Raw genomic sequence first — 54,274 nt, forward strand, 5'->3', positions numbered from 1 at the left:
GTTATCGTCTTATCGGCGACAACTCTTATATTATATCAAGTAATTCGTTCGAATGCAAGAACTTTTTTCGACTGTCCGGTTCATGCATCGTCGTAATTACCTCGTCGCTGTGAGCGACTTTTATAATATATCAAACCTCTCAAACAAATACAAATGAAATACTTGGAAATTGCCCCCTGCACTCGAGAATCTACTATTATATAAATATATAAAAAAAGAAAACCTGCAATCCTCAAAGGGACTGCAGGCTTGAGAGGCCGTTAGCTCATCCTTAACCCTGGCTGCCAAGGAAAATGTAACGGAGAATGATCAGAACGAACAATACCCACATTAACCAGTGGATGTCGTATTTCTTTTTGCCAATCAGATTGGCCGCGAAGGCCAGCACCACATAGAACACGACACCAAACGAAATCCCGTTCGCAATATTGTAGGTGAACGGCATCATCGTTACCGTCAAGAACGCAGGGATAGCGATAACCATATCGGAGAAGTCGATCTCTTTGATCGATTGCACCATCAGAACACCAACGATGATCAAGGCTGCAGCCGTTGCAGCACCAGGGATCAAAGCGGCGATCGGAGCCAAGAACAAGGCCGCCAAGAAGCAAACCCCCGTCGTGAGGGCAGTCAACCCTGTACGTCCACCTTCTGCTACGCCAGCTGCACTTTCAACATAAGCCGTCGTCGTGGAAGTCCCCAGCAATGCACCGCCAGTAACAGCCGCTGCGTCAACCAGCATGGCTTTGCCGACGCGTTTTTTGCCTTCTTCTGGATCCTTCATGATTCCTGCACGAGAAGCTGTACCTACCAAAGTACCAAATGTATCAAACAATTCTACGAAAGTGAAAGTCGCAATCGCGGAAATAATACCTGTATGCAAAATACCGTCCCAGTCAAAGCGTGCAAAGTTAATTTGCGTGAAATCTGGAACCCAAGGCGTTTGCGGATTGGACAAAGTACCGAAGTCCACTACCCCCATCAGCAAAGCGATAACCGTCGTTCCCAGGATCCCCAGCAAAATCGCGCCGCGAACGTTCAGCACCATCAAAACCCCGATCAGCAACAAACCAATCAAAGTAAGCTGTACGTCCGTGTTCTCCAGACTGCCTAAATGAATGACCGTTTCAAAGGAAAGTACATCGGTGAACGTATTCGCCGGAATATCGCTGCCAGCTTCAACGCCGATGGTCATCAGCCCGCTGTTTTTCAGACCGATAATCGTAATGAACAACCCGATCCCGACCGTAATTGCATGCTTCAACGAATCTGGAACGGCATCCAGCAGCATTTGACGAACTTTCGTTAAAGTCAACAGGATGAAGATCAACCCGGAAATGAATACAGCCGTTAAGCCCATTTCCCAAGTAAACGGATGATCCGTTGTCGCAGATGACAGAATGACGGACGCAAAATACGCGTTCAGACCCATCCCCGGCGCAAGCGCTACAGGAAAGTTAATGAAAAGGCCCATGGCAATCGTGAAAATCCCTGCGGACAGCGCCGTTGCCAAGAATACGGAGTACCAACCCATTTCGATCTGGCCAAACGCCGTCAACGTGTTCGGGTTCACCGTAAGGATGTAGGCCATCGCCATAAACGTGGTCAGGCCCGCCATAATTTCCGTACGTACCGTCGTACCGTTCTGTTTCAGTTTAAAAAACCGATCCATGATAAAATTACTCCCCCTTAAAAATTGACAATCCTGGTTCAAACAACTGGCATCACAGCACCACTTTGCCTGCATTCCCTTCGGAAAACGACAAAAAGCCCGAGGCGACATCCCTCGGGTTACCGTACATCCAGAAGAAACGATCGTTCGGATCAGTCAACAGCCCTAGGCTTTCGTTCAAAGCAAGCTTTCGCAGCAGGAGCATTCATCCGAGCAACATCCCCGAACTTTCCCCAACTCGCTCCAACGATACGTTCGTTTCTTCCTTTCGTAGCCAGATCATTTACGGTGACCTCGTAGAGACTTCCGGGCCAATTCCCGGAATTATACGAAAAGAACTATGCGGTTTTGTCGATATCCAGACAAGCCATGTCAGCAAGGCTTATTACATGATTTATTCTAGGCGGAGGGTCCTAAAATGTCAACAGAAAAAACGAATATTCGATTCAATTCGTGATATTATTGTTCGTAATTTGAATTATTCGTGAAAATTTACACTGATTTCAAAGTAATCAAGAGACCCAAAGCAACAGATACAACAATAAATTAACTAAAAATGCTCTCCTTTATTTGCCTGAACCGGCATCCAAAGGAGAGCATTTGAGAATTTGATAACCTATTCCCATTCAATCGTGGCCGGCGGCTTCGACGTAATGTCGTACACGACACGGTTCACGTTCTCGACTTCGTTGACGATCCGTACAGAGATCTTCTCCAGCACGTCCCACGGGATACGCGCCCAGTCGGCGGTCATGCCGTCGATGGACGTCACCGCGCGGATACCTACGGTGTAGGAGTAAGTACGAGCGTCGCCCATGACCCCTACGCTGCGCATGTTCGGCAATGCCGTAAAGTATTGCCAAATCTCGCGATCCAGCCCCGCCTTGGCAATTTCTTCGCGCAGGATGTAATCGGAATCCCGAACGATTTGCAATTTCTCTTCCGTCACTTCGCCCAAGACGCGAATCGCAAGTCCCGGTCCCGGGAACGGTTGTCTCCACACGATTTCCCGCGGCAGCCCTAATTCTTCGCCAACCTTGCGCACTTCGTCTTTGAACAACGTTTTCAGCGGTTCAATCAGCTTGAACTTCATATCTTCCGGCAGCCCGCCCACGTTATGGTGGGACTTAATCGTTTGAGCCGTTGCCGTGCCGCTCTCGACAATGTCGGTATACAACGTCCCCTGCGCCAGGTAAGTAAAGTCATCGAACTTCGCCGACTCTTCGTCGAACACGTAAATAAACTCGTTACCGATGATTTTGCGCTTCTGTTCCGGATCATCCACGCCGGCCAGCTTCGAGAGGAAACGCTCGCGCGCATCAATCTTGACAACCTTCATATCGAATTTGCCCACGAAGGTCTCCATGACGCTCTCCGCTTCGCCTTTGCGCAGCAGACCGTGATCGATGAACATACAGGTTAACTGATCACCAATTGCTTTATGAATCAGCATAGCCACCACTGAGGAGTCTACACCGCCGCTCAACGCACAAAGCACTTTGCCGTCGCCGACTTGAGTGCGAATATCACGTACCGCGTCTTCAATAAACGTCTCCATGCTCCAGTTGCCTTCGCAGCCGCAGATGTCATAAAGGAAATTGCGGATCATTTCATTCCCATGTACAGAATGCCGCACTTCAGGATGGAATTGCACACCGTACATCTTCCGGTCCGGATTGGCAAATCCGGCGATCGGCGCATGCTCTGTTGATGCATCAACCACGAAGCCGTCCGGAAGCTGGGTCACATGGTCCCCGTGGCTCATCCATACGGTCTGCTTCGAATCCAGACCGCGAGTTAGGGCCGAATGTTCGGCAAAATCCACGTCCGCTTTGCCGTACTCGCGTTTTGCCGCCCGTTCAACCTTACCGCCAAGCTGGTGAGCCATCAACTGCATCCCATAACAGATGCCGAAGATCGGCACACCGATGTCGTACACGGCCGGGTCAATGTGTGGGGCATCCTCCGCATAAACGCTGGATGGACCCCCCGAAAATACGATGCCTTTCGGCGCGATTTCCCGCAGGCGTTCAACCGGCGTATTATACGGCAGCAATTCGCTGTATACGCCTAAGTCGCGGATTCTTCTTGCGATTAACTGATTGTATTGTCCTCCGAAGTCAAGGACCACAATCATTTCATTTGGCTTATTCATGACCGAGCCTCCCTCAAATTATGACACCTATTATACGAAACGACAAAAGAGGTCGTCAAGGAAGCCCAAACGCCAATTTCAGCCTCGGCGAGAGGCCAACTTCCGGCATTGTTCAAGGAATTTCACGCTTTCCTGTCGATCCGGTCGCAAGCCTCCGTAGTAGATCTTTTCCCAGGTCCGTACGAACTGCTCCGCACACTCCGATTGTGCCTGATCTTCGCTGAACGCGCCCTGAATATATTCCCGGGCTGTCATGGACGCGGGCTTGGGACCATGCAGCAATGCCAACTCGCGCCAAACCCGATCCGCTGAAGCAAGCAACTCGCGGCGTCCAGGAAACGTGCTCCCTGGCCGCAATCGTCCGAAGGCAAGCAGCAGTAAGTATCCGCGCAGCCTCAGTTCTCGTGCGAACAGTAAGGCGAAACCAGCAGTTAAAGCCAAAACGGTCCAATCAAACGGGCGCAGCCGCGGGGTCATACGGGTAAGTTTTTCGTAAGCCAATTCAGTAAGTCTCGGTTGCAGGTGCTTAGCCACTTCAACAGCTTTGGCTAACCACGGAAAAGCCGCTACCGTATCTGCTTCACCTAATCTATAATCCGCTAAGGTGCTGACGCTCAAGGCGATGGACTCGCCAAACCCTGGCGTCGGATCAAAGGCAATCCAACCCGTTTCGGGAAAATAAACCTCGACCCACGAATGCGCATCCGCATAGGCTACGGTATATCGGTGCATCTCTGCCGAGCTGGAGCCTGTACCGCTTGCTAGTGAAACGGCCTCCCCCCTGCTCCCCGTTCCTCCGGAAGTCGAAGCTGCAGACGGCGCAGGGTCCCCGGGCGCGAAGCCTTTGACCCAACGAGCCGGAATTCCGCCGCTGCGCAGCAGAATGACCATCGCCGTCGAGAAGTGATCGCAATAACCGATGCGGTCGACGAACAGGAAGTGGTCAACGAAATCGGCCCCTTCCGGCGGCTGCCGGGAATCCAAGCTGTAAGTATAGCGATGCTCTAAGTAGCTCTCGACCGCAGCGGCCGCATCATAGCGGTTGCTCTCTCCGGCGACAAGCCGCTCGCCCAGCTTCCGCACCCGCTCCGGCAGTGCATCCGGCAGCTGCAGAAAGCGGTCACGGACCTCTGCCGGGTCCGACCCCTCTTCTTGGCGCAGCTTGTCTGCAGACGCTGTTGACACCGCCGACGTCAGCTCATAGCTGTAAATGCGCTCCGAGGGAGCCGCATAGTCGACGATCAAGGCATCGGCCCAAGCGTCGAACCTAGGTTCAATCTCCACCGGTTCTTCCCCGTCACCAGCGATGATCCGTTCCGCCTGGACCGGAAGCCCGCCGGACAGCAAGGCGACCCTTCCCGTTAACGGGGCTTCAAACGTCACCGTTTGGCGGATCAGCTTGCGCCCGGTGTCGATCTGGGCTGCGGCTGGGATGGCCGCGTCTTCAGCCGCCTCGCCCGTCACACCGCCCGTACGCTCCGCCCCGGCGATCACCGGCGCGCTATCCCCGACCGGCTGAATCCAGCCCCGGCCGGTGTACACGCTTTTGCTCTCGCCGCGCCAGTACGTATTGTACGGGGACAACGCCGTAAAATATGGATCAAGGCGCAGGCGCAGCGGCCCGCCCAGCTTGGAGTCGTCCCGACCGTAGCCGGAGACGTTGACCGCCGCGGCCCGGCCCGCCGTGGCAGGCAACTCGGCTCCGCTCCACTCCGACAAGCTGCGGGCGACCTGCTCCCACGAGATCGCCCGCACCGGCTGCAGCGGCAGCAGCGAGCTGAGCAGCGCTGCGCCCGCCACGCAGGCGAGTACGACGACCCCGCCGGCGAGTCTCCCGGCTCCCCGGCTCGGTCCAGACTCGCCGCGATGGAACGCCGCCGCTTGCAGCGCGAGGCCCAAAGCTGCCGAGCGGATGACGCCCAAATACAGCTCTAGGCCAACGGCCGCCTCCAGCGCGAGCAAGTAAATCACCGTGGCGCTCAAGAACAGCAAAATACTTTGGCGCGATAATGCCAGCATTTGTACGGAAACAACCAGCAACGTCCAACCGATCAACAGGAGCAAAGCCCGCGTCTCCATACTGATGGAGAACAGCCGCCCCGTATCCCAAAACACCTCCAAATCCGAAGAGACCGTATGGGCGTAGTCGATAAACCAGCCAATCCCTTCCCCTCTTCCGAACAGATACAACATGGCACCGGCGATAAGCAGCGGCGGAACCGGTGCATACAGAACAGACGGCAGCCGCAGGCAGCCAATGAGCAGTAAAGCACCAGTGAGAACGAAAAACAGCGGAAGCAGCTCCGTCTGCCTTTCAGGAATCATCGCGTGCAGCGGATACAACCATTCCCCAAATAAAGCAAACAACAACAGCGTGATTAAGATTCGCAGGCCGATGGAAGGCGCTGAATGTCCGCTGCGTCGGGAGGATGTCATCGGTGCCGACAGACCGCTGGTAGGGATCACTGACGCTTTAGGCGCTGACATGCTTGATCGCCCCTTTCCGTGGAGTTTTCGTCCGATACAGCGTCAGATCCAGCACCGTGACGCCCCTCTCCCGCAGTCGGGCAACCAGCCGCCCCAGATCCGATCCGCCAAGTCCGCCGGCACACCAAACTTCCGTGGCCACGCCCAGCTCAGCCAAATGCAGCACATCGCCCGCTAATTCAGGCGTCAGCTTGCCGGTGATGACGGTGAGGCTTTGCCCTTGGGAGAACACCTCGGACCAATCCCGGCGCAGTATTTCACCCGCAGACAAACCGTTCCCCAAGCGGAGGCCGGCAAGCTGCTCCAGACCGCTCATCAAGCCATCGCGACCGTTCACCTGGCAAGCGCCGTCCATCCCGCCATGGCTGAACCGAAGCTCATCGGCCCCAGAATCGCCGCCTGCTTCGCGCGTTAGCCACGTTGCGGCTGCCGACACCGCCAGCTCGAAGCCGGCGGAGGAAGCATAATCGCCGTCACGTGTGCTCAGCAGCAAATAACGCGGCATCACCCCCTGCTCTTCGGGAATGCGGGAGAGCAACTCCCCTTTTTTCGCCGAGTATTTCCAGTGGATTCGCCGCAACGGGTCCCCTTCAACATAAGGTCTTAACCGGCCCGGAGCTGGAGAGGATGCGACCAACTGAGGCTGCCATGCTCCGCCGCCCTCTTGCTCCGCCCGTACCTCTGCCTTCGGGGGATTTCCTGCCAGCGGCAACGGATGAACGACCATCACCTCTGGGGAGGCCGCAAGTCGGCTCCGCTTGAACCAGCCAAACGGATCGCCCCAGGTCAGCTTGACGGACGCTTGCTTATAGACGCCCCGGGGTAAGCCCTGAATCGTATAAGTCATCCGGTAGTACCGGCGAAATCCGGTAAAAAACAAACTACCGCCCCGGCTCCCCGGGCGGTTCTTCCCATTTTCTGAACCCACGGTGTCACCTGCAAGTTGGTCCTCGATCTGCAGCCAAACCGGCGGCAGACCTCCCTCACAGCGGACCGATAACGTGACCGTGACCGGTTCGCCGGCAACCGGATAGACCGGTTGCCAAGCGCGCTCCACCTTAAAGCGCTTTGGGCCAAACGCTTGGACCAAGATGCCCTGCAGCATCATGAATCCGACCAGCAGCAGCAAGAATAAAGACGACACCCCGCCGCGCCAAGCATACCAACCTCCCAAAGCGCCGGCGAAGGCGACGGCGATCAGCCACGCCCATCCTGCGTGCTTCATGATGAAGCCCCCGCTCTCCGTGCAAAAATCGGCACATCCACCTTAGACAACACCTCTGATAACGCCTGCTCGCCGCTGACTCCGTCAAGCTTCGCTTCCGTTCGCAACACGATCCGGTGCGTGAGCACAGCGGGCGCGACCGCCTTGACATCGTCCGGCGTGACGAAGGAGCGTCCTCGGTAATACGCCATCGCCTGCGCCGCCCCCATCCAAGCGAGCGTTGCGCGCGGGCTGAAGCCCAGTGCGATTTGCGGATGCCGCCGGGAGACGTCCGCAGCGCCAACCATATAGCGCTTGATGACGTCGTCCACAAATACGCTGCGCACCTGACGCTGCATCAGGGCAATTTCCTCCGGTAACAGCACCGGCTTCAGATCGGCAAGATCAGGCGGATCTTGCATTCTCCCGAGTAAATCCACCTCCTGCTCCGGATTCGGGTACCCGAGCGTCAGCCGCATCAGAAAGCGATCCAACTGCGCCTCCGGCAAGCGATAGGTTCCTTCGTATTCCAGCGGATTTTGCGTCGCCAGCAGCAAGAACGGCTTCGGCAAAGCCCGCGTCTCTCCGTCAATCGTCACTTTCCGTTCTTCCATCGCTTCCAGTAAGGCCGACTGGGTTCGCGGCGCTGCCCGATTGATCTCATCGGCCAATACAACATGGGCGAACACCGGCCCTGGCCGAAACTCAAACTGACCGCTCTGCGCATGGTATACCGTTACGCCGGTGACATCGGACGGCAGCAGGTCCGACGTGAACTGAATGCGGCCAAACGTCCCGCCGATGCAGGCAGCTAACGTACGGACCAGCATCGTTTTCCCCACTCCGGGTACATCCTCCAGCAAAATATGACCGCCGCTCAGCATCGCCACTACCGCGAGCTCGATCTCCGCTTTTTTTCCAACGATCACCCGATCCACCTTGTGGACGAGCCGCTCCAGCAACGTCTGCGCTTGATCGTGATTCATCCTGACTTCCCCTCCATTTCTAAAAACCATGGCCGTAATCTATCAACCAGTATCTCCAGAAACTAGTGGAAATAGACATGGAAGAAAGGGAGAGAAAGTTAAGCGTTTGTCCCAAAAATCTATCAAAACAACTAGATTGCCGAGACCCGTCGCTCCCCAGCAGTTGAAACAACTCCGACAATCGGATGACCTAATGCCTCCAAGAGCGGACGCAGCGGAATCCATAACGCCTGAGCCTTGCGCTCAAACGTCACTTCCCATTCCACATTGGTTCCGTCTTGGCGTACAGCCGTCAGCACCCCGCGCCGGGTATCTGCCACCATGTAGGCGTCCCCCCAGTTGATGAAGGCGCTTTGCGTAGCCTCGCTCCAATAGACTTCTGCCCCTAACCGCTCCATCATTAAACGGACAGGTGCCACATACTGACCATCACGCAACTCGTATTCCCCGGGCTCAAGGCGCGTTTGCAACCCGCCAGCCTCCACGGTAAGCGGCAGCTCCGGTTCAAACAAAGCCGCATTCGGAACGACGTTGGACGCGATCCATTCGGCGGAAGGCGCGGGACGGTTCTTTTTCTTGCTTATGGAAGGGTCCAGCGAAAATTGTACGGGCTGTTGCTCCGCAGATAAGGTGCCAAACTCGTAACCTAGTTTTTTATAGTAATGAATAATTTCCGGCAGCGCCTTAACCGTCTGTTCATGACCTCCTCCGTCATGCATCAACACAATGATTTGATCCTGCAGCTTCGTGTTCTTGACGTTGGCTATAATCTCGCTGGCCGGAACGCCTCTACGCTTGGAATCCCCGCTGTCTACATTCCAGTCAAACACTTTATACCCGCCCTGCTCCATCAGGTTGAAATACGTCTTGTCAAAATGACCATATGTCCCGCCCGGCGCGCGTACCAGCGGTGTACGTGTTCCCGTAATCTCCCGCAGCACCTCTTCCGTCGCCTTGACCTGCTTCCAGAAATGGCCGAAGCTGTCGTACAATGCGTCATAATCATGGTTATACGTATGATTCCCGAGGACATGGCCGTCGTCTACGATGCGTCGGATCACCTCCGGGTAGCGCTTGGCTTGCTGCCCCAATACGAAGAAGGTCGCGGGCACCTCCTCTTCCCGCAATATCTCCAGCACTTGATCTGTATGCGGGCTTGGCCCGTCGTCAAATGTTAAATAAACCGTTTTGCCTTGCTTGTCTTTGTTGTTCGCTTGCGGCGTTTCAGACTTCTTCGCCTGAGATGCCGCCAAAGCCGCCGATGCGCCAGCCGAGCCAACGGCCGACGTATGGACAGGTTGCACCTTCTCAGCGGCAGGTGCAGCGAGATTTACTGTATGCGTCGCGGATTCCCCCGCGGCTTGTTCTTTCATCGCCAGGGCTTTGACTTCAGGCATGCCCTTGTGCTGGAAGCCAAGCGGCGTGCAGATTGCCGCAATCAGTACTACCGTAAGCAGTAGCAAACGTACCAGCATTTGTCCGGATAACTTTTTGGGTTGTTTCATCGACCTTCTACCTCCGCACTAGGATCAATTTCTTTTCTATGAATCCTTTAGCTTTCTGGTAGATTGTATGAAGGTAGAGATGAAGATAGACGTCATTCGAGAAAATATTGCCGAACCCCCGCCGGCGCAGATATAATATGTTGCAAAACTATCCAAAGGAAGGTGTAATTGCAACATGAAGAGTTCAAAATCTAAATTCATTGCCGGCTTCGTTGCAGGCTCCCTTCTATTCGGAGCAACAGGAGTTTATGCCGGCAGCAGCGGAAAGCTGATCGAAGTGTTTTACAACGTCAAAGGGATTACCGTCAACAAAACAGCTCAAAAGTTGAGTGAGGATAACAAACCGTTCCTCTATAACGGGACGACATACGTACCTCTTCGGTTTGTTGCTGAAGCGCTGAAGCTCCCGGTGAAATGGGACGCCTCCACGCAAACCGTATACATAGGCGAGACAGAGGGGAAAACGGATATTTATCCAGAACGCGATATCCAGCATTCGAATGCGCAGACCGCATACTGGAGCAGATATGAATACGCATACAATGCGAATGAACCGATTGAAGATAACTTGGGGAACACGTATACCAGCTTCCTGCGCTTTGAGTTCCCTAGAAATGATAACGGCTCAGACAGTCGCTGGGTCCATATTCAATTTCCGCTTAACGGACAAGCCAAGAAGGTGGTCGGCAAAGTGGGGTTGACCGGAAAATATAGAGATTCTGGGGCTTCGGTGACGCTGCGGATCCTGGTCGATGATCGTGAAGCCTACTCAGAAACTTTCAAACCGGGAGACTTCCCTAAGGATTTAGCGCTTGACGTCGCTCATGCAGCGAAAGTCGAGTTCCGTGCAACAGCCGATGAGGAGAATATCGAACTGGGCCTTTTTGATCTACATTTTGAAAAATAAGTAAAGTTAAACGCCTCATCCCACTTTAACGTTAGGATGAGGCGTTTTGATCAACTCTCTGGCGAAGACACCTATTTTATTGGCCGGCTTCTCGCAGTGCCTCCAACACTTGTTCCGCGTGCCCTTTGACTCGAACCCCGCGCCATTCACGGAGCAGCTTCCCCTCCTCGTCGATGAGGAACGTCGAACGGACGATGCCTTCGTATTCGCGGCCGTACATTTTTTTCAGCTGCCATACGCCAAACATTCGGCACACCTCATGAGACTCGTCCGATAAGAGCGGGAAATTCAGCCCTTGCTTCCCGGCGAACCTGGCGTGAGATTTCACCGAATCCCCGCTGATGCCCAGCACCACCGCCCCATATTCACCGTACACCTCAGCAAGATCACGAAAATCGCAAGCCTCCTGAGTACAAGCCGGGGTAGCATCTTTGGGATAAAAATAAAGAACGACCTTCCGGCCGCGAAATTGCGATAACGAGATTTCCTCCCCGCTGTCGGCGGGCAGTCGAAAATCCGGAACAGGCTGACCGATTTGCACTTGTTGCGTTTGTTTCGACATGCTCCTTCCTCCTCTGGCCTCTCCAACCCTGAAATTGATTGTATTTACAAAAGAAATTATAATGGAAAGACATGTAGTATATCTATAATAGAAACCGAATTTATCGCATGCCTTGAAAGGAACGAACCCAATGACGAAACGCACAAAACGGGCGATTCTCTGGTCTGTGATCGGAGTGGTTGTCGCTCTCGCCGGCTTTGCAGCCTACTATTTTACGGCCCTCTATAACCAAGTCGACAATTTTCAAAAAGAAGGAGAGCAATCTCCTTTCTATAACGTGCAACCAACCGAAACGAAAGTGCCGGAACCACCCAAATGGGAAGGCAAGGATCGCGTCAACATCTTGCTGATGGGCGTCGATGCGCGCGGTTTGAAGAAAGGGGAAATTCCTCGTTCCGACACCATGCTGGTCGCTTCCCTGGACCCTGTGAGCAAGAAGGCCTACCTCTTCTCGATTTTGCGCGACACATACACGCAGATTCCAGAGCACGGTTCCGATCGGATCAACACGGCGATTACGCACGGACCGAATACAGCGATGCAAGCCGTCTCCGATCTGCTGGGCATCCCGATACAATATTATGTGTATACCGACTTTCAAGGATTCATTGAGTTGGTGGATGCGGTCGGCGGGGTTGATTTCTATGTGGAAAAAGATATGCACTACACCAGCAAGGCGGATAATCATGAATACGACATCGATCTGAAAAAAGGACAGCAGCACTTAGATGGCAAAACGGCGCTGCAATACGTCCGCTTCCGGCACGACGCTCTGTCTGACTACACCCGGACCGAGCGGCAGCGCAATTTCCTGAAGGCGGTGGCGGATAAGCTGAAGTCGACGACTTCCATTATGAAGCTGCCTTCGATTCTGGAGAAAATCAATCCTTACATCGACACGAACTTGTCGGTTCAGGATATGTGGAAGCTGGCTACTGTCGGGTATGACGCAGAAATGGTCGCCAGCGAGCAGATTCCGCCGATGGAACTGCTGGTGGAGAAAACCGTTGGCGGCTCGTCCGTCCTTGGCGTTCGCAGCGAGGAGGATTTAAAGCAATACGTGCAGGATGTATTTAATAAAGCGGAGGAAAGCGGGACGGACAGTGGCAACGATGCTGACGGTGCCGAGAATAACAGTGACAGCAGTGGCAGCTCAGGCCGTACTGGGGCGAACGCCGGCAGCAGCAGCCGGAACCTGGAGGCGGCCAGCCCTTGAGGCTGAGAGCCTTTTGGGGCGGAGGGCCCTAAGCCTGAGGTTAGCGAAGTCCTTGCCTGCTTAGGCGGCGGGCGGGAGTCCGTGAGATCGGAGGGCGTCTCTCGAGGCAGGCTCGGCCCTGTGGCCAGGCCTTAATCGAGAGGCGGCCTCCTCTCTTTTGGCACGAGTATCTGCCATTGGGGCCGCAAGTAACTGTATTTAGTTGCACCACTCCTGTCCTTTGGGGGCACTAGTAACTGCCTTGGATGGTACTACTGCTGTCTTTTGGTGGCGACAGTAACTGCCTTTGCTGGCCCCCCCACTCTTACTGCCTAGTTCGGCATTACGAACTGCCTTTTTTTGATCGCTGCCTACCGTGAATCCGCGCTATTGGGCCTGTCAGCTGTAAAAGTGCTTTTCATATTGCCCAAAATCGCTCTTTTTCAGCATTCAAATGTAAAAATGCAGTTCATTTCTGCTGAAAGGTCGCTTTTGAGGGCATATCGTGATGTCTGAGATGTACTTTTGCAGTTGATCGCGCGTAAGAGTCGGTTTTTCGGACAAATCAAATGTACTTTTGCAGTTAAATCGTAAGCTGGCTGGCACAATAACGAGTTCATTCCAGTAATTCAATTCAGAAAGGAAGTTTATTGAGATGAATCGATCACAATCCGAACGATTGTATGAAGAAGCGTTGCAACATATTGTAGGCGGCGTCAACAGCCCCTCCCGTTCCTTTAAGGCGGTTGGCGGCGGGGCGCCTGTTTTTATGAAAAAAGCGGAGGGCGCGTATTTCTGGGACGTGGACGGCAATCGCTACGTCGATTATTTGGCGGCTTACGGGCCGATCATTACCGGACATGCCCACCCGCATGTGACGAAGGCCATTCAAGAAGCTGCCGCGAACGGCACATTGTACGGGACTCCAACCGAGCTCGAGATCCGCTTGGCTCGCATGCTGAAAGAAGCGATTCCTTCGATGGACAAGGTGCGCTTCGTGAACTCCGGTACGGAAGCGGTCATGACGACGATCCGCGTCGCGCGCGCGTATACGAAGCGCAACAAAATCATCAAATTTGCCGGGTGCTACCACGGCCATTCTGATCTCGTGCTCGTGGCCGCCGGGTCCGGCCCGTCCACGCTGGGCATCCCGGACAGCGCCGGCATCCCGACCAGCATCGCGCACGAGGTGATCACCGTGCCGTTTAACGATGCTTCGGCGCTGAAAGATGCGCTCGACAAGTGGGGCGACGACGTCGCCGCCGTCATGGTCGAGCCGATCGTCGGGAACTTCGGCATGGTGATGCCGAAGCCCGGGTTCTTGGAAGAGCTCTGCCGGCTCGCACGGCAGTACGGCGCCCTCGTCATTTACGACGAGGTTATTACGGCCTTCCGCTTCCATTACGGCTCGGCGCAAACCTACGCCGGCCTCTCCAACCACGAAGCGATCCGGCCGGACCTCACCGCCCTCGGCAAAATCATCGGCGGCGGGCTGCCGATCGGCGCGTACGGCGGCAGCAAAGAGATCATGGAGCAGGTAGCACCGTTGGGTCCGGCCTATCAGGCCGGAACGATGGCGGGCAACCCTGCTTCCATCTCCGCCGGCATCGCCTGCCTTGAGGTGTTGCAAGGCGCCGGGGTCTACGAAGAGATGGACCGCCTCGCCGTAAAGCTGACCGACGGGCTGGCTGACTCGGCCCGCCGCCATGGGGTGCCGCTGACCATCAACCGGATCCGCGGCTCGTTCTCAACGCATTTCTGTGACCATCCGGTCACGAACTATGCGGAGGCGCAAGACACCGACGGCGAAGCGTTCGCTGCCTTCTTCCGCGCCATGCTAAACCGCGGGGTCAACCTCGCCCCGTCGAAGTTCGAGGCTTGGTTCCTGACGACGGCGCACACGGAAGCCGACATCGACTTTACGCTGGAAGCCGCCGAAGCGGCGTTTAAGGAAATCGCCCGCTAACCAATCCAGTCTGCCTGGTTCGTTTGTGAACCGGCAGACTTTTTTTGATGGCAAGAGATCGTGTTTTCGTCCCATTTACGATTCCCTGCGGACGTTCTATACTACAAGAAGCCTATCAACCAAAGGATGTCGTGCCCATGCTGCAAACGCTGAACCGACAACTGAACAAAATGATGCCCCTCATTACGCCTACCAGCATATTGATTGGCGTCCTTTGCGGGAGTAACCTGGCTCCTTATACGTATCTGTCTCCATGGCTGTTTGCCTTCATGACCTTTGCCGGGAGCATTAGTCTCAGCTTCAAAGATTTCCTGAACGTGCTCAAAAAACCGCTCCCCTTGGTACTCTGCCTGTTCATCCTCCACCTGGCGATGCCGCTGGCGGCGATGGGAATGGGGCATTTGGCGTTCCCCGGGGATTTTTATACGATAACCGGCTTTATTCTCGCCGCAGCAATTCCAACCGGAGTCAGCAGCTTTGTCTGGGTCAGCATCTACAAGGGCAACATTGCCTTGACGCTGTCGATCATCCTGATCGATACACTGCTGGCTCCCTTTGTCGTTCCCGGCATTCTGGCGTTGCTGGTGGGCACCAGCGTTCGGCTTGATGCTGTGGCGATGATGACCAGCCTGTTCTGGATGATTGTTGTCCCGTCGCTGGTGGGCATGCTGCTGAACCAGTGGACCCAAGGCAAAGTGATCACCACCTGGGGGCCTTGGTTGAACCCGTTTTCGAAGCTTGCCATGGCTTCGGTCGTGGCGATTAACGGCGCGGTGGTCTCCCCTTACCTGACCGATTTCAGCCCGCGGTTGCTGGGGCTCGCCGCCATCATCGTCCTGCTCGCGGCTATCGGCTACGCGCTGGGCTTTGGCTTGTCCCGGCTGATCGGCCTGAACGAAGCCGACAAAGTCGCGCTCGTCTTCAACGGCGGCATGCGCAACATCAGTGCCGGCGCTGTGCTGGCTGTCACCTACTTTCCCGCTCCGGTGGCTGTGCCGGTCGTGCTGGGCATGGTGTTCCAGCAGGTGATGGCCTCCCTCGTCGGCCTTGTACTCGGACGGCAAGCCCGCGCGCATCAGCCAACGGACAAAACAGCAACGTCGGCATGATTTAGGGCTCGGGAGGACGCACCGCCCTCCCCTCTCCCGTACGCGTCCCCGCGCCAGCGCTGTCCTTTCTCGCGCTTCCTCTCGCGAAAACGCCTCCGCGCCTCCCCCCTTCGCACCATCCTTTCCACCTCCCGTCCCTTCTAACGGAACCAGATGACCTTATTCGCTCATTTCCCGGCTATTTCCCATCCTAACGGAACCAAATGCCGCTATTTGGACAAAATCCGTGCTGAACTCCACGCCCAACCGTAAATAACGTCTCTCCGTTCCGTTAGATTTCAAACCGCGCCGAAAATCGCAAAATAACGTCTCTCTGTTCCGTTAGCGGGCCAGGACAACAAGGTCCGTGACGTTGACCCTTGAGCTAGGCCAGGACAAGGTGCCATGACCTTGACGCTCCAACTAGACCAGACAAAGGCGCTGACATAGACGCGCGCATTCGTACTGGCGTTGACACCGATGTTATTGCCAACATGAAGCTAATAGGGTTGGCGCTGTTGACTGGGCTAACAGCGAAGTTGACCTACACCAATCGCCATCGCCCCACTAGCATCGTCGCCAGCATGACTAGCCCTAGAGTTGGCTGGCATTCCCCCTAGCATAGGGGCAGCGAATACTTCAACAAGACAGCGCCCCCCAACACCCCCCAACGCAAAAAGATCTCCCCGGTCCAAACTGAACCAGGGAGGCCTTATACAACCCATTATTGCGCTTGAATTTTGTCAAAGAAATTCTCTTGCACGTACTTCGCGGCGACGTCCAGCTGCTGCTTGGAGTCGGTGCCCTTCTTCGAGAACGACTCCTGAACGACGTTGGACATCGTGGCGTAGTAGTCCTGCGTGCCGAACTGCGCTTCCGGCTTGCCTTCGAGCAAGGTGAAGAGCTGCGGATCGTATTTGTATACGTTGTCGTATTTATCGTAAATGGCTTTCACTTTGCTGGCATACCCGGAATCATCACTGAAATATTCCAGCGGCGTCGGCACATAATACTTGCCTTCCGCTTTGCGGGCTTGGATCGTGTCCTCCACAGCTTTCAGGGCATCGTCGGTGAAGTAATCAAACGTAATATACCGGAACGCCATTTCTTGTTCGTCTTTCGTCGCATTCGGGTTGATAACAAGGTAGTTGCCGCCGAGCACCCCGTAATGCTTGCCGCCTTTCTCGGCTGCTGGCATCGGATAAGCGACCACATCCTCCGGCTTCATGCCGCCTTCATTCAGCGCGGCTTGAATGACGTCAAATGCACCGGCGATCACCATCGCTGTCCGTCCTTGTTGGAAGGAGCTGACGGCATCGCCCCAGCCCAGCGCCCAGTCTTGCGGGATCGCGTTGGCTTCCCATCTCAGCTTCTTGTAGAAATCCAGCGCCTTCACCCCGGCCTCGGAGTTGAACACGGCGGTAACTTTGCCGTTTTCGTTCTTTTGAATGTCGCCGCCGGCTTCAAACAAGAAGTTGGTCCAGTTCCAGCCGGCTTCGTTCCCTTTCCCCATCGGAGCGATGCCCGAAATCCCTTTCTTCGGATCAGCAACCCCTTTGGCGACATTGTACATATCGTCCCAAGTCCAATCGAACGGAGGAGCGGCGACGCCCTTTTCGTCCAACAGCTTCTTATTCACTACTGTCGAAGTGACGTAACCGTTTTGGGTGATCCCGTACACTCGGCCGTCTACGATAAATTGATTTTGCAGCACCGGGTTAATTTCGTCCTTATACTCCCAGTTGTTCCACAGATCAGTGATGTCAGCAACCCAGCCGCGTTCCACCAGGAATTGAGCTTCTGTGGCCCACGTATTGTAAAAGGTTGGCGCTTCGTTGGAAGCCATTTTTACGCCAATCTCATTGACGCTGTATTGCCAGTCGTCCTTCACGATTGTGACGTTAGGATACTTGGCTTGGAAGCGGGCGATTTTATCGTCCTCCTGTTGGCGAAGCGTCGTTTCGTCCGGCAACGGGTAGTGGATCTTGATCGTGACCTTGCGCTGCGTGATATCATCGGCTTCCCCCGATGAAGCATCCGCATTGCCTCCTCCGTTATTGCTCGTAGCTGCCGTGTTTCCGCCGCTGTTACCGCCGTTATTTTGGGCTTCCTTGTTCCCGCCTCCGCCGCAGGCCGCGAGCAGCGAACCAAGCAGCATCAGACACATCAACACCGCTGAAAACTTGCGCATTGAAACTCCCCTTTTCATAAGTTAGGTAATCTTGCATTTTTATCATAAAAGAGAAACATTTAGCATTCGATGTGTGATCTTATGACTTTCGTGTGCAGGCCTACGATTTTGTAACCGTTACCACTAGCCCTTAACCGCAGACAGGCTCACACTGCGCATGATAAACTTCTGGAAACCCAGGAACACGAAGATCGGCGGAATCATCACCATAAACAAAATGCTGAACTTCACACTGCTATCCATGTTCCGCGCGTTAATGACATATTTGTAGATCGCGGTGGCCAGCGTGTATTTGTCTTCCGTGTGCATCACCAGCGATGGCCAGAACCAATCATTCCACGCCGTAGAGAAAATAAAAATCGCCAACGTCGCGAAGATCGGCACGGACAGCGGCACCGCAATCCGCAAGTAACTGGTCCACTCCGAAGCTCCGTCAATCCGGGCCGCTTCGAAGATTTCCGGGTGGATGCCGTCGAAGAAATTTTTCATCAGCAGAAAATAATACGCATTCGCTCCCGCCGGCAGCCAGAACGCCCAATAGGTGTTCAGCAGCCCCAGCTCCTTCAGGTTCACGAAGTTCGGGATCATATAGCTCGACGCCGGGATGAACAACGTCAGCAGAATAAAAAAGTAGATCGCCCGGCTATATGGCACGCGAATCCGCGAAATGCTGAACGAAGCGAGACCCAGCACCAGAATGGTCATCAGCAGGTTGCCGCCGAAGATGAGCAGCGTATTTTTCAAAAACATCGGCAGATCGATATAATTCCAAGCTTTCGGGAAATTGTCCCAATGCCATTCCTTCGGGAAGAATCGCGGCGGAAACGAGTTAACCTCCTGGTTACTCTTCAATCCGTTGAACATCGTCATCGCGATCGGATACAACATCGTAAACGTCATCACCGCAATGCACAAGCACATCAATCCGTAGACCACTTTATTCAGCGGCTTCTGCAGATCGGAGGGCGACAGGATGCCTCTTTCTTTCATATCAGTACTCCTCCTTGTTCAGCTTGTATTGCAACACGCCCAGCACGCTTAGCACGATGAACATCAGAACCCCAAGCGCAGTCCCGGCCCCATAATCGAGCTGGGTAAAGGCGTATTTGACGGTCAGGAGGGCATAGGTTAACGTGGCCTTGTTTGGCCCGCCGTCCAGCAATGCTAGCTGCGATTGGTACGCCTGAGATGTGCCGATCAGCTGCAAAATCAACATCAGCACGATCAGGTTCCGCATCGACGGCAGCGTGATGTATTTGATCCGGGCCCAGACGCCGGCTCCATCGATTTCCGCCGCTTCGTACCAATCCCGCGGAATGCTCAGCACCCCAGCCAGGTAAATCAGCATCGCTGAACCAAACTGCTGCCACGTCTCCATAAAGACGATCGAAACCATCGACCACCTGCCGTCGGAAATAAAGGACACCGGATCGGCCCCAAACCATCCGAGCAAGGCGTTGATTGGTCCCACCGGATCGTACATCCAGCGCCACATCCCATACAGGACAACGCCCGGTACGACGAACGGCAGGTAAGCGGCGATCCGCGCAAATCCTTGGAACCAGCGCAGCTCGGAAATCGCGATTGACGCTGCGATCGGCACCCAGAAGCCGATAACCAAACAGAGGAGCATATAATACAAGGTGTTGCGAACCGACAACAGCACGTCTGGGTTATGAAACACCTTTACGTAATTGTCGAATCCGACAAATGTGTTGCCTTTGACGAAATCGATATTGTAGAAGCTGTAAACCATCCCTTTGATGATCGGGACCCACAAGAACACGATAAAGATGGCAATCGCCGGTACCAGAAAAAGATACCCCCACATGTACTGCTTCCAGTTCGATCCCCGCCGCGGCTTCTGCGAAGCGGAGGTGGATGCTTTAACCGTGTTCTGCTGCATGTTCCCCGGTGAAATCACGGGTTCCCCCATCGTTCTCCCTCTTTTCTACGTAGTGTCTTTTTTCATTGTAGAAAAGCAGCCGTATGTCGAACATGTCTAAAACTCCGTGAACTATGGTCGTTCTTACTTCATCGTTATTTCTTCAGCTCGGTAGGACTGACGCCAAAGTATTTCTTAAATATCTTGCTAAAATGCTCCGGCGACTCATATCCCACACGTTCGGCGATCTCGTAACGGCGCAGATCCGTGTTCAGAATCAGCGCTTTGCTCTCTTCCATCCTCAGCTTAATCACGTATTCCCAGAGGTTGTAGCCGGTATTTTTCTTGAACAAGTAGCTCAAGTAATTGGGGCTGACGTGATTGTTGCGGGCCACCTCGTGGATAGTCAGTCCCTTCTGCCGGTAATTCTCCTCGATATACTTCTTGGCGCTCTCCACAATCCGGTTATTCTGCTTGGTCAGCTCTTCTGTGGAAGGGTCCTGGGAATAGTTGTGCCAGTTAAAATCGCCATAATAAAACACATGATGATCCCCGTGCTCGCCTCCCCACAGCATCGCTTTGTCCGCCTGCCGGCTGAGCAAGCTTAGGAACCCCGTTCCTTTAAGAATCTGGCTGATCCCGACCGTGCACCGCAAGCCAAGATATTTATGAATGTGATGATGCAAGCTGCGGCCAAGCATTTCGAGCTGATTGATTTTGTTGAGATTCGGCTCGGCATACTCCGTTTCACTCCACTGCAAGATCAAAGCGATCTCCAAACGCTCGGTATAAAAAGACGCTGCGCGCCACTCCTGATGCAGCAGCTCGTTCACGATATTAAGCGCCGCGTAACGGAACAGACAGGCATCCCGATCCCGATCTCCGGATTGCTGCTTGTCATCGGGGATCACCAGTTTGATTTTGATGACCGAAAAATACGGCCCCGTCAGCCCCAACCGCTCAGCTTCGGCAAACCGCTGCTCTTCGTCCCCCTCCGCGAGATCACTTAACAGACGGTTCAGTCGTTCGCCGTATTCCGGAAGCGGCTCCTCCATGCGGAAATGCTCCGCACCTCGGGCCAAAATCTCCTCGCCCTGCGGCATCGGTTTATCCATTTTCAACAGCGCGTTGCGCACCGAGTCCAGGAACTGCTCGCTGTTCAGCGGCTTGATCAAATAGTCCTTGGCACCCAGCCGGATCGCCATCTGGGCGTATTGGAACGTTTCATGCGCAGAGATGATGATCGTCTGCACCCAAGGCTTGATCAGCTTCGCCTGCTGCATCAACTCGATCCCGTTCATTTCTCCCATCTGGATGTCGGTGACGAGCAGATCCACTTCCTCCATTCTTACGTAATCCAGCGCTTCGTGCCCGTTATACGCGGTGTAGATCTGACCGATATCCAGTCCTGAAGCGGTTAGAAGTCCGGATAAGCCTTTGCAGATCAACGGTTCGTCGTCGACGACCAATACGTTGTACATCGTAGTTCCCCCTGTTCGTGTTATTCGTTCCGGTTCACCGTGAGCGGCAGGGTAATGGTGACGAGGGTTCCGCCTTCAGGGCGGCCCACATAGTTCAAGCCGTACTCCGGCCCAAAATGCAGCCGAAGCCGCTGATGAATATTGCGGATGCCGTAACCAAACGACGGACTTGGCGTTTCATCGTTCAGCAGCTTGTCGATCGCATCGAAATCGACCGGCTTATACCCATTGTCCGCGATCCGAATGTAGACCCGGCCCAGCGCTTCGTCCGCCTCGGCACAAATCTGGATTTCGCCGTCCTCTCCCATATGTTTAACACCGTGAATGATAGCGTTCTCAATCAGCGGCTGCAGCGTGATTTTGGGAATGATTGTGGAATGTAGCTCCAAGGGAATGTCCCACGTCACGCGGAACCCGTACTCGTAACGATGCTCCTGCAGCTTGATGTAAGCCGAAGCATGCTCCAGCTCTTCCTCCAGTGTGATCAGCTCTCGGCCGCGGCTTAGGCTGATTTTCATCAGCTTGGACAGCTCCTTGATCATTTCCGCGGAGGCGGTGTTCCCTTCCATCGCGCTTTTCCAATAAATACTCTCCAGCGTGTTGTACAGCAAATGCGGGTTAATCTGCTGATACAAAATTTGCAGCTGGGCTTCCTTCTGCTTGATGTCCATCTGATATTTATAATGAATCAGTCCATTCAGCCGGCGCGCCATCTCGTAGATCGTGGAAATCAACACGCTAACCTCGTCGTTGCGATCCCGGTGCGGCGTCTCCGGCACCACATTGCCCGGCTCGTAACGGCGGACGAAATAAACCAATTTTTGAATCGGGGTCATCAGCGACCGCCAGAAATATAAGATTAACACCAGCCCCACCGCAAAATAAGCAATGGAAATAAGCTGAATAATTCGTTTGATTTCGTTTTGCTGTTGCAGCATGGCCTTGATGGGCACTTTGTACACCAGCTTTTCCTGCAGAACGTAATTATAATTAATCACATAAATGAAATCCTCAGTAATGACATCCTTTACCCCAATCAACGAATCGCCTAGATCCGCTTCCGGCGGCAAATCCAATATGGAACCCGTTGGCGTGGACGAAAGGTTCGGTGTGGAGGTCAGGATCCGGTTGTTCCAATCGGTAAAATACAGCTCGCCCTCTGGAATTGAGACGGTTTGCAGCGATTCGCCGATGCGCCCGTCTACATTGGACACGACCAGCACGCCAATCGTCCCGTTTTTGTAAATGCTGTTAATCGCCCGGATATAAGCGAGCGTTTTTTGATTTTGTAAGCCTTGACCAGAGGGGGACAGGTGCTCAATGATACGTAGATAACCGTTCCCTTTTTGCGCAACAGCTTCATCAAACCATTCCGGCTTCTCGTTCTCAAGAAAAAAATAGACGCCAGCTTTCCGCGCATCCGGATAGTACGGAGCAAAGAAATATGCGTTGTCCGGATCGTAAACGTACAGCGAATAATACACCGGCTCGCGTTGATCGGTTTCCTGCGAATAATTGAGCAGCAGGTTCTCCAGCCTTTCGTAATTTTTGACCCGATCCAGAACGGTCTCCGAGCTTTCACCGCTAGGGTTCAGTTGCTGAAGCAACGGATGCTGGAAGACGGTTGACGTCACTTTGTTAATCGCCTCGATATCCCGGGTGATGAGCCGGAAATTCTGCTTATTCAGCTCGATATAGGCGTTGGTGACATTTCGCTTCAACACTTGATCCGCTTTATAGTTGCCGTAGGCGTTCAGAATAAATAACGGAATGACCATCACAATGAAGAGGAGGATCATCTGCTGTTTCACATTTAAATTAGCTAGCGGGTTCCTAAGTTTTAGCTTCAATGGTGTTGCACCTCCGGCAATTTAACTATAGCAATTCTAAAAACCGGCAAGTATGCGCGTTTCTACGAAGATCGTGGCGGTTCCTCCTGTTCTCGCGGATGGCGGGCCCCTGCCTAATTCTTAGTGTAGGGGATTTTGAGTTTCTTGCCAGTTAAAAAAACAAAAAGTCCCTCGGAAGTTTCCGAGGGACTTACTTCAGTGTCGGGCCAAGCGATCAAACGTGCCCATTACACCAGTTCATGCAGCCCGCTGACGACAAGGTCGGCGTCAGCCAGAATGTCCGGGCTGCCGATGCCAACGACGCGGCAGCCTGCGGCTTTGCCCGCCTGCACGCCCGCCTCTGCATCCTCAAACACGACGCAGTCAGACGGCGGCAACGCCAGCGCGGTGCAGGCCGCGAGGAACACCTCCGGGTCCGGCTTCGCCTTGGACACCTTGGTGCCGTCGATCACCGCGTCGAACAGCTCCGCGATGCCGAGCCGGGATAAGATGAACCCGGCGTTTTTGCTCGCCGACCCCAGCGCGACCTTGACGCCCCGCTCGCGCAGCTGCAGCAAATACTCCTTCGCCCCCGGCAAAATTTCCGAAGGCTCCAGCTTCGAAATATACTCAACATATTCGCGATTTTTCTCGGCTGCCATCTTCTCGCGTTCTACCTCCGTAGCTTCCACGCCGCCCACCTCGAGCAGAATGCGCAGCGATTCCATGCGGCTGACGCCCTTCAGCCGCTCATTGTCGGCTTCGGTAAACTCGAAGCCTAACCGGTGCGCCAGCGCCCGCCAGGCGAGATAGTGGTATTTGGCCGTATCCACGATCACGCCGTCGAGGTCGAAGATCGCACCTTTCATCGTTTCTAACATGATGGATTCTCCTTTAATCTCTTAGGGTAGCTTCCCAATGGCTCTTTTCCTATGCGATATGAACTTCGTGGCCCGGCGCCACCGTCAGCTCTCGGTCTCCCACGATAAACCGCAGTGCAGCCGGATTATCGCGAGGTGCCGTGATGGTCACCCCTTCCCGGCTGACCCGGATCCGATAAGAACCACCGCCTAAGCGTACCGGGAATTCGATTGCCTGCCAGGCCGACGGCAACGCCGGTCGAAGCACCGCCTTGTCCCCGTCATACCGCAAGCCGGCAAATCCCAACACTGCCGCCATCCATGCCCCGCCATTCGCCGCGGGATGCGTCCCGCCAATGTATAAGTCACCGACGTATTGCTTAGAATCACCGGTTAAGTCAATCGTCGCCGTCCGCATAAAGTAAGGGTAACCCCAATCCGGTGATCCCGTATCCGCCGCCACCAGCGCATAAATGCAAGCGCTGAGACTCGATCCATGCTCGGTGCGCGGCTCGTAGTATGCCCAGTTCGCTTGTTTAACGGCTGGATCGTAATCGTCCTTAAACAGGTGCAGCATCAACACGACATCGGCTTGCTTAAGAATTTGCGTTGTCGTCGCAAGTCCGTTCCCTCCGCCGAGATATTCGTGGGGATGCAGCATGCGCGACTTCAGCTGTGTGAGCGTAACATCCTCCAGCGTATAATAGCGATCAAACTGCTCAATCAAGCGGCTTTGAGTATCCGGCTCGGGAACGTACAACCGTTCATACATGTCGCGGATATGCTCCGGCTGTATAGGGCTGTCTGCCAGCAGCTGCTCATAACGCTCAACGTTACCCCGCTTCAAAATCTCCATCGCATCCAAAGCGATACGCAGGCACTCCTTCACCATCCGGTTCGTGAACGCGTTGTTATTCACCCGCTCATGATATTCGTCCGGCCCCGTCACGTCGAGAATTTCGTAGCGCTGCTTCCGAGGATTGAAATATCCATACGAATAAAAGAACTTCGCACACTCCCACGCAACCTCTGCGCCGCCATCTAACAGCAGACGGTCATCACCGGTAAACGCGTAAACCTGCCAGATTCCGTATGCTACGTCTGCGCTGATATGCACCTGCTTATCACGGAAATAGGTTCGCATCGGACGGCCGGTGAACACGTCATTGACGTTAAACAAGGTGCAGGCGTCGTCCCCTGTTTCTTGGCTCTCCCAGGCATAAAAGGCACCTTCATAGCCGTACTCGGCTGCTTTGCGCTTCGCCCCGGCCAGTGTATGCACCCGATACATCATCAGATTCCGCGCCACCTCGGGCTGGGTATACAGGAAGAACGGCAGCATAAACATCTCCGTATCCCAGAACACCGCACCCTTGTACACCTGGCCGGACAACCCCCGGGCCGGAATAGACACTTTCTCCGAGCGATCTGGTGCGATGATATGCAGCTGATACATGCTATAGCGCAAGGCCAGCTGGGCTTCCTCATCGCCTTCAACGAGGATGTCGGAGGCGCTCCACTTGCGCTCCCAATATTCAGCGTGCTCGCTCAGCAGCTGATCATATCCAAGCTGCCCCGCTTCCCGGGCCCACTGGATCGCAGCCGCTCGAACCTCGTCAGCCGTTTCCCCTTCCAGGCCGGCCGCCACGGCGACAGTTTTCTCAAGCACGACCGGCTCCCCAGCCCGGCAATGCACATGAAACCGGCGGCGGATAGATAGATCCTTCCGTAAAACTTCATGCTCCCCGCCGCTCGCCACCTCTGCCGCTTCCGCTACGGTGATCGGCAAGCCAAGCTCCTGCGTCGAAGCGCTAAGCGATACGACTTCCCAAGCCGCACCGCCCTCTGCCCCGTCCACATCGCTCTCCATCCGCACAAGATGCGGACCATTAATGTCCCATACGTCACCGTTAATGCCGGTGACAATCGTCAGTTCGCCATCACGGCTACTCTCTACGGTGAACCGGCATACGATCAGTTCTGTGCGCGCCGCACTGCAGAACCGCTCCGCAGTGATCGCGACCTCCCCACCATCCGCGGTGCGGAACACCGACCGTCGGCGGTGCACCGCCTGACGCAGGTCCAGCGACTGCTCATGGCTCACAAGCTCTACTCGGCTGTGATCAAGCTCTCTGCCTACATTTACGCTGTTCACCGCTTTGTCTCCTGCAGCCACATTTCCGGCCTCGAACACGCTTAGCCTCGTGCCGTTCCAATAAACTTTCGTATCCAGCCCGTTAGGAGCATTCACCGGCTCACGCCACTTGCCCCCCACTTGGTCGTACAGTCCAGCGACGATCGTTGCAGTCAGCTCTTTTTTGCCAAACTCCTCCAATGTCCCCCGGTATCCGAGAACCCCGTTCCCGATCATAAACTTGTTGCCGTGATGTGCGATTCGTTCCGGGTCAAACCCGCTTTCACGAATGATCCAGCTCACTGAACGACCGCCTTTCGCAGCGGCAACTGAATCCCGGCTTCATCGATGCTCACCAGGTTGCCGTACACCTGAACTTCCGCCACGCCGCCGGACTTTGCACGGATGCTGACCTGGTTCTGATCCACTTCAACTTGCAGCTTCGTGCCGCGATACGTCACCATAAATCGATAGCTCTCCCAACGTTCAGGGATGCTTGGATTCAACGCAAGCAGCTCCCCATCGGACCGCATCCCGCCGAAACCGTACACGATGTTCATCCAAGCGGCAGCGATCGACGTGGTATGAAGACCTTCCCGCGTATTGCGGTTGTAGTTGTCCAGATCTAACCGGGTCGCAAATTCGAAGAACTTATACGCCTCATCCGAACGTCCGATTTCCGCCGCCAAAATCGAGTGGATCGACGGCGACAACGACGATTCGTGGATACAGCGCGGCTCGTAATAATCGTAGTTGGCGCGCTTCTCCTCGAGCGAATATTCGCTGCTGTACAGGAACATGAACATCAGCACATCCGGTTGCTTAATCATGTCGTAGCGGTATAAACGGTCATACGACCAATGCGAATACAGTGGGAACTCCGTGACCGGGATCGAATGGATGTCCAGATGCGGCAGGTCAAAAAAGCCATCATGCTCTTCAAAAATTCCCGTCCGTTCATCCCGCGGAATTTTCATATGCTGCGCTTTGTTTTGCCAATCCTGCTGTTCTTCCTCCGTCAGGCCAAGGCGGGCTGCCAGCTTGTCATAAGCAGCGGAAGCCTCATTCCGCATCGCTTCCAGCACCTCCAGTGTATACTCGAACAGCTTCTTGGCCATCAGGTTGATATAACAGTTGTTGTTTACCATCAGCTGGAACTCATCCGGGCCCATGACGCCGAAATAGCCGTATTTGCCCGACTGCTGTCCCCACTGACCGCGTGACGCATAAAAACGGCTGATCTGAATCAGCATTTCCGCACCTTTTTCATACAAAAACGACTTATCGCCCGTCATCTTCACATAATGGCGCAACCCGTACGCAACCGCCGTGCCGACATGCAGCTGCAGATTCGAGTGTTGCCACAGATCGCAGCTTTCCGTTCCGTCGATGGTCGCAATCGGATAAAACGCTCCTTCACAGTCCAACTCCTTGGCCCGCTTCAATGCCTCAGGAAGCGTCCGGTAACGGAATTCAAGCAAGCTCCGCGCCGCCTTCGGATTGTTGAAAATATAAAACGGCAAGCAATACGACTCCGTATCCCAGAAAGCCAGCCCGCGATACGCCTCGCCGGTCAGCCCCTTCGCCCCGATGTTAAAGCCGGGGTTATCGCCATGGTAAGTCTGATACAGCTGAAAAATGCAAAAGCGAATCCCTTGCTGATTCTCCGGGTCACCTTCGATGGCAATATCCGATTCCGCCCATACCTGATCCCAGTATGCCCGCTGGTTGGCCGCAGCCGCATCAAATCCAGCCTGTATGTGTTGCGCTGTCAGCTCGATCCCTCGCAGCCAGAGGTCATCATTCTGGGTGGAGCGATCTTTATCAGCCACGTTCACTACGAGTTTATCCAGCGTACTGCGCTTGCCTTGCTCCAGCGTCAAAGTCAGAACCCGGCCGATGTAGCTGTCTTCCTGCACCAACTCGTCCGTAACCGCGTCCGGTGCAACGACATGGAACCCGGAAAACAACCGGTTCCCCGTGTTCACTGTCTCCCCTAGAATTGCTGCGATCGGGGTTCCATCGCTCGCCTTGGCTTCATCTTGCTTCAGTTCCTTCCAGTAACACCGTTGCTGATCCTCATGGATCACCTTGAGGTTCAGGCCGGTTCGCACCTGGATTGAACCAGAGAAGTTGAGCGGCGTCAATGTGATTCGCTGTGCCCCGAGATGAGACACCTTCATGCTGACGAGGCGTTCAAATGTGAGCTGAACATCTTTCCCGCTGGCGGTATGCCACACGAACTCCCGAGTATAGATGCCCGTGCGGAAATCCAACTCCCGCCGAAAGCCGCTGAACCGGCTCTCCGCTAGATCCAGCGTTTCTCCGTCCAACGTAATCCGCGTATGCAACCAATCCACTGCGTTTACCATAAAGCGCAACGATTTGATAATTCCCTTGTAATGAGCCGTCACCGGGCTCTCCTCAAACAATCCATTGAAATAGCTGCCCAGCAACGTATCACCGCTATACCCCTCCTCCGGGTAGCCTCGGACCCCCATATATTCATTCCCCAGTGAAAAAATCGACTCGCTGACCCGGTTACGTCCCGGATCAAAGCCGACCTCCACGACCTTCCAAGGGTCGACCTGTAAATATTTGTCCGCGATTTTCGGCATGTTCCGCCATCTCCTTCTATGTGTATCCATAAGATAAACCTCTCCCACTTAGCTTAGCGGAACGCCCGTTGCGGCCAAATGTCCAGGACTAAGGAGCTTATGTGCGATCGTACGGATTTGGCATCCAGCCGCCCAACCCGCCGTATCCCTGGAACATCTCTCCCCCTCAATTCCACGATTATCCCTTTAGCTCAGTACCCTTTTTACATGATTATCCCCTTCATTCAGACTCCACCCTTTTACACCTTTATCCCTTTCCATCAGGACCTACCCCTTTAGATCTGTATCCCTTTCCATCAGGACCTACACCTTTAGATCTGTATCCCTTTCCTTCAGGACAGTCTCTTTACATCTGTATCCCTTTGTGTCAGGTCCTGCTGATCTTCTGCACCATTATCCCGTTCATTCAGGCCTCTCTTATGGCTTTATCTTCCCTTTTATTCAGTTGCCGCTTTTATTCAGTCGCCGCTTTTTTCACTCGTCCCTCTTCTTCTACTCCCCCCTGACTCATCGGGATAATGTCGAGAAGAACCGGCCGCCATATATATCCCGCCGAGCTCGCGGCACCCGCAACGCAAAAAAACCGGAGCGTTCTCCACGCTCCGGCTGATTTGTTGGCCAACTCGATAAAAATTAAAGTTCGTTGATAAATACCGTCTTCATTTTGCTGCTGTATTGCACGTCAAGCCCAAGTCCCTGCACGAGCAAAGCCAGCGGAACATAGGTTTTGTTCTCTTTGCCGACCTTTTGCAGGAATGCTGGGGTTGCCGTCGTCGCCGGCGTTCCATCTACTTTGATTTGCTTCGCGCCAATCGGGATTACAACCGTCCGGCTGCCATAAGTAATCGTGGCGGTGGCGGTGCGTGAATCCCATTTGCTTTGCGCTCCAATTGCATCGGTGATGTCCTTGATAGCCACAAACGTCTGCCCGTTCTTCAAGATTGGCGGATACGGCGTGTTCAACTCTTGGCCCTTCACCACAACGGATATCGGAGCTCCACCTGTCTTGGCGGTCGTCGTCCGATAGCTTCCCCAAACCGATTCAGCAAAAATCTTGGCGATTTCCTCATATCCCGCTTGGTTCGGATGGATATCCGTGTCGGAGAAAATATGCGTCAGCGAAATTTCCCGCCCGATAAAAGCGGCTGCCACATGGGCTGCTTTGACCGGCTTCGCATCCCCAGCGTGATCGGCAACAACGCCATCCACGATCCCGGTAAACTTACCGGCGAACTGCTGCAGCTCATCGTAGATCGCTGTGCCGGCCAGCTTCGGCACCGGCTGGTATTGGTCCGCAATCACGATTTGCGCCGAAGGATTCAACTCCTGCAAGATGCGGACGATCTCGCGCAGGTTGTCGCCATAATGCGTCAACACCTCATCGCCTTGGGCGCGGAGTTGATCCAGCGAGATGTTTTTCATATCCGGAAGCAGTTTCAGCAGGTCATTCCCGCCGATCGTAATCGTGATCAAATCAGCTTTCTGCAGATCAGCCTTTGCTTGAGCAACCCCCGACGCAAAGGAAGCAATGCGAGGATCCGGCAAGTTCGCTTGAATGTCTGCGCCAGCCACCGGTACCCCCTTCTGGATGGCGGTCACGTAATTTTTCAAACCTTCGCTGGTCAGACCCAGAATACCGTAATTCACGGCAGACGTCCGTGCATGGAACAGCCCCTGTTCTTTAAGACGTTCCACGAAGCCGTAAGGGACGCTCTGCTCAGTCATGCCCGGCTCGTACCCGGCTGTAATGGAATCGCCCAGCGCAACGATCAGGTAGTCATCGACCGCTGGCGCAGCTTGGGTTGGTTTTGCAGCGATGCCGCTGACCAAGATAAGAATGAGGGCGAGCGCTCCCGCAACGGCGGAAACCTTGTTCATACGAGGATGCTTCAAGCTATTCAACTCCTTGGATAAAAATAAGTATAATAGCGCGAAAAACCTGAGGTTTTTCGCTGTTGGCCTCAGGTCTCGTTGTTGCATCTTACACCGGCGAATGCTGCGCACTCTGTGCTATTCCGGCTTATTCTCCGCGCGCCCGGTCCTTTTTAAATACTCATCATAACGGCCATCGACTTCCTTGGCCATCTTCCGGTAATTCAGCGTCTCCTCCACAATCGGATCCAACGTGGTCTGAATTCGGATTTCGTACTTCGGTGACAATCTTCTGCGTTCCTCCTCACGGCGTTCTTTCTCATTGCCGTATTCCCCTTCCGTCAGCATCTCGCTGAGCTCGCGTTCCAAATCCTTGCTATCGCTCATCCTGGACACTCCTTCCGGTAAATATGGATTAAGCATTTGCTGTCGCCAAATCTAAATCAAAATTTTATTTCTTTTACAGGCCCGTCGCGTCGGCAGCCCGGATAACTCCAAGCAGTTCGTCATGAATTTTGCCATTGCTGGCAACCAAATGACGTACGCCGATGTGATAAGGGTTGCCCGCGGTATCCGTCACTATTCCTCCGGATTCCTTTACGATCAGTGCACCCGCCGCAACGTCCCAAGCGTTCAATCCAACCTCATAATAACCGCTAAGCCGTCCCGCAGCAACATACGCCAAATGCAATGCAGCTGAACCGGCAGCGCGCAGGCTGCGCACTTGTCCAGACAACGCGTTCAAACCGCGCATATTTACCGGCAAAGCAAAATCCCGGTCTGGGTTAAACCCTACCGCAATCACGCTGCCGGACAATGTTGCATCGTTGGACACCTTCGACTTCTGCCCGTGGATGTAGGCGCCTTTGCCTTTCTCTGCCACAAACATCTCGTCGCGAATTGGGTCATATATCACGCCGATTATGACATCCCCTTTATATGCCAGCGCTATCGATACGCAGAAAAACGGAAATCCGTGCACGAAATTGGTCGTTCCGTCCACCGGGTCGACGATCCACAAATACTCCGACTCGCTCCCCTGCTTCAGCGCTGCAGCAGATGCCGCCGCTCCTGGGGCTACACCTTCTTCGCCAAGGATCTCATGATCTGGAAAATGCGTCAAGATCAGCTTGCGAATCATCGCTTCCGCACCCTTATCCACATCCGTTACCAAATCCTGCGGCGATTGCTTCGTACTCAGATCACGGTAGTCCCCCAGCCGGCTCTTAATCCATTCTCCCGCTTTCGCAGCGCAGTTGATCGCTACGGCCGTCGGACTCTTGCTGCCTACCACATATGGAACTTTCGGATTCGATTCCAATCGATTCACTCTACTTTCATCTTATACTGATAATTTACTCCCTAAAAACTATACGTCTTGAAATATGCAAAGTTGCGTCCTTTCGCCTGCCCGCCATGGAAATCAAACGAAAGCCGCTTTACTTTATATGCAAAAAGTCCGTGTCCAATCGCAGAGAATGTACCCCGCCGGAAACGAACTTTTTGCTGACTAACCGCAAGCGGTCTTTACGTTATGCACCTACGATATTATACCCGCCGTCTACAAAAATGACCTCTCCGGTAATTCCGCGGGACAGATGGCTGATCAGGAACATCGCCGTGTCGCCAACTTCAGCGGTGTCCGTCGTTTTGCGCAACGGAGCTTTCTCCTCAACTTGCTTGAGGATGGAGTTGAAATCGCTGATCCCCTTCGCAGCCAATGTACGGATCGGTCCAGCCGAAATCGCATTAACGCGGATGTTCTTCGGCCCAAGGTCGTTAGCCAAGTAACGTACCGATGCTTCCAGTCCGGCTTTTGCCACGCCCATTACGTTATAGTTGCGCATTACGCGCTCCGATCCCATATACGTCATCGTCATAATGCTTCCGCCTTCCGTCATGAGCGGCGACAAGCGCTTCGATACGGCCACCAGGGAATAGACGCTGATGTCGTTAGCCAATGCAAAACCTTCACGGGACGTGTCCATAAACTCACCCGCCAGATCCTCACCTTTGGCAAACGCAATACTGTGCACCAGACCATGCAGAACGCCAAATTCAGATTTCAGTGTGTCAGCCAGTCGGTCGATCTCCTCATCTACCGTCACGTTGCACGGCAGAATCAACGAACCTGGAATCGTTTCGGCCAGTTTGCGGACCCGGCCTTCTACGCGTTCACTTTCATATGTAAATGCCAGACGGGCACCTTGCTCTGCCAAGCTTTGCGCAATTGCCCATGCGATACTGCGCTCGTTAGCAACCCCCATCACGATCACATTTTTCCCCGCTAACAAATCACCCATGAAAATCCTCCTCTATATTAAATACACCTTCATTTTGTACAACTTACCGTATTTCCCTTCATTTTTCAAGAGAACCAGCGTTCAGCGGGCTTGTCCACGAAAATTACGGCTGGATGCGCACGCTTGCTCCATCCAAAATCTCCACGCCTTCCTCCCGGTATCGCGCCAAATCCTCCATTAACGCAAATAGCGCCCCGTCCTTAAGCTTCGCCTCCAGCATCACGTCCACCCGATCGGTGATCGGAGCGATGCTGCGCAGAAACTCAAGCAGCGGCAGAACGATGACGTGATCGGCGTGCCCACGCGGATCGCTGGCGCTCTTCGGACTGGACGCATGGATCTTCGGCGGCAGCGGATCGTCTGCCGGCGAATCGGCCTGCGCATACGGCGTTTGCCATGTCGCCAGAATTCGCGGCCACAGCTCCGCCGGGCTTTCGCCTTCATTGTTCACCCAATGGTGGTGAATATCCAGAACCATCGGAATCCCCAGCGCTTCGCATAGCTCTAGCGTCTCGCGAGCATTAAACGTCTTGTCATCGTTTTCGAACGTCAACCGCTGCTTGATGCGTTCCGGAAGTCCCGTGACATTCTCGCGGAACCGGGCTCCTGCAGACAGCTTGTCCCCGTAGGCGCCGCCAACATGGATATTGTTCTTCGCCCGGGCATCCAGGCCCATCGCATCAAACATCGCAACATGATGATGCAGATCGCGGATCGAGGATTTCAGCACCTCAGGCCGCGGTGTACTCAGTACCGTAAAATGGTCCGGGTGAAAAGACACCCGAAGGCCGTGCTCCTTGACATATTTCCCCACGGCGGCAAATGGCTCGCGCAGCGCTTCGTAAGGATTCCAGTCAGACAGCGACTCATGCGTCGCCAGAGGAATCAGCTTCGAAGAGAAGCGGTACACCTGAATATCGTTGCCGACGTTATGCCGAAGCAGGCGCAGTGTGTTATGCAGGTTCTCCTCCGCAATCGTCTCCAGTCTACGGATCGCTGCCTCACGATCCGCAATTCCGTTAAACGTCTTTAACGTCATCGTCTTGGAAGGCGACGCGTTGGCGATTACGGTGGACATCGCCACATAACCGAAGCGCACGATCATTTCCGGTCCGGATCTCCGAAGAACATTTCGTGCGCCAGAGCGGTCTGCACGGCAGACTCCTCCTCCGTCAGCGGACGGATCAACTCCAGCTCAACCGAAGTAACTTCCTCTCCATTGAAGTTAATCTCAGCAACACAAGCGGTGATCTTCACGATCGCCACCGCCTTGTTATCCGGCGAATACGCGATGACTTTCTGACCTGTCGGGAACACGCGCAGCCCTTCTTTGAGCATTTTACCCTTGCCGTATTCTAACAGCTCGTACAGCTCCTGCTCTTTCTTGAATTTACAAACTGAGTTAAATTCCGTTTGAAATCCCACTGTTATCTCTTCCTTTCTCAGCCGGCTGTCCGGGCGGCTATCGCCGCCGCAGACTAAATGCCGCTTTCGAATTCCAGCGCCTGCCGGGCTTCGTAGCGCTCCAGCGCCAGCTCGATCAAGCGATCCAGCAACACCTCATAAGCTACTCCGGTTTCGCGCCACAGGAGCGGATACATGCTAAACGGCGTGAAGCCCGGCATGGTGTTCACTTCGTTAATCCAAATTTTGTGATCTGACTTCCGCACAAAAAAATCAGCCCGGCACAGCCCGCTGCCGGCAATCGCTCTAAACGCCTTAACCGCCAGTTCCCGGATTCGATCAGCCAACTCGGTATCGATCGGCGCAGGAATCAGCATTTGCGATTTTCCATCCAAATATTTGGCTTGATAATCGTAATATTCGCTGGAAGAGACGATTTCTCCGGGTACAGAGGCCAGCGGCTCATCGTTGCCAAGCACCCCAACCTCCACTTCGCGAGCATCGACAAACTCCTCAACGATCACTTTCAGATCATAACGGAAGGCCAGCGCCACGGAGGACAGCAGCTCTTCACGGTTGCGCGCTTTGGAGATCCCTACGCTGGAGCCAAGATTGGCTGGTTTGACAAAGCACGGATAACCCAGCTTTTCCTCGATGCTCTGGATCAGCGTATGGCTTGATCGCTCCCATTCAGATGCAGTGAAATAGCAGTACGCACATTGCTCAAGTCCGGCCTCGGCGAACAACTTCTTCATGATGACCTTATCCATCCCGGCCGCGGAAGCCAGCACGCCCGCTCCAACGTAAGGCAGATCTGCCATTTCGAACAGCCCTTGGATCGTGCCGTCTTCACCGTTGGTGCCGTGCAGCAGCGGGAACACGACGTCAATTTCCGATTGGCCCGTTGAAAGCTTGCTGAACAACAGCCCCATCGCAGCAGCCGTATCGCCTTTGCTCTCTTCCAGCTTCAGCTCTTCCAGTGCAGCAAACGGCGCGTTCAGCTTCTCGCCTACCTTCCATTTGCCCTGCTTATCAATATAAAAAGGAAGCAACTCGTACTTGTCAAAATTAAACGCCTTAGATACGGCGAAGGCCGTCTGCAGCGAAACCTCATGCTCTCCTGATTTACCCCCGTAGATGAGGCCTACGGTTATTCTGTCCTGTCCCATGAGCAACCTCTTTCCTTCATATTAGGTAATTCCATGAACCTTCACTGAATTCATCTCTAGAAACGGTCCGCGATATGATAAAAACGATACACCGTCTTTTCGGTCCAGGCATAGGAATCCCGGTAATCCCAATAACGGTGCTTGCTTGGTGTCGTATGGGCGTTAACCAGCGGCATGCCGCCAGCGTCGAACGCGGTCACGATCGTATTGTGTTGAAACATGCCGTTGCCGTCCCAATCATAGGCGATTACATCGCCCAGCTGGAGTTGCTCCGGACGCTCGAGCAGTTCGGCGCGAAGTCCGGTTCGGCTCTGGCCGAGATAGCGCGCTAACGCATTGGCCACTGACCAGCTGTAGCTCCACAGCTCCCGTCCGCCGACATAACCTTTGTACCACCAGCCCGATTCTCTTTTTCCAGTATAGTTTATTGGGGCTCCGCCTGCAAAGAGGCACTGGGAGATATAGTTCGTGCAATCCACCTCAAACGCGGCGAATTCAGGATTAAAGCTGTCCCACCACCGATCCGCGTATAACACGGCTTCCTCACGACGGTATGCGATGCTGCGTGAGCCTCCTAACCCGAGAACTTCATGGTTCAAAAAAGGCCGCGGCACAGCTCCCTTCCGCCCCGCCGCTTCTGCTTCATTATGATCAGGGAGCACCATCACCGGATGCCGCTCAGGCACCGGCTGTTCCACCTTGCTCACGATCCAGCCGGAACCGTCGCGCGCCAAGGTGAGCCGCTGCTTTTCGATTCGCTCCTCCTGATGGCGGGCTCCGCCTTTTTCATAGTAGATTTTGCGGGACAACTGCAGATCGACCTCAATCTCGCCCTCACGCTTCTCGATCTCACGCACCAGCTTGGCTCGGGTCTCGCAGCGCAGCGGCGAAGCGCCCCGAAGACGATACCAGCTCTCCAGTCTGCGCTTCCGCTCTCCCCGCCGCATGAGATAATCCACATCGGTTACGACCGTGCCCCCGCTAGGCGTGCGATAGTCCACTTCGTCCTGGTTCTGTTCGTTTACATAAACCGATAACGTCTTCTTCCATTCCTCCGCCATACGTCCACGCCTCCTTTTCACTATTAGCCATTATATGAATGCCTGGGAGGGAGTATGTTCTGCACCTCGCCGCCCTAGGCTTGAAAGCCTATTCAACCGCACCGGTAAAGCCCAAACGAGCCAGAATCAGGCTCAAAAAGTACTTTACTCCCCACGGCAGGAAAGGTATACTTAAGTCAGGAATTTTTGAAATAATGTTTCATCTAGTGAAACTATGAATCAAGGAGGTTCATTCATGTCAGCGAACGATTTTTTCTCCGCTGCCCGTACGTTGGAGGTCGGCGGCAAGAGCTACCGTTACTATGACCTGCAGGCTCTTGAACAACAAGGTCTGGGCAAGATTTCCAGACTTCCGTTCTCCATTAAAGTATTGCTTGAAGCCGCTGTCCGCCAATATGACGGAAGAGCGATCACTCAAGAACACGTGAAGCAAATCGCCGGTTGGAGCGAGGGCCGCGATGAGAATAAAGAGATTCCTTTTATCCCCGCTCGTATTGTGTTGCAAGATTTCACCGGTGTACCGGTTGTCGTTGACCTCGCTGCGATGCGCGACACCGTGAAGAAAGCCGGCGGAGATCCAAAACAGATCAATCCGCTTGTGCCGGTTGACCTCGTTATCGACCACTCTGTCATGGTCGACGCGTTTGGTTCCCCAGATGCGCTCGAGTACAACATGAAGGTTGAGTTCGAGCGCAATGAAGAGCGTTATCGCTTCCTGCGCTGGGCGCAAACCGCTTTCAATAACTTCCGCGCCGTACCTCCGGCTACCGGGATCGTTCACCAGGTCAACCTGGAGTATCTGGCATCTGTAGCCGCTACGAAGAACGTAAACGGCGAAACGTTCGTTTACCCGGATTCCCTCGTAGGTACCGACTCCCATACGACGATGATCAACGGTCTTGGCGTCGTTGGCTGGGGCGTTGGCGGGATCGAGGCCGAAGCGGGTATGCTGGGGCAACCGCTCTATTTTGTCGCTCCAGAAGTTATCGGGTTTAAACTCACGGGAAGTCTGGCTGAGGGCGCTACGGCAACCGACTTGGCGCTGACCGTTACGCAAATGCTGCGGAAGAAAGGCGTTGTCGGCAAATTCGTGGAATTCTACGGTCCAGGCCTGACCAACATCAGCCTTGCCGATCGCGCAACCGTGGCAAACATGGCCCCGGAATACGGTGCAACGATTGGTTACTTCCCGGTAGACAAGGAAACGCTCGCTTATCTGCGCAGCACCGGCCGCTCCGAAGAGCAAATTGCGCTGGTTGAAGCTTATTACAAAGCCCAAGGCATGTTCCGCACGGACGATACCCCGGATCCGGTATTTACCGATCTGATCGAGCTGGATCTTGGCTCCGTTGTCCCAAGCTTGGCTGGACCGAAGCGTCCGCAGGACCGCATCGAACTGACAGCGATGAAAGAGAGCTTCAACTCCATCATCCGCACGCCGGTTGAGAAAGGCGGTTACGGCCTGACTGAAGAGAAGATCGAACAGAGCGTACCGGTGAAGCATCCGGACGGTTCGACGAGCGAACTGAAGACCGGTGCTGTCGTGATTGCGGCGATTACGAGCTGTACGAATACCTCCAACCCAAGCGTTATGGTCGGCGCTGGCCTGCTGGCGAAGAAAGCCGTTGAACGCGGTCTGACCAAGCCGGGTTATGTGAAGAGCAGCTTGACTCCGGGCTCCCTCGTGGTAACGGAGTATCTGCAAAAAGCCGGCTTAATCGAGCCGCTCGAAGCGCTTGGCTTCCACGTTGCCGGTTACGGATGCGCAACCTGTATCGGGAACTCCGGTCCGTTGCCGGACGAAGTCAGCGCAGCGATTGCCGATAACGATCTGACGGTAGCGGCAGTGCTCTCGGGCAACCGGAACTTTGAAGGTCGCGTCCATGCGCAAGTGAAAGCGAACTATCTGGCTTCTCCGCCGCTGGTCGTTGCTTATGCGCTCGCAGGTACGGTAAATATCGACCTGCAGAACGATCCGATCGGCTACGACCGCGACAATCAACCGGTTTACCTGAAGGACATCTGGCCTACTTCCCAAGAAATTAAGGAAGCGATCGGTCAATCGATGAGTCCGGAGATGTTCCGCAGCAAATACGAGAATGTCTTCACGCAGAATGAACGTTGGAATTCCATTCCGGTTCCGCAAGGCGAGCTGTATGAGTGGGATGAGAAATCGACGTATATCCAAAATCCACCGTTCTTCGAGAAGATTGGCGAAGGCTTGTCCGACATCGCGGACATTCGCGGCGCACGCGTGCTGGCTCTGCTCGGCGATTCGGTAACGACCGACCATATCTCGCCAGCAGGTAACATTTCACCAAGCAGCCCGGCCGGCAAATATTTGACCGAGCATGGCGTTGAACGCAAGGACTTCAACTCCTACGGGTCCCGCCGCGGTAACCATGAGGTAATGATGCGCGGTACGTTCGCGAACATCCGCATCCGCAACCAAGTGGCACCGGGGACAGAAGGCGGCGTAACGAAATACTTGCCAACGGACGAAGTGATGTCGATCTACGACGCTTCGATGAAATATCAAGCCGAAGGCCAAAACCTCGTCGTCATTGCCGGCAAAGAATACGGTACCGGAAGCTCCCGTGACTGGGCAGCGAAAGGCACATACTTGCTGGGCGTTAAAGCGGTTATCGCGGAGAGCTTCGAACGGATCCACCGCAGTAACCTGGTAGGTATGGGGGTTCTGCCGCTGCAATTTAAGGAAGGTTTAAGCTGGAAAACGCTCGGCATCGACGGCACCGAAACGTTTGATATCGAAGGCCTGAGCAATGACGTGAAACCGGGCCAAGAATTAACGGTAACGGCAACCCGTCAGGATGGCAGCACGTTCCAGTTCAACGTGATTGCCCGCCTCGACAGCATGGTCGATGTGGATTACTATCACAACGGCGGTATCCTGCAAACCGTGTTGCGTCAGATGATCGCAGCAAACGCGTAAATCAACATGAAAAAGAGTTCCCTTCATTTGCCGTGAAGGGAACTCTTTTTTTCTTATCGCCATGCCTCTAAATTACAAATGTAGTAATCCGATTTCGACACGATCCCAAAGCCTATTCTGCGGTAGAGCTCTAGCGCATTGCGATTTTCCGTAATGACGCTTAAGCGAATCCGCGTTCGTCCTTCCGAAAGCAGCAGTCGCACGGTTTGCATCAGTATGTCTCGCCCATACCCGCGCCCTTGGATGTCCGGCGACACGCAAAAATCATGGATCACCGCCGTATCGCTCCCCAGAAGCTTCACCCGGATCATACCGACCCGCTCCGCCCCATCAAAGCCAATGTACGCATGCCGATGAGGCTCCCGGGTATTCCCGAAATAGCGTAGCGTCCACTCCTCCGAATCGCCAAAGGCTTGGGTGGAGCAGCGTACCATAAAACCGAAATCCTCCAGCGTTTCCGGGCGGATCACGAGGTTCGGGTTTCTGAGCTCCTCATGATGTAATGCTTGAAACTCCATGGCGTACTGCGATTTGTCGAACTTGGTGCCCAGATGCTCCATGGTATGTTGACCGGCATCCGAATCCGCCGGAACTTTAAATCGACAGGCTTGAATCCCCTGCTTGCGCATATCCTTTGCCGCCGCCTCCAGCAAAGCTCGAAATATCCCTTGGCGACGCCGCTGCGGATGCACCATCGCGCTGATGTTCGCCTCGATCCCATCTACGGAATACCAGCTGAAGTATCCGATCAAGCGCCCCTCGGTCTGATAAAGATAGACGCGGTCGCTGCTATCTGCTGTCAAATTGTCTAAGCCAATGCGGAGATCAGTTCCATCTGTCTCACGGCATATCCGCTCCAACTCGCGGATCGGATCGAGAGCTTCAGGAGAGAAGCCCGTTAATTGAGTAAGTAAATAATCCGCCACCTCTAACTCCCCCATTCATGGTAAGGATAATCTAATCATGATTTCATATCCCCGTCAATTCATGTTCTCCTCCTACTTTACACCATATAAACCATCTGTTATATTTAATGTATAACAGTTAGAACAAAAAGGAGATGCCTGTCCGTGATCATTCAGTTGGATTTACAATCGGACGTCCCGATTTACACACAACTGGTCAATCAGATTATCGAAGGAATTGCCAGCGGACGGCTTCAACTGGGCGAACCGTTGCCGTCCGTACGCAGCTTGGCTTCCGATATCGGCGTTAACCTGCACACGGTCAACAAAGCCTACACGATTCTGAAGCAGGAAGGTTATATCCAAGTCCACCGCCAAAAGGGCGTTGTCGTCGATCCGGTGGCCATGCCGCCGATTACGCCGGAATTTCGCGAGAAACAGCGGCGCGAGCTGCGTCCCATCGTGGCCGAAGCGATCTGCCGCGGGATGGAGAAGGAAGAATTGCTTCGGATCGTAGAGGAAATCCATCAAGAGATTTCTCGAAAGGAGTAGAACGATATGCACCTGCTATCTACGTTTCTCTTATTGTTGATATTTTTGCCCTTGCTGGTGTCCTTAGCCTTGATGCCTTATTTGACTCGGGAGACGGTCAGCTTTGGCGTATCCGTGAGCGAGGAGCAATACTGGAGCGAACCGGTGCGGCGGCTGCGCAGGCTGTACGCCTCCATCAGCACAACTATCTACTCGCTCCTGCTGATTGCCTGCTTCGTCAGCCTGTGGAACAAGGATGGCAATGAGCAGGGCACCCTGTTTGCTATTTATCTCGGGGCTGTCCTCGCGATCTCCACGGGACTTTATCTAACGTTTTACTTCCGGATGAAGAAACTCCGCCCGTCCCTGCCCGCGGCTCCGTCCTCTCCTGCCGTGATTGCGGTGGACACCGGGTTTCGCCGCCAAAGGCTGACGTTATCGGGCAAGTGGTTCCTGATCCACGCTGTCATCATTGTCATAAGCGCAGCTCTGACCCTAAGCCAATACGCGTCTATCCCTGATACGGTGGCGATGAAGTTTGATTTTTCGGGTCAAGTGGTCAGCAGTGCCGCCAAATCCTACCGCGTCGTACTGTTTCCTAACGTGATGCAGGTCATCTTAACGTTGCTGTTCTGGTTTGTGAATTGGTCGATCCATCACAGCAAGCAACAGCTCCAAGCCTCCGATCCAGAGCGCTCGCTCCGTCAAAATGCCGCGTTCCGCCGGAGATGGTCCGTCTTTACGGTGACCTCGTCCTTGGCGTTGATCCTGATGTTTTCGTTCATTCAAGTCAACATGATTCGTCCCATGGATATCGGCGTCATCATGCTGGTGAGCCTGGCTGTCCCTGTATTGATTGTGTTGTTTGCCATAGTACTGAGCTTTACGACGGGTCAAGGCGGCAGCCGGATTGGGCGCGGGCGTATCCTCGGCCACGCAGGTACCGCTCCGGTTCAGGATGACCGTTACTGGAAGCTCGGAGCCATTTATTTTAATCCGCAGGACCCCACTCTATTTGTGGAGAAAAGAACGGGAATCGGCTGGACAATGAACTTCGCAAATCCGATATCGTGGCTTACCCTGCTGGGCATTCTGGTCGTTATCATCTGGTCTGCCTGGCTGGCGAAATAAAGGATACTTATTTGAATATTAAGGAGGAATCTGAAATGACGAAGCGATCCCAACTGTTCAAGCATGCCACCGCTGCTGCACTCACCTTAAGTCTGGCACTTCCGCCGGCATCCGCAATGGCTTCTCAGCAAAGCGCCACCGCACTCATCCCTGTACGGGAGGCAGCCGAGGGGTTTGGCGCGCAAGTGGATTGGGTGCCGGACAACCACAGCATTATTATCACCAAGGACGGACATAAGCTGGAGCTGACCCTTGGTTCGACGGAAGCACTGGTGGATGGCAAACGTGTTGTTTTGGAAGAGCCTGTACGCATTACGCAAGGCCGAGCGCTAGTGGATGCCCAATGGTTTACTAGCGTGTTTGGGGAAAATGAATCTGCCGATGCGGATGCAGGAGTGACGGACACCGCCGACTTGTTCCTGAACGCGTTGCTTGCCGGGAACGGTACCGAAGCGGCGAAATATGTAAGCACCTCTGCTTCGGCTTACCTTCCGGCTCCCCTGCTGAATCAGCTCTGGGCCAATTATGAGACCGTGTTCGGCAAAGCGGTTGGCACGCCTTCCAAGAGCGTATCGATCAATTCCGTCCACCGCAACGTGACGTACGTCTTTCAGACTAGTGCCGTTCCTGTGAACTTAACGCTGCGGCTAAATGCCGCTGGTGAGATCGACGATATGTATATCGCCGCTGCAGCCGAATCGGCCTACCAGAAGCCGGCCTATGAAGACCCCTCCGCTTATACCGAGCGGGAAGTCACCGTTGGGGAAGGCGCCATGGCCTTACCGGGCACCCTAACGCTGCCTGCGGGCGAAGGCCCATTCCCTGCCGTCGTGCTGGTGCACGGCTCCGGCACTAACGACCGGGATGAGACGATCGGCGGCGGCAAGCCGTTCCGTGATCTGGCGGTGGGCTTGGCGAAGCAAGGCATCGCCGTCCTGCGGTACGACAAAGTGACGTACGAGCATACCTTCAAAGTCGCCGCCGATCCGAAGTTTACGCTGAAAAAAGAGACGGTTGACGATGCCTTGAAAGCGGTGGCGTTATTGAAACAGACACCGGAAATCGATGCCTCGCGCATCTTCGTTGCGGGCCACAGCCAAGGCGGTTATGCGATGCCGCTGATCATCGCAGGCGATACCAACGGCGACATCGCCGGGACGATTCTGCTGTCCGGGCCAAGCGGCAAGTTCGCCGATCTGTTGGCGGAGCAGCAAGCCGGGCTCGTCAGCCGCGTGAAGCAGCTGGGGTTGGACTCAGCACCGTATGAGCAGCAAGCTGCGGTGTATACGTCCATCGCTGCGATGGTTAACGACCCGCAGTATACGGTAGATCATATGCCAGAGCAATTCCCGGCCCAACCGGCTTACTGGTGGTTCGAGCAGAAGAATTACGTGCCGACCGAGCTCGCCAAACAGCAATCCGTTCCGATGCTGATCCTGCAAGGCGAGAACGACTGGCAAGTGACGATGAAACAATTTGAAGGCTGGAAAACCGCCCTGCAAAACCGCAACGACGTCACATTTAAGTCTTACCCGCAGGTCAACCACCTGCTGGCTAAGGTGGATGGCCTTTCGATCGGCGCCGAATACGCCCAGCCGTCCAACGTCTCCAAGGAGATCATCGACGATATCGCCGCTTGGCTTCTGGGAATCAAATAAGGCGCGTGATGCTTGCTGACTGCCACGGCGTCTAGTGAGCTCACCAATAAGGCCATAATAAAAACGCCTGCGCAAGGGTCCCTCCCTGCGCAGGCGTTTTTGCCGTGCACTGCATGCTGATCGGTGGCTGCCGCCAGGCGCGCCTACATCAGCATGCCCATCTCCCGGGCCGCCTCCATCAGGATCGGCCCGTACTCCTCCAGCCGCTGCAGCGTCAAGCGGCTGACCGGCCCCGACACGGACAGGGCGGCGGCAAGCTTCCCTGTCCGGTCAAAAATCGGCGCGGACACCGCCGACGCCCCCGGCTCCCGCTCCTCGTAGCTGGTGGCATATCCGATCCTGCGGATATCCTCCAGCTGCGCCACATAGGCCGCCTTATCGATCGTCGGCGGCCAGTCCGGGCTGTCCAGCACCGCTTGGAGCACTTCGTCGCCCGAGTAGGCGACAAGCACCTTGCTGGACGCGCCCACATACAGCGGCAGCCGCGCCCCGACCGGCGCCACCCGGCGGATGGCCTGGTTGCTCTGCACCGCCTGAATCCGTATCCGCTCGATGCCGTCGCGTAAATAGAGGCTGACCGTCTCGCCAAGGCGGTCGCGCAGCCGCTCCATCTGCGGCAGCAGCAGCACCGCGGGATCGTCGCTGTGGGACATATGGGTCGACAGCTCCCAGATCTTCAGGCCGAGTCGATACTTCTCCGTAGCAGGATCGCGGATCACATAGCCCCGATCCTCCAGCGTGGTCAACAAGCGATGGACCGTGCTTTTATGAAGGCCGATTTCGGCGGCGATCTCCGTCAGCCCCAAATCGCTTGCTTTTGTGAAGCATCCCAAAATATCCAAAGCCCGCTCAACTGCGCGCACCGTCAGCTTCCGATCTTCCATCCGGCATCCTCCTTAGGTTTCACTATATGAAACTCGGTTACATAAATTATATGAAAGAAGCGAATTTCCGTCAATGAAACACCTTCCATTGACATTCACTGGGGATCGACTTACGATTAAATCCAGGAGAATCGTGTTATTTCGACATTTTCTTCGATTCCCAACATTAAAAGCGTTTTCTTATATGGTAAACAGTCCAAAATTTAATCATATCATCTAGTAATGGGAGGGGAAGCGTATGAGCCACACCGGTCGAAATGATCTTCCCTTGCCTCCTTCGGCGTACGTTTCCGGCGATGTTCCCACGGCGACTGCTCGGCGAATTAGCATCAAAAACATTATTATTGCCCTCTTACTATCCGTGCTGTTCTTCTTCTTCTTCTGCTTCATCTCGCTGCACGGCTATATCGCCTGGGTGCTCTCTAACCCCAAAGTAGCGCCGCTTTATTCCAATCCGAAGCTGTCTATTAACTTGGATTACCAGAACATCACCTTCCCTGCGGCTGACGGGAGCCGAATGATGCAAGGATGGTATATTCCAGCAGAAGATTCCGACAAGACGATCGTATTCAGCCATGGGTATGGGGCCAACCGAGAAGAGTATTGGATCCCGATGTATGATCTGGCCAATTTTGCCCATCGTCTGAATTTTAATGTCCTGATGTTTGATTATGGCTTCGCCGCACAAAACAGCAAAGAGGTTGCCACCGGCGGCAAAAAGGAAGCCCAACAGCTGCTCGGAGCGATTCAGGTTGCCAAACAATTGGGCAGCCAAGAGATCATCGTCTGGGGTTTCTCCATGGGAGCCGGCACCGCGCTGCAAGCTGGTCTCAAAAATCCGGATATCGACGGCATGATTCTCGACAGTACGTTCCTGTTGGAGCCGGATACGATGTACCACAACATCCGCCAGCATATCGATCTGCCGCGCCATCCGTCGCTGGAGATCATCGGCATGCTGCTTCCAGTGCTCAACGGTACCAGCCTGCGGCAAATTCCATATAGCCAGGTCAAATCGGAGGATTATCCTTTTCCGATCCTGTTCATCCACGGTACAGAGGATGAGAAAGCGCCTTACCCGATCGCCGAGAAACTGGCGGAGAACCAAACGAACCCCACTTCCGGCGTATGGATTGTAGACGGCGCGCATCATGAGTTGATTTTCCGCGAGCATCCTAAGGAGTATCTGCGCAAGGTGTCGCTGTTCCTGGGCCAGATCAAGCTCGCAACGCAAAAAACGAATATTCAAACCGGGTCCGCATCCGAATAGCATAATCCAACCCTCCTCACCAATAAGTTAGTAGTAATGTACTTCTTATCCCCGAGGAGGTAGGCCGAATGTTGTTCGTATACGGGCCTTTTTTGCCTGTACGCATATTAGAGGAAATCCGTTTCTGGAAGCAGCAAGAAGCAGAGCATACAGAAGTGATTCAGGCGATCGTGCCCAGCCTGGAAGCCGATTATGTGAAGCTGCTGGAGGAATGGAAGCCGATTTTTGAAGGGACGGAGGCCGCCGCTGACAGGCTGCTGCAATACGCCTTGGCTACGCCCCATGCCGCTACGAGTCCAGAGGTTATCCGCCAGACGGAACGGCTTCTGCGAGCCTCGTGTCAACAGTCGCAGGAATTTATCCGCCACCTGGAATACATGCTGAAGCACAGCGCAGCCGTGAAATCGGTACCGCTGGCGCCCGTGGTGCTGCTGCACATCATCCGGGAATCTGCGTACTTCCTTGAGGTGCTTGAACGGCTAAATCGGCCGGGAGAAATCGCTGGCAGCATGGCCGCAGCGCCGCCGTATCCCGATCCGTATCACGCGGCTGGAGCGCAGCCATTCTATCGTGAAGAAGAGTCGCAGGAGCTAGCGGCCACCCCCACCTCTGAGCATCCGGAACTGACGGACGACGTGCTCCCTGCCATCACCGATGAGTTGAACAGATCCGAACCCTCTGAGGTGGCAAACCCGCCCGAAGAGCCAGACGGAATAGAAACAGCCAACATCTCCGAAGCCAGCCTTGAAGTGGAAGCTGGGCAAGAACATAACCAGGAAGAACAGGAACAGGATGAACTCAGCCTTCGCCAAGAACCAACCGCTGATGACAACACGGAAACGCCCACGGCGCGCATACCAGAACGGTCCGTCCCGATCGGCGGACATACCCTCCCTCCGCTGCCTTATCCGTACAATGCGTTGGAGCCATATATCGACGAACAGACGATGCGCATTCATCACGACAAGCATCATAAGACGTATGTGGACGATTTGAACAAAGCGGAGCTTAAGCTGCAGGACGCACGGAAATCCGGTAATTTTGATTTAGTGAAGCATTGGGAGCGGGAGCTCGCCTTTAACGGCGCAGGGCATTATCTGCATACGATTTTCTGGGACATTATGCATCCGAAGGGCGGCGGCAAACCGCAAGGCGAGCTGCTGGAGCAGATCAAACGGGATTTTGGCAGCTACGACGCGTTCCACAAGCAGTTCTCTGAAGCCGCAGCCAAAGTCGAAGGCGGCGGCTGGGCCATCCTGGTGTGGAGCCCGCGCGCTCACCGGCTGGAAATTCTCACAGCAGAGAAGCATCAGAACCTGTCGCAATGGGACGTCGTTCCACTGCTTCCGCTGGACGTTTGGGAGCATGCCTATTACCTGAAGCATCAAAACGCACGCGCCAACTACATCAAAGATTGGTGGAACGTCGTCTATTGGCCCGCCGTCTCCCAACGCTACGAAGCCGCGAAAAAACTAAAATGGCAGCCGTTTTAATCGGCTGCCATTTGACGCTAAAAGACCTCTGGTTCCCGAGGCTAATCCTCGAAACCAAAGGTCTTTAATAAAGACTATTCCTTTATGAGCGAAAGGAACTCCGCCCGGGAAGCCGCATCCTTACGGAAGCTTCCGCGTACGGCCGAGGTCACGGTTTTGCTGCCGGGCTTCTTGACGCCGCGGGAGCACATGCACAGGTGCTCGCCCTCCACAACAACCATGACGCCTTTGGGTTGCAGCACTTCTTCCATGATGTCAGCAATTTGCGAAGTAATCCGCTCCTGCACCTGCAGGCGTCGGGTTACTGCTTCTACCAAACGGGCCAGCTTGCTGAGCCCGGCGATTCGACCGCTTGGAATATATCCAATATGGGCTTTGCCGAAGAAAGGCGCCATATGATGCTCGCATTGACTGTAATAGACGATGTCCTTTACAATGACAAGCTCTTCATGGTTTTCTTCGAAGGTAACTCCCAGCACATCCCGAGGATCGACTTCATACCCGGCAAAAATCTCTTCATACATCCGCGTCACCCGGGCCGGTGTTTCGATCAGCCCTTCGCGTTCCACGTCTTCCCCGATCAGCTTCAAGATTTCCCGAACATGATATTCGATTTGCTCCCGATGATCGCCTACCCGTGTATTAACGTAATCTTTCAATCCGGACATCTTCAGCGCCCCTCCTTTCATAGAGTATGGCGAAACGTTACTTTATTTTCTCTTCTTCGTCGGCCGTCCCGCCCCCGGCAATGGGCCACCTTGATTTTTCATCATCTGCTGCGCGCGCTGCATTTGCTTGCTGTTCAGGTTATACCCCATTTGCTTCGCCATTTTTTGCAGCATTTGCGGGTCGTTTTGCATTTTCGTTAACTGTCTGCGGAGATAAAAGACCCCGATCACAAAACCGCCAACCAGACCGACGATTAAAGTAATAATTGGAATAACGATATCCATGTTTCAGCCACCCCTGAATAATAATCGTGTCACCTTAGCTTGTAAGGCTTGCACACTCCAAATATCATAGCATCCAGCCTCACGTGATTCAAGGATTCACGCCAAAACTGCCTCAATAAACAACGTTGTCTCTGTGGCGAGGTCAATCTCATTCACGTCCAGCTCATCGCCGGTTCCGCGTACGATCCGAATCACCGGTCGGCCTGGTAATCCCCGGTGCTGTCGGACCACCACGCCGGTCTCCTTCGTCCCAAGACGAACCGAAGTCCCGTTCGGGTACACGGAGATAATGCGCATAAACTCCACCAGCACCTCGTGATCCAACTCCTGTTCCGAGCAGGCCATCAAATGCTCGCAAGCCTCATGCGGCAGCAAGACCCGCCCGTCCTTGCTTGCACCGCTGACCAAATTATCGTACATGTTCGCAACAGCGACGATGCGTGGAAACAGATGAATTTCATCCCCGGATATCCCCCGCGGGATTCCTTTGCCGTCCAGCCGTTCATGATGTTGCAGTGCCGTATGGGCAATCAACAGATTAAATTCGCGTTTGTGGCGAAGCAGTTCATAGCCTCTCCAGGTGTGATGATGCTTCGGGTCCTTGGCGTTGGCGCCTTCCGGCAGCGGCACCGATTTGCCGATATCGTGCAGCAGCGCGCCAATCGCCAAATCCTTGAGCTGGGAGTACCCGAGCCCCAAGTTCAGTCCAATCATCGAGGAGATCAAGCTGACGTTCACCGCATGGATATATGCGGCATTGTCCGCTGTCCGAATGTCGGTGAGCTGTAACAGAACCTCTTTGTTATTCAACACGTCGGTTAACAGGGAATCCACGCTGGCGTTGATTTTGCGTGTGCTCCAATCCTTACCGGAACGAATCGCCTGCAGCGTCTCGGACATTTCCCGGAACATCGCCTGCTTGGTCGCCTCGCTGAGCACATCTTCGATTTCGATATCATCGAAGTCCGGATCTTTAATGTATAACATGGTCACACCGATCCGCTTAAGCGTGTTAATCATAAAAACCGTAAGCTGAACCCCTGCCGACAATAACACGGTGCCGTTGGCGGAATACACCGTTTTACCTAAATATTGCCCCGGTTCGATATCCTCGATACTGATGAAACGCATATTTTATGTTATCCCCCTTGCTGGATATCAGTCCCCGTTGGAAGCCTGCAGCTTCTGCTTGGCTGTCTGAAGCCGAACCCGCACTTCTTCCTCCTGCTCGGCGTCAAGCGCCCGGTCGATCGCTTCCTCGGCCTCCTTGCCGCCGATTCGGCTCAGCGCCCAAGCTGCAGTTCCTCTTAGCTCTGGCCGCGGGTCATGAAGCAGTATATCTATTAATTTCGGCACGGACGCCGAATCTTTGAAGTTGCCCAGCGCGATGACCGCGTTGCGTTGGATCGGTTTTTTGCCCCTCCAAGCTGCAGCGCTGTCACCAAAACGTTCTTTAAACTCACGGTTACTTAAGTCCAGCAAGGGGAGTAACAGCGGCTTAACCGTTTCGGGATCAGGGGCCAACTCCGGCCGATGATTCCAGGACTTGCCTTTATTTTTCGGGCAGACAATCTGGCAAGTATCACAACCATAAAGGCGGTTGCCCATCTTCACCATAAATTCCTCGTCCAGAAAGCCTTTCGTTTGCGTCAAAAAAGAAATGCACCGCTGTGCGTTTAACTCCCCGGGACCCACTAACGCTCCCGTCGGGCACGCGTCGATGCATTTGGTGCACTCACCGCAATCCTCCTCCACCGGGGTGTCGGGAGGAAACGGAATATTGGTGATCAGCTCGCCGAGGTAAATCCACGAGCCCCACTTGGGGGAGATGATCGCGCAGTTTTTCCCCTTAAAGCCGATCCCTGCACGATCCGCCACCGCCCGGTCCACCAGGGCGCCGGTGTCGACCATGCTCTCGATCCGCGCTTCGGGGACGCGCTCGCGGATGAAGGCTTCCAGCTTCGCCATCGCCTCGCGAAGCACCTGATGGTAGTCCCGCCCCCAGGCGGAGCGGGCCAGAATGCCTCGCCGTTCGCCGGGCGCTGACTTCGGGGGATTCTCCATCTTCGACGGATAGGCGACCGCGATGGATATTAATGAAGCCGGCTCCGTAAGCGATAATTCCGGATACACCCGCTTGTCCAGATCCGGCTCCTCAAAGCCAGATTCATAGCCTTTATCCCGCCGGTCCTGCAAAATTGCCTTCAGCGACAAGAACGGATCCGCGCTGGCAAAGCCGATATCGTCGATCCCCAGCTCCGTTGCGGCCTCCTGTATCTCCCGCTTCAGCTGCGCCCAGCGGTTGCCTCCTTCCGGTAAACGCGTTGTGCCGGTTTCCGCCATAGACATATGTCCCCCTCCTTCCTGTTCATGTTGCCGTAAAGGCTGTCTGTTGTATTTTTAAGAAGATAAGCGTTTAATCGCTTCCCTTGCTAACTGGTCGCAATAATTGTTCAGCTCGTTGTCGCTGTGTCCCTTAACTTTGATGTATTCCACCTTGTGAATGCCCATAAGCCGCCACAGCTCCTCCCAAAGATCGCGGTTCTCGACAGGCTGGTTCTTGCTGTTCTTCCAACCGTTCTTTAGCCAGCCGCGAATCCAGTTCTGCTGAAAGCAGTTCACCACATAAGCGGAGTCGCTGTAGACCTTCACCTGACAAGGCTCCTTTAATTGACTGAGCGCGGAAATGACCGCCTGGATTTCCATGCGGTTGTTGGTGGTCATTTTTTCGCCGCCGGACAAGTCCTTCCGATGCCCATTAAACATCAGCACTGCGCCCCAGCCCCCTGGACCCGGATTCCCGGAGCACGCCCCGTCCGTATAAATCGTCACTTCCTTCACAGTTCTTCCTCCCAAACTAACGGCTTATAAACTACGGATCTTTGGAATCGGCCAAAAAACGAACTCAGCGCGGCCAACGATCCACTTCTCTTTCACGCTGCCAAAATAGCGGCTGTCCTTGCTTCGTCCCGCGTGACGGTTATCCCCCATCACGAAATATTGTCCGTCCTCCAGTTTCAGCTCCGGCATGTCGCCGTCCTCGATAACCGAGTCGGTGTACGGCTCGTCCAGCGGCTGCCCGTTAAGGAGCAGTCGGCCGTCTCGCACCTCAACCGTATCCCCCGGAACCGCCACGATTCGCTTCACCAGAAACGGCTTCCGGTCCGCATCCACACTCGGATCCTTCAGCACGACGACCTCGCCGCGCTTCGGATGTTGAAACCGATACACCAATTTATCCACGAACAGCCGCTCCTGCTCTTCCAGGGTAGGCTGCATCGATTGTCCCTTCACCATGGATAAGTTAAAAACAAATACGTTTAACAGCAGCATAATGACAAAGGCAATCACGATCGTCTTCAGCATCTCCCACAGTTCTGCGGCCCATCGCGATTGCGGAGCGTCCGCTTGCGGTTCATTAGCAGAGCGTTCAGGGGCTAACGCTGCCTTGTGTTCCGAATCCATCATCGGTTCCATTGTGCACCTCATCAAAAATGAAACAAACTATATAAATAGAAAAGCATATCCTTCACCCATTTGCAACGGATGGAAGATATGCTTCAACATTTCCCATTTCTGTCATGGGAAGTTTCATCAATTGGATCCCGTCAGCGTCCGGGCTGCGATGCCAAGCTTCTGGAAGGCTTCCAAAAACTTGCCTGCCCCATAGCCCATCGCCTCGTAGAGCGGCATGATCGCTTTATTATGTTCATCTCCTGCGACCATAATCCGACGGACATTCCGCTGCTGGAACCGTTGTTCCATTGCGGTTACAAGGCTGCGTCCAACGCCGCGCCGGCGGTAATCAGGATGTACGGCCATGCGGTAGATACATCCCGTGTTCTGATCGATCGTCCCGATCAATACCCCTTTGATCTCTTCCTCGACTTCTGCAACCATAATCAGCTCAGAATCCCAAGAAAGTTGTCTGGCAAACGCGCACTTGGTGTCTTCGTAGCAATCCTCCGATAAGGCCAACTGCAATAGCTCCATCACTTGATTTACATCACTCAACTGAAAGGAACGAATAAGCATGCTAAGATCTCCCTTTTCTTCACGCAAGATAGGCCGATGTAAAACATACCCCCCTGATTTACATCAACCGAATATTTGATTCCAGACAAAAACGAGAAAAAAACAGCTTCCTTGTCCATTAAACCATAGATATCTCCAGAATACATCAATTTTCTTCTGAAAGCGCTTTAAATTAAGCGGTTACAATTATGAACTTTTACAAACGCCCCTGTCTTGACTCGATTTTATGCATATATTTTTATGCGCTGCCAATAATAGGATTGTTATGCGAGTGTTAACGGCGAGGAGGCGATGCCTTCCTTAACACTCGGATGACGAAGCGGGATTTAATTATTAACGGGAGGTAAGAACAACCATGGCACATGAATTGCCTGCTTTGCCTTACCCGGCAAATGCACTGGAACCTTATATCGATGAACAAACGATGATCATCCACCATGATCGGCACCATAACACGTATGTCACCAACTTGAACGCCGCGTTGGAAAGCGCGCCGGAACTGCAGAGCAAAAGCGTGGAGGAGCTGATCTCCAACCTGGATGCCGTTCCCGAAAGTATCCGTACGGCGGTGCGCAACAACGGCGGCGGTCATGCCAACCACAGCTTGTTCTGGAAGGTCATCGGCCCTGGCGGGGGCGGTGCGCCAACCGGTGCAGTCGCTGCCGCGATTGACAGCGATCTCGGCGGCTTCGATAAATTCAAAGAGGACTTCACCAAGGCGGCGACCACCCGTTTCGGCAGCGGCTGGGCATGGCTGGTCGTTGGCAAGGATGGCAAGCTTGCCGTCACCAGTACGCCCAACCAAGACAGCCCGCTCTTCGAAGGCTTAACGCCGATTCTTGGCCTGGACGTATGGGAGCACGCGTATTATTTGAAATATCAAAACAAACGACCGGATTACATCGCGGCGTTCTGGAACGTTATCAATTGGGACGAAGTGAACCGTCGGTATGAGGCTGCGAAAAAATAACGCTGCGTTCACGACAAACGAAGGAGGATACATCTATGGCAGAGCAAAAGCGTAAATTGTCGAATGACCCGGAGGAGCTTCTCGCCGCTAAACACGCGGAGGACGCGCATAAGCAGCAATTCACGAACTTCGCCCACAGCGTCACCGGCGGCGGGGCCACCCCCGACCTCGGCAAAGTCTCGGACGAGGAACACCGCGAACCCGACACCCAGAACCATATGAAATCTGTGGAGAACCGTATGATGTAATTGCAAAAAAAGGAAGGCGCATGAGATGCGCCTTCCTTTTTTGATGTTCGCGGGGTGCGGCGGTCTGTGGCGGGGAACGGCTGATAGCGGTAAAAAGTACCGTTATTTCCCTCATGCAGAGCGGATGCACCGTAATTAACGGTAATTTATGCCCTTATTTAGCCCGGTTACTGCCACAACAGGCGAAAATACCGAAATTAACGCCCCTTTTTACCGCTAATGGGTGCTAAATGGGGATTCCATGCAAAAATAGCGGTATGATTTACCGCTATTTTGCTAACGAGAATGTGCATTATCCCTTTGATTCAGGACTAAACCAATCTCCACTGAACGTATGGCTGTTGCCCCTCTGATTCCTGCTCGTATGCGGTTACTGCCCTGATCCCTGATTGCGTGCTGTTGCTTGCCTGCTTCCTTTGCTTCTTTGCTTCTTTGCTTCTTTGCTTCTTTGCTTCTTTTCTTCTATGCTTCTATGCTTCTATGCTTCTATGCTTCTTTGCTTCTTTGCTTCCTCTTCTTCCTTCGCTTCCTTCCAGTGTGCTTCTCCTCGCAGTGCGCTTCAGCGCATTAAGCGCCAAAGTACCTGTTCAGAATACGCAGGAACACGTTCGGGAACGCCAGGTTGTCCATGTCTTCCCGAGTGATCCACCGGTACTCGGCTGCGGTGTCATCGGCGGCGGCCCCGGCGTCCAAGGCCTGCGGCTGGGCC

The 54,274-nt window shown here is 54.2% G+C and carries 44 protein-coding genes, 1 pseudogene and 1 riboswitch; of the genes and pseudogenes, 12 read left to right on the forward strand and 33 right to left on the reverse strand.

From position 1 onward, the window contains the following. Nucleotides 1-271 precede the first annotated feature (271 nt). The 7 genes from PBA01S_RS12840 to PBA01S_RS12865 all read right to left on the reverse strand — a co-directional run bounded on the left by PBA01S_RS12840 (nucleotide 272) and on the right by PBA01S_RS12865 (nucleotide 10,009). The gene (locus PBA01S_RS12840) at nucleotides 272-1,672 is read right to left on the reverse strand and encodes an NCS2 family permease (protein ID WP_016313507.1); all 1,401 of its coding nucleotides are present in this window, start codon (nucleotides 1,670-1,672) and stop codon (nucleotides 272-274) included. A gap of 52 nt (nucleotides 1,673-1,724) precedes the next feature. Then, on the reverse strand, nucleotides 1,725-1,877 hold the full coding sequence (locus PBA01S_RS22790) for a hypothetical protein (protein ID WP_157268850.1): 153 nt from the start codon (nucleotides 1,875-1,877) through the stop codon (nucleotides 1,725-1,727). 46 nt (nucleotides 1,878-1,923) lie between these two features. Next, nucleotides 1,924-2,024: riboswitch (purine riboswitch) on the reverse strand. Between the two features lie 264 nt (nucleotides 2,025-2,288). Next, nucleotides 2,289-3,827 carry a glutamine-hydrolyzing GMP synthase gene (gene guaA / locus PBA01S_RS12845; RefSeq protein ID WP_009226961.1) on the reverse strand — a complete coding sequence of 513 codons (1,539 nt, stop codon included), beginning with the start codon at nucleotides 3,825-3,827 and terminating at the stop codon, nucleotides 2,289-2,291. A 78-nt stretch (nucleotides 3,828-3,905) separates the two neighbouring features. Then, nucleotides 3,906-6,314, reverse strand: coding sequence for a DUF4129 domain-containing transglutaminase family protein (locus tag PBA01S_RS12850; protein WP_127576118.1), 2,409 nt, complete (start codon nucleotides 6,312-6,314; stop codon nucleotides 3,906-3,908). Further along, on the reverse strand, nucleotides 6,301-7,539 hold the full coding sequence (locus PBA01S_RS12855) for a DUF58 domain-containing protein (RefSeq protein ID WP_127576119.1): 1,239 nt from the start codon (nucleotides 7,537-7,539) through the stop codon (nucleotides 6,301-6,303). Before PBA01S_RS12855 ends, PBA01S_RS12850 begins: the two co-directional genes overlap by 14 nt. Further along, complete coding sequence (locus PBA01S_RS12860) at nucleotides 7,536-8,504, reverse strand: AAA family ATPase (protein ID WP_028540068.1); 969 nt, start codon at nucleotides 8,502-8,504, stop codon at nucleotides 7,536-7,538. Before PBA01S_RS12860 ends, PBA01S_RS12855 begins: the two co-directional genes overlap by 4 nt. Before the next feature lie 131 nt (nucleotides 8,505-8,635). Continuing rightward, nucleotides 8,636-10,009 (reverse strand): polysaccharide deacetylase family protein, encoded by a 1,374-nt coding sequence (locus PBA01S_RS12865; protein ID WP_127576120.1) that lies wholly within the window; start codon nucleotides 10,007-10,009, stop codon nucleotides 8,636-8,638. Between the two features lie 175 nt (nucleotides 10,010-10,184). Between PBA01S_RS12865 and PBA01S_RS12870 the strand changes: the two genes are divergently transcribed. Then, on the forward strand, nucleotides 10,185-10,916 hold the full coding sequence (locus tag PBA01S_RS12870) for a stalk domain-containing protein (RefSeq protein ID WP_127576121.1): 732 nt from the start codon (nucleotides 10,185-10,187) through the stop codon (nucleotides 10,914-10,916). A 76-nt stretch (nucleotides 10,917-10,992) separates the two neighbouring features. On the opposite strand, the gene bcp is transcribed toward PBA01S_RS12870, so the two are convergent. Beyond that, nucleotides 10,993-11,478 (reverse strand): thioredoxin-dependent thiol peroxidase, encoded by a 486-nt coding sequence (gene bcp, locus PBA01S_RS12875; protein WP_009226955.1) that lies wholly within the window; start codon nucleotides 11,476-11,478, stop codon nucleotides 10,993-10,995. Nucleotides 11,479-11,608: 130 nt separating this feature from the next. On the opposite strand from bcp, the gene PBA01S_RS12880 reads away from it, so the two are divergent. From PBA01S_RS12880 to PBA01S_RS12890, 3 genes are all read left to right on the forward strand, one after another. Beyond that, entirely contained in the window at nucleotides 11,609-12,694 is a 1,086-nt protein-coding gene (locus tag PBA01S_RS12880; protein ID WP_009226954.1) for an LCP family protein, read from the forward strand. 634 nt (nucleotides 12,695-13,328) lie between these two features. Then, complete coding sequence (locus PBA01S_RS12885) at nucleotides 13,329-14,639, forward strand: glutamate-1-semialdehyde 2,1-aminomutase (RefSeq protein WP_304363571.1); 1,311 nt, start codon at nucleotides 13,329-13,331, stop codon at nucleotides 14,637-14,639. Nucleotides 14,640-14,776: 137 nt separating this feature from the next. Beyond that, a complete protein-coding gene (locus PBA01S_RS12890) occupies nucleotides 14,777-15,748 on the forward strand; it encodes a bile acid:sodium symporter family protein (protein ID WP_127576123.1) in 972 nt (323 codons plus the stop codon). A gap of 703 nt (nucleotides 15,749-16,451) precedes the next feature. On the opposite strand, the gene PBA01S_RS12895 is transcribed toward PBA01S_RS12890, so the two are convergent. The 16 genes from PBA01S_RS12895 to PBA01S_RS12970 all read right to left on the reverse strand — a co-directional run bounded on the left by PBA01S_RS12895 (nucleotide 16,452) and on the right by PBA01S_RS12970 (nucleotide 36,534). Further along, entirely contained in the window at nucleotides 16,452-17,918 is a 1,467-nt protein-coding gene (locus PBA01S_RS12895) for an ABC transporter substrate-binding protein (RefSeq protein ID WP_127576124.1), read from the reverse strand. Nucleotides 17,919-18,041: 123 nt separating this feature from the next. Beyond that, entirely contained in the window at nucleotides 18,042-18,908 is an 867-nt protein-coding gene (locus PBA01S_RS12900; protein ID WP_016313521.1) for a carbohydrate ABC transporter permease, read from the reverse strand. A 1-nt stretch (nucleotide 18,909) separates the two neighbouring features. After that, nucleotides 18,910-19,854: a carbohydrate ABC transporter permease gene (locus PBA01S_RS12905; protein WP_016313522.1), complete on the reverse strand. Its 945-nt coding sequence runs from the start codon at nucleotides 19,852-19,854 to the stop codon at nucleotides 18,910-18,912. Nucleotides 19,855-19,958: 104 nt separating this feature from the next. Next, nucleotides 19,959-21,284, reverse strand: a complete 1,326-nt coding sequence (locus PBA01S_RS12910) for a response regulator (RefSeq protein WP_127576125.1) — start codon at nucleotides 21,282-21,284, stop codon at nucleotides 19,959-19,961. Between the two features lie 20 nt (nucleotides 21,285-21,304). Continuing rightward, entirely contained in the window at nucleotides 21,305-23,083 is a 1,779-nt protein-coding gene (locus PBA01S_RS12915; RefSeq protein WP_254899739.1) for a sensor histidine kinase, read from the reverse strand. 278 nt (nucleotides 23,084-23,361) lie between these two features. Continuing rightward, on the reverse strand, nucleotides 23,362-23,994 hold the full coding sequence (gene pgmB / locus PBA01S_RS12920) for a beta-phosphoglucomutase (protein ID WP_127576126.1): 633 nt from the start codon (nucleotides 23,992-23,994) through the stop codon (nucleotides 23,362-23,364). 49 nt (nucleotides 23,995-24,043) lie between these two features. Beyond that, the gene (locus PBA01S_RS12925) at nucleotides 24,044-26,410 is read right to left on the reverse strand and encodes a glycoside hydrolase family 65 protein (protein WP_127576127.1); all 2,367 of its coding nucleotides are present in this window, start codon (nucleotides 26,408-26,410) and stop codon (nucleotides 24,044-24,046) included. Next, nucleotides 26,407-28,725 carry a glycoside hydrolase family 65 protein gene (locus tag PBA01S_RS12930; RefSeq protein WP_085170614.1) on the reverse strand — a complete coding sequence of 773 codons (2,319 nt, stop codon included), beginning with the start codon at nucleotides 28,723-28,725 and terminating at the stop codon, nucleotides 26,407-26,409. The genes PBA01S_RS12925 and PBA01S_RS12930 overlap by 4 nt, the downstream gene beginning before the upstream one ends. 633 nt (nucleotides 28,726-29,358) lie before the next feature. Further along, on the reverse strand, nucleotides 29,359-30,618 hold the full coding sequence (locus PBA01S_RS12935; RefSeq protein WP_127576128.1) for a stalk domain-containing protein: 1,260 nt from the start codon (nucleotides 30,616-30,618) through the stop codon (nucleotides 29,359-29,361). A gap of 117 nt (nucleotides 30,619-30,735) precedes the next feature. Continuing rightward, a complete protein-coding gene (locus PBA01S_RS12940; RefSeq protein WP_016313529.1) occupies nucleotides 30,736-30,984 on the reverse strand; it encodes a hypothetical protein in 249 nt (82 codons plus the stop codon). A gap of 73 nt (nucleotides 30,985-31,057) precedes the next feature. Then, nucleotides 31,058-31,927, reverse strand: a complete 870-nt coding sequence (locus PBA01S_RS12945) for an inositol monophosphatase family protein (protein WP_174844485.1) — start codon at nucleotides 31,925-31,927, stop codon at nucleotides 31,058-31,060. Between the two features lie 202 nt (nucleotides 31,928-32,129). Next, entirely contained in the window at nucleotides 32,130-32,900 is a 771-nt protein-coding gene (fabI, locus tag PBA01S_RS12950; RefSeq protein ID WP_016313531.1) for an enoyl-ACP reductase FabI, read from the reverse strand. Nucleotides 32,901-33,003: 103 nt separating this feature from the next. Further along, on the reverse strand, nucleotides 33,004-34,005 hold the full coding sequence (gene uvsE, locus PBA01S_RS12955) for a UV DNA damage repair endonuclease UvsE (RefSeq protein ID WP_028539419.1): 1,002 nt from the start codon (nucleotides 34,003-34,005) through the stop codon (nucleotides 33,004-33,006). Further along, nucleotides 34,002-34,325: a hypothetical protein gene (locus tag PBA01S_RS12960; protein WP_016313533.1), complete on the reverse strand. Its 324-nt coding sequence runs from the start codon at nucleotides 34,323-34,325 to the stop codon at nucleotides 34,002-34,004. Before PBA01S_RS12960 ends, uvsE begins: the two co-directional genes overlap by 4 nt. Nucleotides 34,326-34,378: 53 nt before the next feature. Next, nucleotides 34,379-35,473, reverse strand: coding sequence for a D-alanine--D-alanine ligase (locus PBA01S_RS12965; protein WP_028539418.1), 1,095 nt, complete (start codon nucleotides 35,471-35,473; stop codon nucleotides 34,379-34,381). 56 nt (nucleotides 35,474-35,529) lie between these two features. Continuing rightward, entirely contained in the window at nucleotides 35,530-36,534 is a 1,005-nt protein-coding gene (locus PBA01S_RS12970; RefSeq protein WP_085278674.1) for an amidase domain-containing protein, read from the reverse strand. 235 nt (nucleotides 36,535-36,769) lie between these two features. On the opposite strand from PBA01S_RS12970, the gene acnA reads away from it, so the two are divergent. Then, complete coding sequence (acnA, locus tag PBA01S_RS12975) at nucleotides 36,770-39,487, forward strand: aconitate hydratase AcnA (protein WP_028539416.1); 2,718 nt, start codon at nucleotides 36,770-36,772, stop codon at nucleotides 39,485-39,487. Nucleotides 39,488-39,540: 53 nt separating this feature from the next. Here acnA and PBA01S_RS12980 read toward each other — a convergent pair whose 3' ends face one another. Beyond that, the gene (locus PBA01S_RS12980; protein ID WP_164744155.1) at nucleotides 39,541-40,413 is read right to left on the reverse strand and encodes a GNAT family N-acetyltransferase; all 873 of its coding nucleotides are present in this window, start codon (nucleotides 40,411-40,413) and stop codon (nucleotides 39,541-39,543) included. A gap of 144 nt (nucleotides 40,414-40,557) precedes the next feature. Here PBA01S_RS12980 and PBA01S_RS12985 point away from each other — a divergent pair, with 144 nt between their 5' ends. Genes PBA01S_RS12985 through PBA01S_RS12995 form a run of 3 tightly spaced genes read left to right on the forward strand, consistent with a single transcriptional unit; the run spans nucleotide 40,558 to nucleotide 43,712 of the window. Beyond that, on the forward strand, nucleotides 40,558-40,944 hold the full coding sequence (locus PBA01S_RS12985; protein WP_016313538.1) for a GntR family transcriptional regulator: 387 nt from the start codon (nucleotides 40,558-40,560) through the stop codon (nucleotides 40,942-40,944). 6 nt (nucleotides 40,945-40,950) lie between these two features. Next, complete coding sequence (locus tag PBA01S_RS12990; RefSeq protein WP_127576130.1) at nucleotides 40,951-42,054, forward strand: DUF1648 domain-containing protein; 1,104 nt, start codon at nucleotides 40,951-40,953, stop codon at nucleotides 42,052-42,054. A gap of 35 nt (nucleotides 42,055-42,089) precedes the next feature. Further along, a complete protein-coding gene (locus PBA01S_RS12995) occupies nucleotides 42,090-43,712 on the forward strand; it encodes an alpha/beta hydrolase family protein (protein ID WP_127576131.1) in 1,623 nt (540 codons plus the stop codon). 143 nt (nucleotides 43,713-43,855) lie between these two features. Here PBA01S_RS12995 and PBA01S_RS13000 read toward each other — a convergent pair whose 3' ends face one another. Next, entirely contained in the window at nucleotides 43,856-44,596 is a 741-nt protein-coding gene (locus tag PBA01S_RS13000; RefSeq protein WP_028539412.1) for an IclR family transcriptional regulator, read from the reverse strand. Nucleotides 44,597-44,834: 238 nt separating this feature from the next. Here PBA01S_RS13000 and PBA01S_RS13005 point away from each other — a divergent pair, with 238 nt between their 5' ends. After that, complete coding sequence (locus PBA01S_RS13005) at nucleotides 44,835-45,866, forward strand: alpha/beta hydrolase (protein WP_028539411.1); 1,032 nt, start codon at nucleotides 44,835-44,837, stop codon at nucleotides 45,864-45,866. 68 nt (nucleotides 45,867-45,934) lie between these two features. Further along, on the forward strand, nucleotides 45,935-47,359 hold the full coding sequence (locus PBA01S_RS13010) for a Fe-Mn family superoxide dismutase (RefSeq protein WP_127576132.1): 1,425 nt from the start codon (nucleotides 45,935-45,937) through the stop codon (nucleotides 47,357-47,359). A 74-nt stretch (nucleotides 47,360-47,433) separates the two neighbouring features. On the opposite strand, the gene folE is transcribed toward PBA01S_RS13010, so the two are convergent. The 7 genes and pseudogenes from folE to PBA01S_RS13045 form a co-directional block, all read right to left on the reverse strand. Next, nucleotides 47,434-48,027 carry a GTP cyclohydrolase I FolE gene (gene folE / locus PBA01S_RS13015; protein ID WP_028539409.1) on the reverse strand — a complete coding sequence of 198 codons (594 nt, stop codon included), beginning with the start codon at nucleotides 48,025-48,027 and terminating at the stop codon, nucleotides 47,434-47,436. 42 nt (nucleotides 48,028-48,069) lie between these two features. Further along, nucleotides 48,070-48,312, reverse strand: a complete 243-nt coding sequence (locus PBA01S_RS13020; protein WP_016313545.1) for a YneF family protein — start codon at nucleotides 48,310-48,312, stop codon at nucleotides 48,070-48,072. Nucleotides 48,313-48,408: 96 nt separating this feature from the next. After that, nucleotides 48,409-49,443, reverse strand: coding sequence for an HD-GYP domain-containing protein (locus tag PBA01S_RS13025; protein WP_028539408.1), 1,035 nt, complete (start codon nucleotides 49,441-49,443; stop codon nucleotides 48,409-48,411). A 45-nt stretch (nucleotides 49,444-49,488) separates the two neighbouring features. Then, nucleotides 49,489-50,661: pseudogene (gene queG / locus PBA01S_RS13030) on the reverse strand (tRNA epoxyqueuosine(34) reductase QueG); the annotation flags it as partial. A gap of 51 nt (nucleotides 50,662-50,712) precedes the next feature. Further along, nucleotides 50,713-51,153, reverse strand: coding sequence for a ribonuclease HI (gene rnhA, locus PBA01S_RS13035; protein ID WP_009227070.1), 441 nt, complete (start codon nucleotides 51,151-51,153; stop codon nucleotides 50,713-50,715). Between the two features lie 24 nt (nucleotides 51,154-51,177). Further along, complete coding sequence (gene lepB, locus PBA01S_RS13040) at nucleotides 51,178-51,789, reverse strand: signal peptidase I (RefSeq protein WP_028539406.1); 612 nt, start codon at nucleotides 51,787-51,789, stop codon at nucleotides 51,178-51,180. Between the two features lie 117 nt (nucleotides 51,790-51,906). Further along, nucleotides 51,907-52,347 carry a GNAT family N-acetyltransferase gene (locus tag PBA01S_RS13045; RefSeq protein WP_028539405.1) on the reverse strand — a complete coding sequence of 147 codons (441 nt, stop codon included), beginning with the start codon at nucleotides 52,345-52,347 and terminating at the stop codon, nucleotides 51,907-51,909. A 355-nt stretch (nucleotides 52,348-52,702) separates the two neighbouring features. Between PBA01S_RS13045 and PBA01S_RS13050 the strand changes: the two genes are divergently transcribed. Beyond that, entirely contained in the window at nucleotides 52,703-53,317 is a 615-nt protein-coding gene (locus tag PBA01S_RS13050) for a superoxide dismutase (protein ID WP_028539404.1), read from the forward strand. Between the two features lie 35 nt (nucleotides 53,318-53,352). Beyond that, entirely contained in the window at nucleotides 53,353-53,565 is a 213-nt protein-coding gene (locus PBA01S_RS13055) for a hypothetical protein (protein WP_028539403.1), read from the forward strand. The last annotated feature ends 709 nt before the right edge of the window (nucleotides 53,566-54,274 follow it).

The organism is Paenibacillus barengoltzii NBRC 101215, from assembly GCF_004000745.1.
In the GTDB taxonomy this organism is placed as follows: domain Bacteria; phylum Bacillota; class Bacilli; order Paenibacillales; family Paenibacillaceae; genus Fontibacillus; species Fontibacillus barengoltzii.

Excerpts from the sequence above, each read along its gene's own strand:
- PBA01S_RS12840 (WP_016313507.1), bottom strand. The coding sequence starts at position 1,672 with ATGGATCGGTTTTTTAAACTGAAACAGAACGGTACGACGGTACGTACG.
- PBA01S_RS22790 (WP_157268850.1), bottom strand. The coding sequence starts at position 1,877 with ATGCTCCTGCTGCGAAAGCTTGCTTTGAACGAAAGCCTAGGGCTGTTG.
- guaA (WP_009226961.1), bottom strand. The coding sequence starts at position 3,827 with ATGAATAAGCCAAATGAAATGATTGTGGTCCTTGACTTCGGAGGACAA.
- PBA01S_RS12850 (WP_127576118.1), bottom strand. The coding sequence starts at position 6,314 with ATGTCAGCGCCTAAAGCGTCAGTGATCCCTACCAGCGGTCTGTCGGCA.
- PBA01S_RS12855 (WP_127576119.1), bottom strand. The coding sequence starts at position 7,539 with ATGAAGCACGCAGGATGGGCGTGGCTGATCGCCGTCGCCTTCGCCGGC.
- PBA01S_RS12860 (WP_028540068.1), bottom strand. The coding sequence starts at position 8,504 with ATGAATCACGATCAAGCGCAGACGTTGCTGGAGCGGCTCGTCCACAAG.
- PBA01S_RS12865 (WP_127576120.1), bottom strand. The coding sequence starts at position 10,009 with ATGAAACAACCCAAAAAGTTATCCGGACAAATGCTGGTACGTTTGCTA.
- PBA01S_RS12870 (WP_127576121.1), top strand. The coding sequence starts at position 10,185 with ATGAAGAGTTCAAAATCTAAATTCATTGCCGGCTTCGTTGCAGGCTCC.
- bcp (WP_009226955.1), bottom strand. The coding sequence starts at position 11,478 with ATGTCGAAACAAACGCAACAAGTGCAAATCGGTCAGCCTGTTCCGGAT.
- PBA01S_RS12880 (WP_009226954.1), top strand. The coding sequence starts at position 11,609 with ATGACGAAACGCACAAAACGGGCGATTCTCTGGTCTGTGATCGGAGTG.
- PBA01S_RS12885 (WP_304363571.1), top strand. The coding sequence starts at position 13,329 with ATGAATCGATCACAATCCGAACGATTGTATGAAGAAGCGTTGCAACAT.
- PBA01S_RS12890 (WP_127576123.1), top strand. The coding sequence starts at position 14,777 with ATGCTGCAAACGCTGAACCGACAACTGAACAAAATGATGCCCCTCATT.
- PBA01S_RS12895 (WP_127576124.1), bottom strand. The coding sequence starts at position 17,918 with ATGCGCAAGTTTTCAGCGGTGTTGATGTGTCTGATGCTGCTTGGTTCG.
- PBA01S_RS12900 (WP_016313521.1), bottom strand. The coding sequence starts at position 18,908 with ATGAAAGAAAGAGGCATCCTGTCGCCCTCCGATCTGCAGAAGCCGCTG.
- PBA01S_RS12905 (WP_016313522.1), bottom strand. The coding sequence starts at position 19,854 with ATGGGGGAACCCGTGATTTCACCGGGGAACATGCAGCAGAACACGGTT.
- PBA01S_RS12910 (WP_127576125.1), bottom strand. The coding sequence starts at position 21,284 with ATGTACAACGTATTGGTCGTCGACGACGAACCGTTGATCTGCAAAGGC.
- PBA01S_RS12915 (WP_254899739.1), bottom strand. The coding sequence starts at position 23,083 with ATGATCCTCCTCTTCATTGTGATGGTCATTCCGTTATTTATTCTGAAC.
- pgmB (WP_127576126.1), bottom strand. The coding sequence starts at position 23,994 with ATGTTAGAAACGATGAAAGGTGCGATCTTCGACCTCGACGGCGTGATC.
- PBA01S_RS12930 (WP_085170614.1), bottom strand. The coding sequence starts at position 28,725 with ATGCCGAAAATCGCGGACAAATATTTACAGGTCGACCCTTGGAAGGTC.
- PBA01S_RS12940 (WP_016313529.1), bottom strand. The coding sequence starts at position 30,984 with ATGAGCGATAGCAAGGATTTGGAACGCGAGCTCAGCGAGATGCTGACG.
- fabI (WP_016313531.1), bottom strand. The coding sequence starts at position 32,900 with ATGGGTGATTTGTTAGCGGGGAAAAATGTGATCGTGATGGGGGTTGCT.
- uvsE (WP_028539419.1), bottom strand. The coding sequence starts at position 34,005 with ATGATCGTGCGCTTCGGTTATGTGGCGATGTCCACCGTAATCGCCAAC.
- PBA01S_RS12965 (WP_028539418.1), bottom strand. The coding sequence starts at position 35,473 with ATGGGACAGGACAGAATAACCGTAGGCCTCATCTACGGGGGTAAATCA.
- PBA01S_RS12970 (WP_085278674.1), bottom strand. The coding sequence starts at position 36,534 with ATGGCGGAGGAATGGAAGAAGACGTTATCGGTTTATGTAAACGAACAG.
- acnA (WP_028539416.1), top strand. The coding sequence starts at position 36,770 with ATGTCAGCGAACGATTTTTTCTCCGCTGCCCGTACGTTGGAGGTCGGC.
- PBA01S_RS12990 (WP_127576130.1), top strand. The coding sequence starts at position 40,951 with ATGCACCTGCTATCTACGTTTCTCTTATTGTTGATATTTTTGCCCTTG.
- PBA01S_RS12995 (WP_127576131.1), top strand. The coding sequence starts at position 42,090 with ATGACGAAGCGATCCCAACTGTTCAAGCATGCCACCGCTGCTGCACTC.
- PBA01S_RS13000 (WP_028539412.1), bottom strand. The coding sequence starts at position 44,596 with ATGGAAGATCGGAAGCTGACGGTGCGCGCAGTTGAGCGGGCTTTGGAT.
- PBA01S_RS13005 (WP_028539411.1), top strand. The coding sequence starts at position 44,835 with ATGAGCCACACCGGTCGAAATGATCTTCCCTTGCCTCCTTCGGCGTAC.
- PBA01S_RS13010 (WP_127576132.1), top strand. The coding sequence starts at position 45,935 with ATGTTGTTCGTATACGGGCCTTTTTTGCCTGTACGCATATTAGAGGAA.
- folE (WP_028539409.1), bottom strand. The coding sequence starts at position 48,027 with ATGTCCGGATTGAAAGATTACGTTAATACACGGGTAGGCGATCATCGG.
- PBA01S_RS13020 (WP_016313545.1), bottom strand. The coding sequence starts at position 48,312 with ATGGATATCGTTATTCCAATTATTACTTTAATCGTCGGTCTGGTTGGC.
- PBA01S_RS13025 (WP_028539408.1), bottom strand. The coding sequence starts at position 49,443 with ATGCGTTTCATCAGTATCGAGGATATCGAACCGGGGCAATATTTAGGT.
- lepB (WP_028539406.1), bottom strand. The coding sequence starts at position 51,789 with ATGGAACCGATGATGGATTCGGAACACAAGGCAGCGTTAGCCCCTGAA.
- PBA01S_RS13045 (WP_028539405.1), bottom strand. The coding sequence starts at position 52,347 with ATGCTTATTCGTTCCTTTCAGTTGAGTGATGTAAATCAAGTGATGGAG.
- PBA01S_RS13050 (WP_028539404.1), top strand. The coding sequence starts at position 52,703 with ATGGCACATGAATTGCCTGCTTTGCCTTACCCGGCAAATGCACTGGAA.
- PBA01S_RS13055 (WP_028539403.1), top strand. The coding sequence starts at position 53,353 with ATGGCAGAGCAAAAGCGTAAATTGTCGAATGACCCGGAGGAGCTTCTC.